We start from the raw sequence: 57,671 nt of genomic DNA on the forward strand, positions 1-57,671 counted from the left end.
ATGGTGGCATCCGCCACTGATTCCGGCAGATCCGGTACCTTGATCTCGATAGTCATCTAATCAGTTCCTTGTTACTTCTTGTTCAGGGCTTAGGCCAGAGTAAGGGCATCTTCCACCAAGGCTTTCTGCTGCTTGGCATGGACGGACATGTAACCAACCGCCGGTGAGGCGGACGCCGGACGACCGGCATAACGCAGGGTGGCTCCGGTCGGCAGCACGTCATCGTAGTTGTGACGGGTGCAGTACCAGGCGCCCTGGTTTTGCGGCTCTTCCTGACACCAGACAAAATCGGTGACGTGGCTGTAATCGGCCAGAATGGCGCGCACTTCCTCTTCCGGGAAGGGGTAGAGCTGTTCGATACGCACGATCGCCACATCCTTCTGCTCCGCCTTGCGACGGGCTTCGAGCAGGTCGTAGTAGACCTTGCCGGAACAGAAGACCACCCGCTTGACCGCTTTCGGATCCAGCGCGTCGATCTCGCCAATGGCGTTCTGGAAGGTGCCTTCCGCCAGCTCTTCGAGCTTGCTCACCGCCAGCGGGTGGCGCAGCAGGGATTTGGGCGTCATGACGATCAGCGGACGGCGCATCGGACGTACCACCTGACGACGCAGCATATGGAACACCTGCGCCGGGGTTGAGGGCACGCACACCTGCATGTTGTGCTGGGCGCACATCTGCAGATAACGCTCCAGACGGGCGGAGGAGTGCTCCGGGCCCTGCCCCTCGTAACCGTGCGGCAGCAACATGGTCAGGCCGCACATCCGGCCCCACTTCTGCTCACCGGAGGAGAGGAACTGATCCACCACTACCTGGGCACAGTTGGCGAAATCGCCGAACTGGGCTTCCCATATGGTGAGGCCAGCCGGCTCGGCGCTGGCGTAACCATATTCAAAGGCCAGTACCGCGTTCTCGGTCAGCACAGAGTCATACACCTCGAACGGGCCTTGCTCGTCGTGCAGGTTGCACAGCGGGGTGTAGGTGCTGGCATCGGTCTGGCTGTGCAGCACGGCGTGGCGGTGGAAGAAGGTGCCACGGCCGGAGTCTTCACCGGTAAAGCGGATGCGGGAACCCTTGTCCACCAGAGTGGCGTAGGCCAGGGTCTCGGCAAAGCCCCAATCCACCAGCTTCTCGCCCGCTGCCATCAGACGGCGGTCTTCGTAAATCTTCTCAACCTGACGCTGCAGCACGTGGGTTGCCGGATACTGGCTCACCCGCTCGCCGAGGCTCTTGAGGTGATCCATCGGCACGGCACTCTCATAGGCCATGTTCCAGTCGTGGCCCAGATACGGCGTCCAGTCGACGGAGTGTAGCTCCATCGGCCGCCACTCCTTGCTCACCCGCTCACCGCGATCCAGCGCTTCACGATACTCGTTGACCAGTTCGGTCGCCCGCTCCTGAGCGAGGCTCCCCTCGGCCACCAGCTGATCGGCGTAGATCTTGCGCGGGGTCGGGTGCTGCTTGATCTTCTGGTACATCAAAGGCTGGGTCGCGCTCGGTTCGTCCGCTTCGTTGTGACCGTGACGACGGTAGCAGACCAGTTCGATCACCACGTCGCGTTTGAAGGTGTTGCGGTAATCCAGTGCAATCTGGGTCACCAGCACCACGGCTTCCGGATCATCCCCGTTGACGTGCAGCACCGGCGCCTGCACCGCCTTGGCGATGTCGGTGCAATATTCGGTGGAGCGCAGGTCACGGATATAGGAGGTGGTGAAACCAACCTGGTTGTTGATGACGATGCGCACCGTCCCGCCCACGCCATAGGCACGGGTCTGGGACATGTTGAAGGTCTCGGCCACCACGCCCTGACCGGCCATGGCCGAGTCACCGTGAATGGTGATGGGCAACACGCTGGAGCCATCCTTGTCACCGCGACGATCCATGCGGGCACGGACCGAGCCGATGACCACGGGGTTGACGATCTCGAGGTGGGAGGGGTTGAAGGCGAGCGCCAGATGGACGTTGCCACCCGGGGTGGCGAAGTCGGAGGAGAAGCCCATGTGGTACTTCACATCACCGGTACCCCAGGATTCGCCATGCTTGCCTGCAAACTCGTCGAACAGATCCTGAGTGCGCTTGCCCAGCACGTTGATCAGCACGTTGAGGCGACCGCGGTGGGCCATACCGATAACGGCCTCTTTGCAGCCCTGCTCACCGGCGCGACGGATCAGCTCCTTGAGCATGGGGATCATGGCGTCGCCCCCTTCCAGCGAGAAGCGCTTGGCTCCCGGGAACTTGGCACCCAGATATTTCTCCAGCCCTTCGGCGGCGGTCAGGCTCTCGAGGAAACGGGTCTTCTCTTCGAGGGTGTAGCTCCCCTTCCCTTCAATGGATTCGAGGCGCTGTTGCAGCCAGCGCTTCTCTTCCGTGGAGGTGAGGTGCATGTAGTCGGCGCCTATGCTGCCGCAATAGGTCTTCTTCAGTGAGGCGTAGAGGTCGGAGAGCACCATGGTCTCGCGACCGATGGCGTAGGAGCCCACATTAAAGGTGGCCTCCATATCTGCGCCCTGCAGGTTGTGGAACGCAGGATCCAGTTCGGCAACGGTTTCACGCTGCCACAGGCCCAGCGGGTCCAGATTGGCATTCTGGTGACCACGGAAACGGAAGGCATTGATCAACTGCAATACCCGCACCTGCTTGGCATCCACTTGCGGATCGGAGACGGGGGCACTGTAGCGAGAGGGATCCTTGGCCAGACGACGGAAATAATCGCGGACCTGGGAGTGGGGTTGTTCGACCGCATGGCCATTGACCTGGGGCAGCTCGCTAAAGAGGCTGCGCCACTCATCGGATACGGAGTCAGGATTTTCCAGGAAGGATTCGTACAAATCCTCGATATAGCTTGCATTCGCACCAGCCAGGTGAGATGACTCCAACCAGGCCTTCATCACGCCGTTATGCATTTCTATCCCTTGTACTTCTTGTTACTGCTGCGCAGCTTGTAGGGGTCAAATAGCCATCCTGCCACGGGTCGGATGGCTATCCAGAGGTCGGGCCAGCACCTGGCCGGCCCTGATACTAAACAGCCCGATTGAGCAACATCGACTTGATCTGGCCAATCGCCTTGGTCGGATTCAAGCCTTTCGGACAGACGTTCACGCAGTTCATGATGCCATGGCAGCGGAACACGCTGAATGCGTCGTCCAGATTCCCCAGTCGTTCGGTGGTCGCGGTGTCGCGGCTGTCAGCCAGCCAGCGGTAGGCGGCGAGCAGCCCGGCCGGACCGATGAACTTGTCGGGATTCCACCAGAAGGAGGGGCACGAAGTGGAGCAGCAGGCACAGAGAATGCACTCGTACAGGCCGTCAAGCTTGGCGCGCTCTTCGGGGGATTGCAGGTGCTCACGCACCGGCGGCAACTTGTCATCATTGATGAGGAAGGGTTTGACCTTCTCCCACTGGGTGTAGAACTGGGTCATGTCGATCACCAGATCACGGATCACCGGCAGGCCGGGCAAGGGGCGGATAACGACGTTATTGCCCTTCTTCAGCAGGTCGGAGAGCGGGGTGATACAGGCAAGACCGTTCTTGCCATTCATGTTGAGACCGTCTGATCCACAGACCCCTTCGCGGCAAGAGCGGCGGAAGGCGAGCGTGGGATCCAGCTCTTTCAACTGGATCAGTGCGTCGAGCACCATCATGTCGGAACCTTCAGGAATATCAAGACGATATTCCTTCATATGGGGGACGTTATCAACATCCGGATTGTATCTGTAGACAGAGAATGTGACGTTCATAGGGCTGGCTCCGCAATCAGTAAGTCCGGACCTTGGGCGGGAACGCCTCACGGGTCTTGGGTGACATGTTGACAGCGCGACGGGTCATGGACTCGGTGTCCGGATGATAGAGGCTGTGGCACAGCCAGTTCTCATCGTCGCGATCCGGGAAGTCGAAGCGGCAGTGAGCACCGCGACTCTCGGTACGGAAGTTGGCAGCTACCGCCGTGGCAAACGCCGTCTCCATCAGGTTGTCCAGCTCCAGACACTCGATGCGCTGGGTGTTGAACTCCTTGGAGGTGTCGTCCAGACGGGCTGACTTGAGGCGCTCACGGATAACCTTGAGCTCGGCCAACCCTTCTGCCATCGCCGCACCTTCGCGGAATACGGAGAAGTTGTTCTGCATGCAGCGCTGCAGGTCTTTGCGGATCTGCACCGGGTCTTCCCCGTCACGGCAATTTTCCCAGCGGTTGAAGCGAGCCAATGCGGCATCCAGATCCGATTCGGAAGCATCGCGGCCGTGATCCATCTCGCCCAGGGTGTTGACCAGATGCATGCCGGCCGCGCGGCCGAACACCACCAGATCCAGCAGGGAGTTGCCGCCCAGACGGTTAGCGCCGTGCACCGAGACGCAGGCAATCTCGCCCACCGCAAACAGACCGACTACCGGCACGTCGTTGCCATTCTTGTCCTGGGTCAGGCACTGGCCATTCACGTTGGTCGGCACGCCGCCCATCATGTAGTGGCAGGTCGGGATGATCGGGATCGGCTCTTTGACCGGGTCCACGTGGGCGAAGGTGCGAGAGAGCTCGCAGATCCCCGGCAGACGGGATTCCAGCACCTCTTTGCCAAGGTGATCCAGCTTGAGCTTGATGTGCGGGCCCCAAGGACCGTCGCAACCACGGCCTTCGCGGATCTCGATCATGATGGAGCGGGCCACCACATCTCGACCGGCCAAGTCCTTGGCGTTCGGGGCATAACGCTCCATGAAGCGCTCGCCATCTTTATTGAGCAGATAGCCGCCTTCACCACGGCAGCCTTCAGTTACAAGCACCCCTGCCCCGGCGATACCGGTCGGGTGGAACTGCCACATCTCCATGTCCTGCACGCCGACCCCGGCACGCAGCGCCATGCCGACGCCGTCACCTGTGTTGATGTGGGCGTTGGTGGTGGACTGGTAGATGCGACCGGCGCCGCCGGTGGCCAGCACGGTGGCCTTGGCCTTGAAGTAGACCACTTCACCGCTCTCCATGTCGATGGCGGTACAACCCACCACGTGGCCGTCCTGGTTCTTCACCAGATCCAGCGCATACCACTCGGAGAAGACGGTGGTCTTGTTCTTGACGTTCTGTTGGTAGAGGGTGTGCAGCAGGGCGTGGCCGGTACGGTCGGCAGCAGCCGCAGTACGGGCAGCCTGCTCGCCACCGAAATTCTTGGACTGACCACCAAACGGACGCTGGTAGACAGTGCCGTTGTCGAAACGGGAGAAGGGCAAGCCCATGTTCTCCAGCTCATAGATGGCTTCGGGGCCGGTCTTGCACATGTACTCGATGGCCTCCTGATCACCGATGTAATCGGAGCCTTTTACGGTGTCATACATGTGCCACTGCCAGTTGTCGTCGTGGGCATTGCCCAGCGCAACCGTGATGCCGCCCTGGGCGGAGACAGTGTGAGAACGGGTCGGGAAGACCTTGGACAACAGAGCGCAGCTCTTGCCGGACTGGGCAATCTGCAGCGCGGCGCGCATGCCGGCACCACCGGCACCAATCACGACCGCATCAAATTCACGAGTTGGAATAGTCACCTTACACACCCCACAGCACGACGAAACCCGTCATCAGATAGACAAACAGCACCACGACCAGGGCAAATTGCAGCGCCCCGCGCAGCCCTACCGGCTTGATATAGTCGGTCAACACCTGCCACAGACCGATCCAGGCATGGATCAGTACGCAGAGCAGGGCCAACAGGGTGAATACCTTGGTGAAGGTATTGGCGAAGAAACCTGTCCACACCTCAAAGGTGATGTCGTTGAACGCGACAAAACTCACCAGATAGAGGACATAGCAGGTCATGATGAGGGCGGTGGCGCGGATCAGGATGTAATCGTGAACGCCGCTGCGCCCGAAAGTTGCAGAATTGGTTACCATACAAGCACTCCCGCCAATACAGCCAGGATCGCGGTGATCACGAAGGCCACACGGGCACTCTGATTACCGGATTCCAGCTCTTCCCAATAGCCCATGTCCATGACCAGATGACGCAAACCGCCCACAATGTGGTAAGCCAGCGCAGTCAGGATCCCCCACAGCACGAGTTTGACCAGGAAGTTGTCCATGATGGCAACCACGGTTGCAAACCCTTCGGGAGAGGCGAGTGAAGTGCCAAGCATCCACAGCAAGATGCCCAGTGCCACAAAGGTAATAACCCCTGAAACACGGTGCAGGATGGAGGCGATGGCAGTGACAGGAAAGCTGATCGTTTGTAGGTCGAGGTTGACCGGTCTCGGTTTGTTTTTCACGCTTGCCCACTCAGCTCTATTGAGCACGTTAGTTATTGTTTTAACTCACATTTGAGGGCACGGGATGGTGATTGTTGGCTATTTGTTACCAAAACACTCTGAAAAAGCCAAAACGCGAATTTTCTGTTTCACATCAGGCTTTGCTAAAGCGTTTCAAACACCAGCAGCCATGACCCACGTGGCGCAGTATATCGACGGCCTTAACCGAAGACAATCAAACAGCTACAAAGAAAACACAAAACCGCAAACTTGATCGCATATTTAATTTAACATTCCGTTAATGCCTTTAATGCCGCCCCAGCAAAATTGACATTGATAGGGAACTCTGTTTCAAATAGGGCGCTCCAGCCACCTCGGTATGGGTAACAACCTTTGCCAGCGTCATAAAAGTCGTAATAGAGTAGGACTGGAACCAAATTATAAAGAGCAAAGGAGACGTGCTATGGCTGATAAGATAGCCACCCTACACCTGCCCGGGAAAGATCCGGTTGAACTGCCGATCCTTTCTGGAACCGTTGGACCGGATGTTGTCGATGTTAGAAAGCTGGGTGGGCAAGGGTATTTCACCTTTGACCCGGGCTTTATGGCGACCGGTTCTTGCAAATCTGCCATCACCTACATTGACGGGGATCAGGGTGTCTTGCTGCACCGTGGCTACCCCATCGCCCAGTTGGCCAAAGAGTCCAACTACCTCGAAGTCTGCTATATCCTGCTCTACGGCGAGGCGCCCACCAAGGCACAGTTTGCCGATTTCCAGCGTACCGTGACCCGCCATACCATGGTGCACGAGCAGATTGCCTTTTTCTTCCGCGGCTTCCGTCGTGACTCCCACCCCATGGCCATCATGTGTGGTGTGGTGGGCGCACTCTCTGCCTTCTATCACGACGCCCTGGACATCAACAACGAACAGCACCGCGAGATCTGCGCCTTCCGCCTCATCTCCAAGATGCCGACCCTGGCGGCCATGTGTTACAAGTACTCCATCGGCCAGCCGTTCATGCATCCGCGCAACGCCCTCTCCTATGCAGGCAACTTCCTGCATATGATGTTTGCGGTACCGACCGAGGAGTACAAGGTCAATCCGGTGGTCGAACGCGCCATGGACCGCATCTTTACCCTGCATGCGGATCACGAACAGAACGCCTCCACCTCAACCGTCCGTCTGGCTGGCTCCTCCGGTGCCAACCCGTTTGCCTGTATCGCCGCAGGTATCGCCTCCCTGTGGGGTCCGGCCCATGGTGGTGCCAACGAAGCCTGCCTGCGCATGCTGGAGGAAGTAGGCTCGGTGGATCGCATCCCCGAGTACATCGCCAAGGCCAAGGACAAGAACGATCCGTTCCGTCTGATGGGCTTTGGTCACCGTGTCTACAAGAACCATGACCCTCGTGCCACCGTGATGCGCGAAACCTGCCACGAAGTACTGACCGAGCTGCAGATCAAGGATCCGCTGCTGGACGTGGCCATGGAGCTGGAGCGCATCGCGCTCTCCGACCCCTACTTCATCGAGAAGAAACTCTACCCGAACGTGGACTTCTACTCCGGTATCATCATGAAGGCGATCGGTATCCCGATGAACATGTTCACCGTGATCTTCGCCATCTCCCGTACCATCGGCTGGATTGCCCACTGGAACGAGTTCCACTCCGATCCGGATAGCAAGATCGGCCGCCCGCGCCAGCTCTACGTGGGCCACCCGCAACGGGACTTCACGCCGCTTGATCAACGCTAATGAACTGAATCAACATGGTTTGTTACAAAGGCGGTCATTGACCGCCTTTTTGTTTGCCGCTTTAATGCCCTTTTCAGCTCAAGGAGCCCTTATGAAACCTCTGCTTGCCAACGCCGTCCTGCTGCTCACCGCCTGTCAGGGCACCACGGTCCAACAGGGTGAGACCCTCTATATCAACAGCCAGCTGGTCGATTGCGTCGGGGTTGGCCCGATGCAGTGCATGCAGGTTCGCAGTGATGAGCAGCAGCCCTGGACGCTGTTCTACCAGCAGATAGAGGGCTTCCAGTTCGAGCCGGGCTACGGCTATCAACTCATTGTCAGCAAAGAGCAGCTCACCGATGTGCCGGCCGATGCCCCCTCCCTGCGGTATAGGCTGATCAAAGTAGTGAACAAGGTCGCCAGCAAGTAACAAGATCAAAAAACGGGGGATGGCTGATGCCATCCCCCGTTGCTTTATGAGGACTGCGCCTCATCAGGCACGATCAGGTCGGCACCAGTGCCATATGCAGCAGCGGATAGGGCTTGCCCTGACCATCCAGCGGCGAGCGCCCCGCCACGGCGAACCCCATCTTTTGGTAGAAGCCCGCCGCCTGCTCATTCTGTTCGTTGACGTCAACCAGCGTCGCGCCGCACTGGCTGATGGCATGTTCCACCAGCCGGCGACCCACGCCACTGCCGCGTACGGCTGGCGCCACAAACAGCATCTCTATCTTGCCATCACATAGCCCGCAAAAACCGGCGATGCGCCCCTCCTCCGTCCGGGCACAGTGCAGTGTCACCGCATCGAAGTAGTGCTCCAGAATAAGCGGTTTGAGCGCGAGGATCTCGGCCTCGGGCAGGAAGTGGTGGGTCGCCCACACCGAGGCTTCCCACTGCGCGATCAGGGCCGGATAATCGGCCCGCGTTGCAGTATCAATCTTCATCCATGACTCTTTGTTGCAGCCCGCAGGATGGCTGTGGCCTCCCTGCAGGCCAACCTGATTAGCGCGCCTGCACCGCTTGCAGCAGCACCGACACATCGGCACCAAAACTGCGGGTACGGATCGCCTCGCGGATCTCCGCTTCGCTGTAGCGGCTGCCCGGATAGACCACCACGCAGGAGGTGTCGCCGGGCTTGAGGAAGTGGGTCTCGCCAAACGGGGTATAACGGGTGGCACCGATGCTGATGAGCGCATGGGGAGGATACCCCGCCTGCGCCAGCAGCCCCTGAATGTGCTCCGCCGGCCCTTCATCTTGCTGATGGTTGAACTTGTCGATGGCCCAGTCGAGCAGTTTGCCGTGGAAGTAGCTGTAGTCGATGGCGGCGCTGTCTACCCCGTAGGCGTGCAGCTCGCCATCGCGCTCCAGATAGCAGGCGATACGATAGTCATCGAGCTCGCAACCGGCGGCAAAACCGGAAAGCGGCAGCAGCTTGGCCGCCAGCCCCTTGCTCTCTTCGCCCCAGTTCTTCTTCTCGCTGATCTTCTTGGCGTTGGGACGGCGGATGGAACAGTCGTTATAGGCACCAAAGGCGCGGGGATGGATCGCCACCACCTGCTTGCCGGCATACTCCAGCTCGCACCAGAGGGCTACTTCCGGCTCGATCTGCACCTTCTCGTCACCGCTGACCGCCGCTTCCGGCAGGAAGATCGCCTTGTCGCTCAACGGGAATACCCCGAGCTGACCCGGATGGCCAGGCACAAAGAAGGGAAACAGCGCCTTGGGCGCCGTGGTGTCGCGCACGACTACCGCTACGAAGTCCGATGCTTCGCCCGCCTGCTCCAGATGACCGGCGAAATTGCCCGCGACCCCTAGTCCGATAAACTTGCTCTCTGCTGCTATCTGCATCTTGCTCACCTGCATCTTGCCCACGCAAGGTAGCAGGCCCGTCACCCACTACCGCTAAAGTGGCAAGATTAAACCACAAGGGCCCCGCCTTCGCCCAGTCCGGCCCTGTGGGGATGTGCGCCAGTGCGCTTTTTTAGGGACGAGAAGGCGTGGCGAACCAGCCATTGCGCACTCATTCGGCTACGCGGTGACCGCGCTGGAAACAGTGCGTTTCCGGCATCTCCCCTCTTTCTCCTTGGGACTCAACTTCATCTTTGTTAGGCTGCCGGCATGCAAAACAACTGTGCGCTTGAGTGCGCCACTGCTCATCACGGCAACCCCACTGGAGAGAAAACGGATGATCGACAAACTAGCCTGGCTCACCTTTAAAGATCAGCAGCTGCTCTGCGCCCGCTCCCACGGCAAGGACATCTATTACATCCCGGGCGGCAAACGCGAGCCGGGCGAGAGCGACGAGGCGGCGCTGATCCGCGAGATTGAGGAGGAGCTGGCTGTCACCCTGCAGCCCGATACCCTGCGCTTTGCCTGCGAGTTCAGCGCTCAGGCCGATGGCAAACCGGCAGGTGTCGAGGTGCGACTGCGCTGCTACACCGGCGAAGCGAGCGGCACCCCGATCGCCTCGGCAGAAATTGCCGAGCTGCGCTGGCTCGACAGCTCTCACCTCGATGAGCTCTCCCCCGTCTCTCGTCTGCTTTTTGCCTGGTTGGTTGAGCAAGGGTTGATCCACTGACTCCATAACCGGGAGCGATACAAACAAAAAAGAGGTGAGCCAATGGCTCACCTCTTTTGCTTCAGACATGGCAGCAATCAGGGCAGTATCACCGCTCGCACCTCCACCTTCGGCGAATCAAACGCATCTTGCGCGGCGATGAGTTGCAGCTCGTAAGCCTGCTGGCGCCAGGTCTCCTGCAGCACCGCATCCACCGAGGCGTTGGTGCGTTCGAACGCGCTGACCGCATCGTGACCAGCAAGCAAATTCGCCAGCATCAGGGCGCTGATAAGATCGCCAACCCCCACCGGCTGGCGGGCAAAGTCATAGAGCGGACGGGCAATCAGGTAATCCCCTTGCGGGGTCGCCAGCAGCATCTCGAAGCTGCTGGAGTCCTGCGCCGCACGACCGAGATGCTTGACCAGCACCAGCTTGACGCCGCGAGCCAGCAGCTGATGGGCAGCCGCGCGGGTCTGATCCAGATCAGCCAGATGGGTATCGCAGAGGGTCTCCAGCTCCAGCAGGTTGGGGGCCATCATGTCGGCCACCGGCAACGCCTGCTCGGTCAGGAAACGGGTGACGCCAGGAGCGACGATACATCCCTTCTCCGGGTGACCCATCACAGGGTCGCAGAAGTAGATGGCATCGGGGTTGGCCGCCTTGACAGCGTTGACCACGGTCAGGATCTCGTCCCCCTGCTCGGCGGAGCCAAGGTAGCCACTCAGCACGGCGTCACACTGGCTCAACACCTCGATATTGCCCAATCCTTTCACCAGCGCACTGATATGACCCGCCGGCATCGCCATCCCCTGCCACCCCTGGGCATATTGGGTGTGGTTGGAAAACTGCACCGTGTTGATGGGCCATACATCCATACCAAGGCGGCGCATGGGGAAGACGGCCGCGCTGTTGCCGGCACAACCAAAGACCACGTGGGACTGAATAGAGAGAACGGATTTCATCGGGAATACCACAGCAAAGGATCAGCAAGGTGGGCAATATATCGGATGAAGATAACGATGCGCCACCTTGGCGCGGGATGAACAGGCAATTTCCTGACTAAAGACAGGTTTTTTACGCCATTTGGCCCACATCAACAAGGTGAGCGGAGCCATGATGCGCCGCGTCCGTCCGTCACATCCCGTTGTACTCAACGCCATGACGGGCAAAGTGATAGACCCATCCCTCATCACACGGCATGTCACTGGGTGGCGAAATCAGCTCAGGCAACACAGTCACCTTGCCACCAGCGGCATATTGCAGCGCCATCAGGGCGCAGAGCGCCGCATCGTAGCGATCGGTGCCTGCCAGCACGCCCGCGGGCAGCAAGGCCGCCAGATCGGGCCGTGCCGGGGAGGCCTTGCCGCCCACTTTGGCCAATGCCGGATAGACCTCCAGCACGGCACGACTGGCCTTCGGGGCAACGGTCGGCACCAGTTGCAGATCCGAGAGCCGCGGCAGCATGGAGAGCGCCAGGGTGGCGTTGTTGCCGAGCCGGTCGAAGGTAGCCGAGAGCGGCTTCTTGCCGTACTGCTGATACAGCCAGCGCTCGCAGTCGCGATAGGCGTAGGGGTTGTCTATCTCCCGCTCGGGCACGGCGCAGCTGTGTGGTTGGCCGTTGAGCAGATCCCGCAAGACGCGGGGAAAAGCGAGTGGCGCATCGATACCGAGCGCCAGTTGCGGACAGGCTTCTACCTGCACCTGGGTCAGCTCGTTTTGCAGGGCGGGACGCAGCAGAGCGGCCAGATCCGGCGCCACCCGCGAGCTCAGGCGAAACAGCGGCGACACCCCGAGCCAGTGCAGGCGGTTGGATTCTGCCTGCCAGCCCACCACGGCCACCGCCTGGGCACTGCCCTGCCAGCCACGCACATCCCAGCCGATCCCGATTGCACTCATCTGTCCTGCCGTCATCAATTACCTCTGTTTGCCTGTCACAAGTTGCAAGAGGCACAGGGTAATCAGCAGAGGCCCTTAACGCAAAGCGAACCGCCCACTCAGAACGATTTCTGGAAGTTCACCAGTGGCAGAATGGGGAACACGCCGTTGGCGGCATAGTTGGCCAGCCCGATCTGCAAGCCGTCGAGGTGCTTGGTCGCATTGATAAAGCCAATCTGGAAGGTGGTACGCTCGGCATAGTTGACGAGGCCAACGTTGGCCAGCGCATTGCCCTTGGCGATATTGACCGCCCCCCAGTTAAGCCCCTGCACATTGTTGGTCAGGTTGACCAGCCCCAGATTGACGCCGGTATCCTGCCCTTCGTGCCAGTTGATGGCGTTGATGGCGACCCCGCCAAACTGGTGGCGCACCCGACCAGCACCCAGGAATACCCCGAGCTGCAGGCCGCTGAACTGATCCACATCGGAGAGGGCGAAGATCGGCAGATCAATACCCTTCACCTGCCCGGTCCGACCGTAGAGCAGCGAGGCGCGCGCTCCTTCCACCTGATGGGACGCGGGCAAATTGACCCCGGGCAGCGAGACCTGCACCGGAGTACTGGCCTGCGCGACACCGCACAGAGTCAGGGCGCTGCATGCCAGCAGCAGGCGGGAGAGTGTCATGGAAAGTTCCTTGGGCCATAGAGAGTGGCCCGATCCTAACAGTCAGGGGAGAGTGTGGGCACACCAGCAGGGACGAGGTGCGTCACGATACGTCACGGTTGGCCCTCTCACCTCTCCATCAGGACTTGCGAAAGCGCCACCTCAAGGACAATCGACCACTTTTTCGCAGCGAGTGGCCCCTCTTCCTTTCTTTGCCTGAGCGAACTGCCTAAAATAGTCGCCCTGCTGTATCCGGCATTCATCCATCTAGAGGATTTCCCATGGAGACGTTTCTGCTCGAAGGTCACCCCTTCGTTGCCTTGTGTGACCTTATCAAACATCAGGGGTGGGCCGATTGTGGCGGCGCCGCCAAAGCCCTCGTTGCCGAAGGGCTGGTCGAGGTGGACGGTCAGGTGGAGACCCGCAAGCGCTGCAAGATCGTGGCCGAACAGGTGGTCAACTTCAACGGCATGAAGGTCGTGGTGAAAGAGGGTGTCAGCCCGGAGATTGGCTAAACCCGTTTCGGGGAGCCACTCTCCGGCAACCCGCTAGCTGGCCTTGATCGATAGGGTCAGCACAAAACGCGCCATCGCCTCATCCCCGTTCAATGACGGGCAGGTGGCCACCACCCGGATGGGGCGATTAATGCGCTGACCGCTTGCCAACGATTCGTCGATCATGGCGTCAATCTCCTCCCCCGCTGCGCAGTCGAACTGCACATCCCCCTCCGGTCGTTTCAAAAACTCCCCCTGCACATCCTTGAAGGCGAAGTGCACCTTCTTGCGCCGCTGCCGCCCCTTCTCCATCACCAGTAGACCACCTACCAGATCGGCGCCGGTCGCCAGCGCGCCAAAATACATGCTGCCCAGGTGGTTGCGGGTACGCCAGCCAAGAGGAATGCGAATGCGCAGCGCTTTGGCGTTCATCTCTTCGATGATCGGGGCACAAAACCCGATGACGGGAATATAGCGCCAGGCAAACAGCCGAAGCGCCAGATTGGCTTTGAAGCGTTGCAAATCCATATGCGAACTGATCCGATGAGTTAATGTAAACAACATGTTGCCTGCATCTGCGCCATTCGACAAGCACAGGGATCACGGTTACGACCTTTGCCCAACGCAAAAAAACAGAGGGAACCGCACCGGTTCCCTCTTTTCGCTCATGTCGCTGTTACAGCAATGTGCCGCTCAGGCGCGCTTCTCTTCGAGCCAAGCCCCCTGACTCTGCATCTCGAACAGCTGGGCATAGTGACCGCCGAGGGCCATCAACTCATCATGGGTACCCCGCTCATTCACCTGACCGCGGGAGAGCAGCAGGATCTCGTCCGCATCGACGATGGTCGAGAGGCGGTGGGCGATGGCGATGGTAGTGCGACCACGACGGGCGGCAGAGATCGCCTGCGACAGCGCCAACTCGGTCTGGGAGTCCACGCTCGCCGTCGCTTCATCCAGAATGAGGATGCGCGGATCTCCCACCAGTGCACGGGCAAAGGAGAGCAGTTGCCGCTGACCGGCGGAGAGGTTCTTGCCACCCTCCTCCATCAGGGTGTTGATCCCCTGTGGCAGGCTGCGCACAAACTCGGCCAGCTGCACCTCGCTCAGCGCCTGCCAGAGCCGCGCGTCATCTATGCCGGCGCGACCGAGACGCAGGTTCTCCGCTAGGGTGCCGACAAAGATAAAAGGATCCTGCTGCACCAGCCCGATGCTGCGGCGCACCGCCGCCAGCGACAGGGTATCCAGTGCGTGATCATCGAAGCGGATCTGCCCCTGATCCAGCGGATAGAAGCCCATCAGCAGGCTGATAATGGTGGACTTGCCGCTGCCGGTATGGCCCACCAGCGCCAGCATCTGGCCCGGTTTTGCGGAAAAACTGACCTCCCGCAGCACCTGTTGCTCACCATCGTAGGAAAAGCTCACCCGCTCGAAACTGACCCGCCCTTCCAGCGGGCGCAGCTCGCCCTCGGTGCTCTCGCGGGTTTCATCGAGCAGGGCAAAGACCCGCTCCCCCGCCACCATCGCCTGCTGCAACTGGTTAAGCTGGTTGGTCATCTCGATGAGCGGCTCGATCATCCGGCCCAGATAGCTGATAAAGGCGTAGAGCACCCCTACCTGGATAGCACCCGCGTGGCTCCCCCCCTCATGGGCAAACAGCGCCAACAGGCCGATCAGCACCATCATGTAGAAGAGATCGATTAGCGGACGCAGCAAAATGCCGTTGATCTTGAGGCTCTTGATCCGTGCCGACCAGTGTTGCTGGTTCACCTCGGCAAAGGCGTTGGCAAAGTGGCGCTCCTGCACCATCGCCTGAATAACCGGCATCCCCTGCAGCGACTCGTTGAGGCGGCTGTTGATGTCGGAGAGCAGACTGCGGGTCGCTCGCACCACTGGCACGCTCAGTTTCTGGTAGAGCCACATCACCCCACCCACTGCGGGCAGCAACAGGGAGCAGACCAGCATCAGCCGCAGATCCAGCAGCGCCATCGAGATGAGGATGCCGCACAACAGCACCACCTTTTGCACCAGCAAGCCGATCACCTGCACATAGAGGTTCATGATCGCCTCGGTGTCGTTGGTGATGCGGGAAATCAGCGAGCCGGAGCGATGCTTGTCAAAGTAGCGGGCCGGCAAACGGATGGCGGTAGCAAATACCTGCTCGCGCAGGGTTTGCACCACCGCCTGAGCGATGCGATTGAAGCGCAAGGATTGCAAATAGAAACCCGCCGCCGACAGCACCTGCAAACCCAGATAGCCCGCTGCAATCAGTGCTATGGTGGGCAGCACGATATTGCGAGGCGCCAGATAGTCATCGATAAAGAGCTTGATCAGCAGCGGCCCGGCCACTTCGGCGCCGGTGGCAAGCAGCAAACAGATCCCCGCCTGAATAAGCCAGCGAGGATACTGGGCGCAGTAAGCGAGCAGTCGTTTAATGGTCGGATTCACAGGCTCTCCTCCACCGCTTCTTCGAGACGCTGATAACGCACCATATCTGCATACCAGCCATTGTGCGCCATCAGGGCACCATGATGACCCCGTTCGCTAACGGCCCCCTGCTCCAGCACCAGGATCTCGTCGGCCTGCTCCACCGCTGTCATGCGATGGCTGACCAGGATCAGGGTGCGACGATGGGCTTTGAGAGCGTGCAGAATTTGCTGCTCGGTGTGGGCATCCACCGCCGAGAGCGCATCATCGAGCACCAGAATGGGCGCATCCAGCAGCAGGGCGCGGGCAATGGCCAGCCGCTGTTTCTGGCCGCCGGAGAGGGTCACCCCTTTCTCCCCCACCTCGGTCTCATAGCCCTTGGGGAAACGCACGATATCATCGTGGACACAGGCAATGCGCGCCACCCGTTCGACCTCCTCGCGGCTCGCATCGGGTTTGCCCAGGGCAATATTGGCAGCGATGGTGGTGGAAAACAGGAATGGCTCCTGCGGCACATAGGCAAACTGGCTGCGCAGTGTGGCGAGCGGCAGCTGGTCAATCGGAACGCCACCCATGACAATCGAACCGTGAGTCGGATTGGCAAGGCGCATCAACAGCTTGAGCAGGGAGCTCTTGCCTGCCCCGGTGCGCCCCACCACCCCGAGCATCCCCCCTTGCTTGAGGGTAACGTCGATATCCGCAAGCAGGGTGCGCTGCTCAACTTGATAGCTCACCCCTTTGATCTGCAAAGGAAAGGCAGAGGTAAACGCGGCCGGCTGGGCGGGCTCTTCGATATCGCTGCGCTCCCCCAGCAGGCTTTCGATACGGGAGTAGGCGGCGCTGCCCCGCTCGATGATGTTGAACAGCCAGGCGATGGCAAACATCGGCCAGATCAGCTGGCCGAGGTACATGGTGAAGCTGGTGAGCTCACCCAGAGTCAGCTCATCGCGCAGCACCAGCACACTGCCCCCCGCCACCGCGAGGAAGTAGGAGCAACCGATACAGAGATAGATGACCGGATCGAACTTGGCATCGATGCGGGCCACCGCCATATTGCGCTCCCCCGCCTGTTTGGTCAGCTCGGCAAAGCCTTCATCTTCCAGCGATTCAACCGCATAGGATTTCAACACCCGCACGCCGGAAAGGGCCTCCTGGGTCTTGTTGTTGAGCCTGGAGAAGGCCCCTTGCGCCGCCTTGAACTGGGTGTAGATCTGGGTGCCGAAGCGGTTCATGAAATAGGCCATCACCGGCAGCGGCAGCAAGGAGACCAGCGTCAACTGCCAAGAGTACTGGCTGCACATGATGGAGAGCACCAATACCCCGACCATGATGGAGTCCACCAGGGTTAGCACCCCTTCGCCAGCGGTCATCTCCACAGCCTGAATGTCATTGGTGGCATGGGCCATCAAATCGCCAGTACGGTGGCGCTGATAAAAATCGGGGCTCATCCGGGTGAAATGGCTGAAAAGGCGATTGCGCAACACATAGGCCAGACGGTAAGAGGCACCAAACAGCATCACCCGCCAGACGTAGCGCAGCAGATAAATCAGCACACCCAGACCAAACAGCCCCGCCAGATAGCGCATCAGGGTACCATTGTCGAGACCGCCCTTGGTGATGCCATCCACCACCCAGCCCACCACTTTGGGCGGAATAACGGTCAACAGGGCCACCATCAGCAGCAGGGAGATGGCAGCCAGATAACGGGGCCACTGCTCCTTGAAAAACCAGCTCAATCGTAGAAATACGCTCACACCACCAACCTTTAGCGCTCTCTGCCCGTGACTGCTCCAAGGAGCGGCCATCAGAGAAGCCACGCAGAAATAGAAGAATGAAAACAATCGCCTCCGGCTGGAGGCGATTCGAACGAAAGCTCATCATATCCCGAACCAGGATGGTTGAGAATAATTACTATTTAATTCACTGTGACATGCGATCATCACCTGATGAATAGGGATTATACGAATTTTCATGCTGCTCACCGGTCAACAGGAAGTGTGACACCTCTTCCCGGGTCTGGCTGAAGACCTGTTGCAACTGCTCCAGATCCGCCTCGCTCAGCACCTCGTTTTGCCGCAGGCGCCACTCCAGCTCGCCAGCCACCAATTGCAGACGGGCCGCCGAGATATTGGCAGACACCCCCTTGAGGGTATGCAGCAGCTTGCTGGCCACCTCGGGCTGCTGACGGCGCAAGGCGGAACGGATCTCCCACAGATCGTCCTTGTGCTCCGACATAAACAGCTTGAACAGGATCTGCAATGCCTCCTTGTCCTGCTCCAGCCGCTTGAGGGCATCCTGCAGATCGAGGATCCCCATCATATCCGGCGGTTTCACCTCCATGATCCCCGCCTGCTCCACCCCTTGCGGCTTCACCCACTGCAGCAGGTTGTTGTAAAGATCCAGCTTGCTCACCGGCTTGGTGACGTAACCATTCATCCCCACCCCCAGGCAGCGCTCCTTGTCTCCATGCATGGCGCTGGCAGTGAGGGCTATGATGGGCACATCGTGCTTGTCGACCATTTTGCGGATCTGGCGGGTGGCATCGAGTCCGTCCAGCACCGGCATCTGCAGGTCCATCAGGATCACGTCAAAAGGCTGCTCGGCAACCCGCTCTACCGCCTCGCGACCATTGTTAACCACGCACACTACCGCATCGACCCGACGTAGATATTCGATGATGAGCTGCTGATTGACCCGGTTGTCTTCGGCCAACAGCACTCGGGTACCCTGCAACAGGGATTTGAAGTGCTGCTGATCCCCCTGAGCCTCTGCCTTGCGCAGATTGAGTTCATAAGAGCTGCCATTGAGCAACTCGTCCACCTTGGCCAGCAGGACATTCTCGGTCATCGGCTTGGGCAGAAAATGGGTCAGCCCCATGCTGTCCATCCGGGCGTGCAGCCCCTCTCTGGCCCAGGCGCTGATCATCAGGATGGGTATCCGCCGCCACTGGCTGTGCTGATACATCTCCAGCGCCAGATCGAGTCCATCCTCCTGCCCCATGCGCCAGTCGAGGATTGCCAACCGCAGATTGGGCCCCTCTTCACGCAATAATTGACGGGCACGGGAAAGGGAGTTGACCGGCAGCACTCGCACACCCGCCCGAGTCAGGATGTCCCGAGCCAGATCCAGCACCAGTTCGTTGTCATCCATCACCATCACCAGCGGCTGGTTTTCGAAGAAAACTTTCCGTCCAGCCACACCGTAGACCGCCTGCGCCATCGGGATATCGAACTTGAACAGAGAGCCGACGCCAGGCTTGCTCTCTACGGTGATCCGCCCCCCCATCAGCTCCACCAGCCGCTGGGAAATATTGAGCCCAAGACCCGAGCCGCCATATTTGCGGGTATTGCCCGCCTCCAGCTGGGTAAACGCCTGAAACAGTTGGGTCTGCTTCTCTTCGGCAATGCCGATGCCGGTATCGCGCACACTGAAGCGGATCCGCATTGGATGGGAGTTGGCCAGATCGATGGAGACTTCGACCTCACCACGTTCGGTGAATTTGATGGCATTGTTCACCAGATTGACCAGAACCTGCCCCAGCCGCAGAGGATCCCCACGCAAGAAGACAGGCACCTCCGGCGATTTGCGAATGATCACCTCCACATGTTTGCGCTCCGCCAGATCGGCAAACATGCCCGCCAGCGAGTCGAGCTGCTCGCTGAGATCGAAGTCGATCTCCTCCAACGTCAGCTTGCCGGACTCTACCTTGGTCAGATCGAGAATGTCGTTGATAAGCAGCAGCAAGGTATCTGATGAAGACTTTATCTTGCCCAGATAGTCCCGTTGTTGCTGATCCAGCTCGGTCTGCAGTGCCAGTGAGCTGAAACCGATGATGGCATTCATGGGGGTGCGGATCTCGTGGCTCATATTGGCCAGAAAATCGCTTTTCGCCTGTGCCAGCAAGGCCGTCTGACGGGACAACTCGCTCAACTTCTGATTACGACGCCATAGGGTATAGGCCACCAGCACAAAACTGATCAAGGCACCGCCAAGCACCATTAAATAGAAGCGGTTCAGCAATGATGAAGCCCGCTCCAGCTTATCCATCTTCCAGCGCACCAGGTTATCGCTCACCTGCATATCGATGAGACGATGGCGCAGGGTATGATAAGCCATCACCTGACGACTCAAATCCTTGCTCAGGTTAACCAAGGTGATCACCTCGGGTTGCGAGCCGTAATGGGAAGCAAGAGCACGCTGCAACAAGCTCAGCTGTTGCTGATACTGGTTATCGGCGCTGTGTTGCAAAAAATGGCTGAGTTGGGCCAACTCATTGAGATCACGATGCAAGAGGCTCTCTGCCGGCGTGATAGCGCGTACCTTCTCAAGCTGATGCTGAAAGGGTTGCACGATATATTCCACCGTCTTTTCCATGCTGTACAGTCTGGCCAGCTCCATCTGGTAGAGATCCAAATCCTGCAGCAACCTCTGTGAAAGAGGCGTTTGCTCAACCTCAGCATCACTACGAACCCTGTGAACAAAGCTATCGAGGATACCGGATAACTGGACGAGCCGTTGCTGAACATTGCTATCATTGGCACTCTCACGACCAAGCAGGTAAACACTGTCGGTGTTGATCCGGTTCAGCACTGCCTCCGCTGCCTGATTCAGGCTGTATGCACGCTGCTGTTGACTAAGCAGTTGCCAGCAAAGAACCGAGAAGCCGAGCAACAAGGCAGCAACAAGCAGCAGTACCACAGGGCTCTTCCGTGATCCTTTATTCATCCCGTTTTGACTCTCTACTTATAATGGCCGCTTAATTGTCCGGCTTGAGCAGAGCTCGGAGTGGAAGTGTCCACCCCAGCCGAGCGCTGTGTTAACGTTATTTCACTATTTTAACTCTGGCACTATTTTCATCACAGCCACCAGAACCGATCTTCAAGGAGACTATTATGTCATTTATCACTACTTATTGTAGCCACTGCTTTACAAGAAACCGCCTGCCCTCCACCCATGTAACCCACTCCGCCAAATGTGGGCACTGCAAGGCGTCCCTGTTCAGCCAAACCCCTTGCCTCGGGAAGGCGGATAACTTCGATACCCTGATCAACTCCGATATTCCGGTCGTTGTCGATTTTTGGGCCAGCTGGTGCGGCCCTTGCCAGCAGTTTGCTCCAGTATTTCATGATGTTGCCCATGAACTCGAACCACGGATGCGCTTTGTCAAAGTCGATACCGAGCAGCAGAGCACCATTGCCGCCCGTTACGCCATTCGCAGCATCCCCACCCTGATGGTCTTCAAACAGGGTAAAGTGGTGAACCAGATAAATGGATCCCTGCCCAAGAACATGTTCAAGCAGTGGCTGGAACAGTTCATGGATGTTTAACTTATGTTTCAGCAATGTTTGATTTATGTATTTATTTCCTCATTTTTATCAATGAGTGTGTGAGTAGAGACTGATTTTCAATATGTGAGCCTGTTTCAAACAAGTGAATGGATGTAATCTCGGCAACACAAAAACAACCATAAATTAACCGAGAGAACGATATGCACACATCGGCTGTACCCGCTACTCCATCTCGTTGGCTGGATATCAAGACCGGGATCGTGATCATGGATCTGCTCCTGCTATGCATCATGCTCGCTTGGCTCCCTTTTGATCCTATGGTCAACAAGGGGCTGGGCATTCTGGTCTTTATAGCTATTCTCTGGCTGACCGAAGCGGTCAACATCACTATCACCGCGATCTCCATCCCGGTACTTGCCACCCTGCTCGGGGTGTTTGATATGAGCAAGTCGTTGACCGACTTCGCAAACCCGGTGTTGTTCCTCTTCTTTGGCGGTTTTGCCCTGGCGGCAGCGCTATCCAAACAGGGGCTAGACACCCAGATTGCCGGTAAGGTGATGCAGCTCGCCAAGGGACACCTCGGCTGGGCTGCCATCGTACTCTTCAGTATTACTGCGGCACTCTCCATGTGGATCAGCAATACCGCTACCGCCGCCATGATGATGCCGCTGGCCCTTGGCATGCTCAAAGGTCTCGACATTCACAAGGAGCGCCGCACACTGGTCTTCGTATTGCTTGGTGTTGCCTACAGCGCCAGTATTGGCGGCATCGGCACCCTGGTAGGCAGCCCGCCCAATGCCATTGCGGCCGCCCAGATGGGGCTGGGCTTCACTGACTGGCTGAAATTTGGCATTCCTGTTGTCCTCATCTTCATGCCAGTAGGCATCGGGCTGCTCTATCTGGTAACCCGCCCCAACCTCTCACATCAGGTCAGCACAGAGCGAGTGACCATAGAGTGGACCGGCCAACGCAAGGTGACCATGCTGATATTTCTGACCACAGTGCTGTTGTGGATTGGCTCCCAGCCTATTGCCCAGGCGCTGGGAGGAATACCTCAATTTGATACACTGATCGCCATGGGAGCCATCATCGCCATCGCCGTCAGCCGGGTAGCTAGCTGGGATGACATCAACCAGAACACCGACTGGGGAGTACTGATGCTGTTTGGTGGCGGCTTGACCCTGAGCGCCATCCTTAAGCAGACCGGGGCCAACGCCTTCCTGGCGGAGCACCTATCCAACGGTCTGGCCACCATGCCGATCTTCGTCATCCTGCTCTGTCTTGCCACCTTCGTGGTGTTCCTGACCGAGCTGGTATCCAACACCGCTACCGCCGCTCTGCTGGTTCCACTGTTTGCCGGAGTCGCAGAGGCACTGGGAGTCTCTCCCATTGTCGTATCCGTGCTGATCGCTGTCGGTGCCTCCTGCGCTTTCATGCTGCCAGTGGCTACCCCGCCCAACGCCATTGTCTTCGCCAGCGGCCATATCCAGCAGCGTGAAATGATGCGGGCCGGCCTGGTGCTGAACCTGGTCTTCACCGTCATTTTGACCCTGCTTGCCTATTTTATGGGCGACATACTGCATTGATGGCTGGTGGCTCGCTCGCCGGGCTCCTCAATCAACACCAGGTTCCACCAAAGCCCCGTATCATCGGGGCTTTCTCTTTTCCTGCACCCCAACGGCCATCTGTCACATCCCTGACCATCGTCAGCTTGTGCCATGCGACAGCAGCGAGAGTACACATGATGATGACTTCAGACTTATGAGCGATACGGGTGCCATGAGATGAGGTGTTCCCGGGAAAGGCTGGTAATAACGACATTAAAATAATATGTGATGCCCTGTACATCTATCACAGATGATCAAGCTTTTTGCAAATGGTGTACAAATATTTACGAATCCAAGCAGCTATAAAAAAACCCCGCATAGCGGGGTTCTCATATTAAGAGGTGATCAACCGATGTTGCAGGGTTTCAGCTTCCAGATACGATCCACATAGTCCTGGATGGAACGGTCTGAGTTGAACTTACCCATGGTGGCCGAGTTGATGATAGCCTTCTTCGCCCACAGTGCCGGATCCCGATACCAGGTATCGATCAGCTTGTGTGCATCCGAGTAGGACTGGAAGTCCGCCAAGGTCAGGTAAGGGTCTCCCCCTTCCAGCAAAGAGCGCTTGATGGAGGCCAGCTCACCCGGACGACCCGGCGTGAAGTAGTCGGTATCAAACCAGTCCAGCACGGCCTTGAGCTCGGAGTTGGCATAGTAGAAGTCGTACGGATTATAACCGCGCGCCTTCAGCGACTTCACTTCGTCCACGTTCAGACCGAAGATGGCACAGTTTTCGGCCCCCGCCTCTTCGGCGATCTCGATGTTGGCTCCATCCAGCGTCCCGATGGTGATTGCACCGTTGAGTGCCATCTTCATGTTGCCGGTACCGGATGCTTCGTAACCAGCAGTAGAGATCTGCTCGGAGACATCTGCCGCCGGGATCAACTTCTCGGCCAGACTCACGCGGTAGTTCGGCATGAACACCACTTTCAGCTTGCCCTGGATACGAGCATCGTTGTTGACCCGATCCGCCAGCTTGTTGATGGCATAGATGATGTCTTTGGCCAGCTTGTAACCGGGCGCCGCTTTGGAGCCGAAGATAAACACACGCGGATGCATGTCATAGTCCGGGTTGGCCAGCAGACGACGATAGAGTGCCATGATGTGAATAAGGTTCAGTTGCTGGCGCTTGTACTCGTGCAGACGCTTGATCTGAACGTCAAAGATCGCCTCGGCACTGACATCGATACCGGTTTCGTTTTTGATGACCTTGACCAGCTTCTCTTTGTTATGACGTTTGATGGTCATGAACTGCTGCTGGAACGCCTTGTCGTCGGCAAATTTCACCACGCCACGCAGTTTGTCCAGTTGCAGCGGCCACTCCTTGCCCACCACTTCGTTGTAGAGACCCGCCAGCTCCGGGTTGCAGGCCAGCAGCCAGCGACGCGGGGTTACCCCGTTGGTCACGTTGCACATTTTTTCCGGCCACAGCTCGGCATACTCGGGGAAGAGATCTTCCTTCACCAGCTTGGAGTGGATCTCGGCCACACCGTTCACCTTGGACGAACCGATCACGCACAGGTTGCCCATGCGAACCTTGCGCACGGCCCCCTCTTCGATGATGGAGAGCTTGGCCTTGATGGCGTCGTTGCCCGGCCACTTGGGCTCCACCAACTCGTTCAGGAAGCGGGCGTTGATCTCGTAAATCACCTCCAGATGGCGAGGCAGTACTTTCTCGAACAGGCTGACCGACCACTTCTCCAGCGCTTCCGGCAGCAGAGTGTGGTTGGTATAAGAGAAGACCTGATAGCAGATGGCCCAAGCGGCATCCCAGTTCAGATCTTCCTCGTCAACCAGTACCCGCATCAGTTCCGGGATGGCGACAGTCGGGTGAGTATCGTTGAGCTGAATGGCAATTTGCGCGGCAAAGTTGCTGAAGTCGGCGCCATGCACCCGCTTGTAGCGGCGCATGATGTCCTTGATGGAGCAAGCACAGAAGAAGTACTGCTGGATCAGACGCAGCTCTTTACCGGCATCGGTCTCATCGTTCGGATAGAGTACCTTGGATATGGTCTCGGCCTGGGCTTTCTCAGCCTGGGAGTCGATGTAACCACCGGCGTTGAATACGTCCCAGTCGAAAAACTCGGAGGCGCGGGATTCCCACAAACGCAGGATGTTGACGGTGTGACCGCCAAAACCGACCACCGGAATATCCCAAGGCACCCCTTTAATCTTGCGACCGGCGTGCCACACCTTCTTCAGGCCGCCATTGTCACCAAACACGGTCTCGACGTAGCCATAGAGCGGCACTTCTTGCACCGACTCGGGACGGCAGATCTCCCAGGGGTTGCCATATTCACGCCAGGAGTCTGGGCGCTCAATCTGGCGACCATCCTGAATTTCCTGACGGAACAGACCGTGTTCGTAGTGGATACCGTAACCAACCGCCGGATAGTTCAGGGTGGCCAGCGAGTCGATAAAGCAGGCAGCCAGACGACCCAGGCCGCCGTTGCCAAGTGCCATATCCGGCTCTTGTTCGCACAGGTCGGTCAGTTCCAGGCCGAGTTCGCCCAGCGCCTCTTCGCAAGTCTTGTAGAGGGAGAGGTTGTGCAGGTTGTTGGAGGTCAATCTTCCCATCAGGAATTCAGCAGAGAGGTAGTGAATCGCACGAGTATCTTTCTTGAAATGAGTCTGCTGAGTGCGGGTCAGGCGCTCGTACACCTGTTCATTGACGGCCGCCGCAGTGGCTTTCCACCACGCTTCGGGAGAGGCTTTCTGTTCGCTTGTTCCCAAGGTAGAACGCAGGTGACGCACGATACTCGCCTTGAGCTGATCTTTATCCAGTTGGAGATCCTGGTCTGTCTTCTTCTTGGTAGCCATAAACCATATTCCTTCGTTACAAATAAAATTGTTATCCCGCTTGCGGGACCGGCGCTGTTGTTATCTCAAAATATGTACCGGCGTGAGAATACTAACTAAAGCGGCAGAATTAAAAGTTAACGCAAGTCACACTTTAACCGATAAAAACAGCCTGAAAAGCTTGAAAACCCTTTCCTTAAATTGATCGCACAAAAACAAACATTCCCTTTATTATCATAAGCTTAATGAAAAAATAAAAATATTCTGGCATGAATAGGTTTTCAGAGATTGCCAAGCCTTGAAAATCCCTGAAAATAGGCAGCAAGACGGCACATTGAAACCGGTTTCAATGTGCCTGAAAAATTACCGTATAAATATGAAGCAATCATTGCATCCTTAAAGATGTGCTTTGAACTGATTGCTCAATGGATCGTAATGGTACCCAATCTGATCCAGACGTCCTGCCAACTGCTCTTCACTCATATCGTAATAGGCCAGCAGCTCCTCCAACCCGTCACACTCAAGCCTTAGCTTCTCATTGATGATGCCCAGCAAGATGTTGGCATCAAGACGTTGCAAGGTACTGATATCCATGGCGGCACCTCCTGTAAATGACCTGTATAACCATGGGCGGTTACGCAAGGTTTGTCCATAGTACGAAAAACACCCAACCAGCTTTATATTAAATAGTGTTTAAAAACATAACCTTACTAACGACACATGCCAACACCATCACATTTTTCAGCAAAAACACCTTGTCACTGCCACAGGATAGAACTACTGTATACGCATACAGCTTGGATATTCATACAGGAACCCCATATATGAACCAGCCCCTGCACTCACTGCCCTTTGCGATGAATCGTGTCATGAGCAAGCCCTGGCCAACCAGAACCGCCTGCAAAGCGGAGTTGGCTCATTATGGTGTGACTATCCAGTCTGATGATCAGTTTCTGAGCGAGCTGACCAAGCTTGGGGAGGCTCATACCGGCTGGATCTTGTTGATCGCCCCGCCGGGACGCCCCACAGTCAGCCGTCTGGAAGAGCGAGGTATCGATCCCAAGAGAGTGCTGGTGGTACATAGCCCCAAAATCAAGAACTGGCAGCAAACCCTGGAGCGCAGTCTGGGCAATGGTCACTGCGCCGCCGTATTTACCTGGCTACCCGAGCAGATCGAGCTGGATCACGTCAAGCTGCAGCGACTGGGACAGCAATCTGGCGTACTCACCCGCTTCTTTGGCGCGAAACGGACTAACCTCGGCACACCTCTGCTGGCTTATTCAGAGCAAGATATCTATCTCAATCATTAAGACAAAAAACGAACGCCTACGCAGGCTCTCCCGCGGGTCGCTTTGACAGAAGGGCGCAAACAATATGTGACCAGCTGCTTTATTTGAAAGACAAGCTTGCAACAGCCTGACGGTAGGCATCGGAGATCATTTGACCCTGCTTGCTGCAAGCAGACAAACATCAAAAGATGTAACGGATAAAGAAGCAGAAAATAAAACCTGAACTGGACAATCATGCAGCCCAAGTATTCAAACCTGCGGGACTTCCTGCCCACCAGCGAACCCGTTTGAGCAATATGATGAGGCTGAAAGTCATTGCATTCATTTGAGCTGATCACGACAATTTGCCCACCGGAGTGACCCTCTCCTTGAAATACCGGGTAACAAGGGGTATAACCACGCGTTTTATCAGGTGTAATAAGTGAGCGGTATGATGCAAGCCCCCTTTTGGCAGACCAAGAGTCTGCAGCAGATGACTGAATCCGAATGGGAATCCCTCTGCGATGGTTGCGGAAAATGCTGCCTCAACAAGCTGATCGATGAAGATACCGACGAACTGGTTTTCACCAATGTCGCCTGCAATTTGCTTAACACCAAGACCTGTCAGTGCTCTGATTACGCCAATCGTTTCAAAAAAGAGCCTGACTGTCTGCAGATCACCCATGACAAGATCACCGAATATGACTGGCTCCCCTCAACCTGCGCATATCGCCTGCTGTCTGAAGGTGACGCTCTTCCAGAATGGCATCCTCTGCTGACCGGCAGTCGTTCCGCGATGCATCAGGCTGGTCAATCCGTCCGTGGCAAAGTCATTCACGAGGATCAGGCGGGTGAATGGATCGATCACATCATCACCTGGGCCAGCTGACACGCTCAACCCGCTATTCTCCAGAGACAAGGGCTGCACAATGTGCAGCCCTTGTTGTTTCTGCAAGCAGGGTTTGTAGCTTCACACATATCTGGCTGGCTAAACCAGACCACCTCCAAGCTGCGCATTGAGAGAGATAGAGGCAGAGGCAGAGGCAGAGGCAGAGGCAGAGGCAGAGGCAGAGGCAGAGGCAGAGGCAGAGGCAGAGAATGATTCCATAGTCACAGGCTTATGGGTATTGCTTGATACCCGCGATGGCGCCTCTGTTCACCCCTTAAACCTGCTCAGCTGTTCCACGAGCCATAGCAACACTGATGCAATGGCAGGCAGAGCAACCGCCTATCCCCTTAGAGCGCGAATAAAGCATAATCGCATTACAGACGGGGCCTAGGTCAATCCTAGTGAGCCCCTCCCCTTGATCCTCTTCAAATCCCCAGTAACAACTGTTGTGGTTGCGATGGAACTGGGGGCGATTCACAGGGGATGATTACTCCCCCTGAATCGCACGCATAAAAAAACCGGCGCCTTGGCGCCGGTTTTTGCTCACTATGTCTCGATTACAGAGAAGCAGTGAAGGTACGGGTGATGACGTCTTGCTGTTGCTCTTTGGTCAAAGAGTTGAAGCGAACGGCATAACCGGATACGCGGATGGTCAACTGCGGATATTTCTCCGGGTTTTCCATGGCGTCCAGCAGCATTTCACGGTTCATCACGTTAACGTTCAGGTGCTGACCACCCTCTACGTTGGATTCGTGGTGGAAGTAACCGTCCATCAGGCCAGCCAGGTTGGCTTTCTGGGCTTCCATATCTTTACCCAGTGCGTTCGGAACGATGGAGAAGGTATAGGAGATACCATCTTTAGCGTAAGCGAACGGCAGCTTGGCTACGGAAGTCAGGGAAGCAACAGCACCCTTCTGGTCACGACCGTGCATCGGGTTGGCACCCGGGCCGAACGGAGCACCAGCACGACGGCCATCCGGGGTGTTACCGGTCTTCTTGCCATATACCACGTTGGAGGTGATGGTCAGAACAGACTGGGTAGCAACAGCACCACGGTAGGTGTTCAGCTTCTGAATCTTCTTCATGAAGCGCTCAACCAGGTCACAGGCGATATCATCGACGCGAGCGTCGTTGTTACCGAACTGCGGGTATTCGCCTTCGATTTCGAAGTCGATGGCAACGCCATCTTCGTCACGAATCGGCTTGACCTTGGCGTACTTGATGGCAGACAGGGAGTCAGCGGCTACAGACAGACCAGCGATACCACACGCCATGGTGCGATATACGTCACGGTCGTGCAGCGCCATCAGAGAGGCTTCGTAGCTGTACTTGTCGTGCATGTAGTGGATGATGTTCAGCGCAGCAACGTATTGCTTGGCCAGCCAATCCATGAAGTGGTCCAGACGATCCATTACGTCGTTGTAGTCGAGGTACTCGGACTTGACCATCTCGGTTTTCGGACCGACCTGGATCTTGAGCTTCTCGTCCATACCACCGTTGATTGCATACAGCATGGTCTTGGCCAGGTTGGCACGAGCACCGAAGAACTGCATCTGCTTGCCAACGATCATCGGGGATACACAGCAAGCGATGGCGTAGTCATCGTTGTTGAAATCCGGACGCATCAGATCGTCGTTCTCGTACTGAACGGAAGAGGTCTCGATGGATACCTTGGCACAGTACTTCTTGAAACCGACCGGCAGCTTCTCGGACCACAGGATGGTCAGGTTCGGCTCAGGGGACGGGCCCATGGTGTACAGGGTGTTCAGCATACGGAAGCTGTTCTTGGTGACCAGAGTACGGCCATCAACGCCCATACCAGCCAGGGTCTCGGTCGCCCACATCGGGTCGCCGGAGAACAGTGAATCGTATTCCGGAGTACGCAGGAAGCGAACCATACGCAGCTTCATGACCATGTGGTCCATCAGCTCCTGGGCTTCTTGCTCGGTGATCAGGCCTTTCTGCAGGTCACGCTCGATGTAGATATCCAGGAAGCTGGAGGTACGACCGAAGGACATGGCAGCACCGTTCTGGGACTTGACTGCCGCCAGGTAGGCGAAGTAGGTCCACTGTACGGCTTCTTTGGCGTTCTTGGCCGGTACGGAGATATCGCAACCGTACTTGGCAGCCATCACCTTCATCTGTGCCAGGGCACGGTGCTGCTCGGAGATCTCTTCGCGCAGACGGATGGTGGCTTCCAGGTTGACGCCGTTTTCCAGGTCAGCTTGCAGGGACTTGAACTGGGCCAGTTTGTCGGCCATCAGGAAGTCAACACCGTACAGAGCAACACGACGGTAGTCACCGATGATACGGCCACGGCCGTAGGCATCCGGCAGACCGGTGATAACACCAGACTTGCGGCAGTTCAGGATGTCTTTGGTGTAAACGTCAAACACGCCCTGGTTGTGAGTCTTGCGGTATTCGGTGAAGATCTTCTCGACCATCGGGTCCAGTTGACGACCGTACACTTCGCAAGAAGTTTTAACCATCTTGATACCGCCGTTGGCGATGATGGCGCGCTTCAGCGGCTTGTCAGTCTGCAGACCAACGATCTGCTCCAGGCTCTGATCGATATAACCGGCATCGTGTGCGGTAATGGTGGAGGGCAGGTCAGTATCAAAATCAACCGGCGCATGAGTGCGGTTCTCGATTTTGATCCCTTCCATGACCTTGTCCCACAGCTTGGTGGTCGCTTCGGTCGCGCCAGCCAGGAAGGACTCGTCACCTTCATACGGGGTGTAGTTCTTCTGGATGAAGTCACGGGTGTTGACAGAGGTCTGCCATTCACCGGCCGCGAAGCCTTCCCATGCTTTTTGGAACTGTTCGTTAAGTTCTGCCATTTTTCATTACCTCACACGGTATTGATGTAGTATCCCGCAATCATCCTTAATGATGACGACGGAAGATAAACCAGTAAGTCAGACCAACCATCACGCCACCACCGATGATATTGCCGATGGTCACGGGGATGAGGTTGTGTAGGACGAAGTTGGATACGGTCAGGTCAGCAAAGGTTGCCGGATCCTGGCCGATGGCCTGCCAAAATTCCGGACTAGCCACGCTGTGGATAGCGATACCAACCGGAATCATAAACATGTTTGCGATGCTGTGCTCGAAACCTGATGCAACGAACATGGCAACCGGCAGCAGCATAACCACTACCTTGTCAGTCGCGCTGCGGGCACCAAAAGCCATCCAGGCAGCAAGACATACCATCAGGTTACAGAGGATACCCAGCGCCACCGCTTCGAAGAAGGTGTGGTGAATTTTATGTTGGGCCACTTTCAGGGCATTGAGACCCCACTGGCCGTCTGCTGCCGTGTACTCGGCAGAAACGATGATCAGCGCCACCATCAGCAGACCGCCAATCAGGTTGCCGAAGTAGACCAGCCCCCAGTTCTTGAGCAGCTGAGCCCAGCTGATGCGATTGGCAGCCTTGGCTACCAGCGTCAGGGTGGTGGAGGTGAACAGCTCGGCACCGAGCAACACACAGAGAATAAGTCCGAGAGAGAAGCAGAGACCGCCCACCAACTTGGCCATACCCCAAGGCATGGAGCCGGTTCCGGTCGTCACTGTGATGTAGAAGATAAATGCGATGGCGATGAAAGCGCCTGCGGTGATGGCCAGTGGAATGACCTTGTATGCCGGCTTGGTAGCCTTGGCATAGGTGATGTCTTCAGCCAGTGCAGCGATGGCTTCGGGCTTGAGACAATCGAATGGAGATTCAGCTTTCAATTATTTTCTACCTGAATGTTTTGCCTGTTGAAATCATAACAAAGGGCCAAATAGCCAAAATTGACATTGATCAAGTTTATCAGAGTGCGAATGTAATTTTACTACAAATATTTTAGTGCGATGGCTACGCCACTTTACACCAGGTATCAGCTGAAACAGAAATATCACATTTTTAATGCAATGATTTTAAAGAATTTATTTTCGATCATGGAAATATGGTATTGGCAAGATATCTTTGCAGATCGCCAGCACATCCCCTGCCCTGTCATTAACCCCCTTAGGGGTATTTTTTGTTTTTTATTTCATCTTTGAATAACAATCCCGTGCCTTGCCGCACGATAAACAGAAGGGGCCACACGGCCCCTTCCTTTACAGCAACGATCACGCCCAGTGATGGGCTCGCTTGGCCTTCTGCAGCTTCTCGTAGGCCGCCAGCAGCTTCTGGTGCAGCGGGAACTGGGAGAGCGACAGGTCGGCCGCCTCCAGACCGTGGAAGCGTGCTTCGCCAGTGGCGTTGGCCCATGCCTGTGCCAGCGTCTCTTCGCCATACATGCGAGTGAAGACGGCGCGATACTGCTCCGGATCCCGCTCCTCGTCGAGGAACAACTCGACGCAGGCACGCAGGGCGCGGTAGTAGCTGGCACGCTCGGCAGTAAACACCGACTGGTTGAACTCCATAGTCCAGTCGATGAGGTCCAGCGCCGTCTCCAGCTCACCTGCGGCCAGCGCCAGCATGGCTTTCAGCTCGCCAACGCGCAGGGTGTGCAGCGCGGTCCCCTTGGCAGCGGCGATGCCCAGCAGCTCGCGTACACGGGTGCGCTCGTCGTGCCCCTCTTCATCCAGTTGATCAAACAACGCCATGTACTGCTCGGCATCCCAATCAAGTGATGGCAGTGCCAGGATCACTTCGCGCAGGTTGGCGCCCATATTGTTGTTGGCCAGCAGCAGATCTTCGGCAGGATAGATGTCGGACATGCCCGGCACCAGAATGCGGCAGGCGTAGACACCCAGATGCTCGTAGTCGGCGATATAGACCGGCTGCTCCAGCTCGTGGAAGATACCGATCAGGTGATCAAACTCCTCCTGCGAGGTGCCACGAAAATCCCAGTCGGCAAACTCGAAGTCCGCATCCTGCTTGAACAGATCCCAGCTGATAAGGCCCGAGGAGTCGATGAAGTGGGTCTCGAGGTTGTGGTGATCCGCCACCTGCTCGTTGTCGAATGACGGCGGCACAAACACGTCGAGATCCTTGAGACCACGGCCCTGCAGCAACTCGGTGACGGTACGCTCGAAGGCCACTTCGAAGCGCGGGTGGGCGCCGAAGGAGGCAAAGCAGGTGCCATTGCTCGGGTTGAGCAGCACCACGCAGATGACCGGATAGCGGCCACCCAGTGAAGCATCGAAGCTGTAAATGGGGAAGCCTTCCGCTTCCAGCGCCGCGATGGAGGCAGCAATCCCCGGATAACGGGCAATCACCTCGTCCGGGATCAGCGGCAGACTGATGGCCTCGGCGATGATCTTGTTCTTCACGTGGCGCTCGAACACCTCGGAGAGCGCCTGGGTGCGCGCTTCGGTCTTGGTGTTGCCAGCGCTCATGCCGTTGGAGACATAGAGGTTGCCGATGATGTTCATCGGGATGTAGACGGTCTCGTGATCGGACTGACGCTCGAACGGCAGCGCGACGATACCGCGCTCCTCGTTGTTTGACTGCAGATCCACCAGCATGTCGGCGGTCACTTCACCGTCCGGGTTGTAGAACTTGCGGGTGAAGCTGTCGAGCAGACCGGCCGGGAACTGGTCACCCTCGATGGGGAACCACTTCTCGTTCGGGTAGTGAACGAAATCGCCGTTGGCGACCTGCTCGCCCAGATAGAAGTCGGCGAAGAAGTAGTTGGTGGAGAGACGCTCGAAATATTCGCCAAGGGCAGACGCGAGGGCCGCCTTCTTGCTGGCACCCTTGCCGTTGGTGAAGCAGAGGGCGCACTCTTTGTCGCGAATATGCACCGACCAGACGTTCGGCACGGGGTTGAGCCAGGAGGCCTCTTCAATATCAAAGCCCAAGGCTTGCAGCTTGGTCTGGAAGCGTTCGATGGAGTCTTCCAGCGCCGCGTCCTTGCCGGGAATAAAAGTGTGGTCAGTCATCACGATATCCTGATTTTTATTGGCTCATGTTCGGCCGCAGATAATAGCAGGGGTCGGCGGCTTTGGCAGGACAAAAATCAGCAAACAGGGATGAGTCGCACGTTGAGAAACCGGCTTATCCCCGCTCCCCCGCCACAAACAGCGCGGGCCCGGGGATTGCCCGGGCCCGCTGGTTACGCGACGCGATAAACCGTCAGAGCTGCTTGCCCTGGCAGGCGATCACCTGGCTGTACCAGTGGAAGCTCGCCTTCTTGATCCGGCGAAGGGAGCCCCCCTGCTCGTCACGCTCCACATAGACGAACCCGTAGCGCTTCTGGTAGCCGTTGAGCCAGCTCAGGATGTCGGTGAACGACCAGGCGCAGTAGCCGAGCAATTCCACCCCATCCTGCATCGCCTCCTGGCACGCCTTGACGTGGCTGCGCAGGTAATCGATGCGGTACTCATCGTTCACCTTGTCGCCCGCCTCCAGCTTGTCGAACTCGCCAAGACCGTTCTCGGTGATCATCAGCGGCAGGCCATAGCGGGAAGAGAGGCGACGCAGGGCGATACGCATACCGGTCGGGTCGATGGCCCAATCCCAGTTGCTGGTCTCAAGGTGCGGATTGGGCGCCGTCTTGTAGAGGCCGGGGATGCCACTGGACGGCGTAGTGCCCTTCTTGCCGGTGGTGTTGATCCGCTGCAGGGTCTGACCGCCCAAGGGGTTATCTGTGTAGGTCAGGGTGTAGTAGTAGTTGACGCCGATGTAGTCGGGCGTCCCCTCGCGCAGCAACTCCATATCGCCCGGCAGGATCTCGGGCGCCTCGCCGTTTTCTCGCAAGTAAGCGAGCGCCGCCTGGGGATAGCGGCCAAAGCAGTAGGCATCCAGCCACCAGAGGTTGTTGAACTCCTCGGCGTTCTCATAGGCCAGCATATCTTTCGGATCGCACGACGCCGGATAGGCAGGGGAGTAGGCAAAGCTCGGACCGATGAGGCCATTTGGCACATGCTGGCGAAACGCCTTGATCACCCGGGCATTGGCCAGAAACGCGATGTGGTTGGCGGCAAAAAAGCGCTTGCGATCCTGCACGGCAGGCGGATGGGTGCCGAGCTGATAGGCGTTGGTCAGGTTGTAGTTCTGCTCGTTAAGCGACACCCAGTACTTCACCTTGCCGGCAAAACGCTGATAGAGGGTCACGCAGTAGCGCTCGAAATCCTCGATAATGCGTCGGTCTTCCCAGCCGCCGTACTCATCCTGCAGCGCCTGCGGCAGATCCCAGTGATAAAGGGTCAGCACCGGCTCAATCTGGTGGGCCAAGAGGGTGTCGATCAGCTTCTCGTAGAAGGCCAGACCCGCCTCGTTCACCTCCCCCCGACCGGTGGGATAGATGCGTGGCCAGCTCACCGAGAAGCGGTAAGCCTTGAGCCCCATCTCGGCCATCAGCGCCACGTCCTCTTCCATGCGGTGGTAGTGATCCACCGCCACATCGCCGTTGCTCCCCTCAAAGGTCTTGCCCGGCAGCTTGGTGAAGAGATCCCACACCGAGGGCCCCTTGCCATCGGCATTCCAGCCCCCCTCCACCTGATAGGCAGCGGAGGCGGCGCCCCACAGAAAATCGCTCGGGAAGTCGTTGAACTTGTGGTGATGCATCTGGTGTTGCTCCTTCTGCGCTGATGGTGTCAGCCATCTCTGATAACTCGGTGCCCCCTGTCGGGGCGCCCGAAATGAATTGGCATAAGCATCCATCACTTCTAAAATTCCGTCCAATGACAAATATGACCACTCAACATTCCCAACAGGAATGAAAGGAGCCCTGATGGAGCTACGGGATCTGAAAGCCTTCGTCACCCTGGGGGAGGTACTGCACTTCGGCCAGGCGGCGGTACGCCAGCATGTTACTCAATCGGCCCTGAGCAAACAGATCAGGCGGCTGGAGGAGGAGCTGGGCGGCGAGCTGTTCGAGCGCAATGCCAGCACCACTCGCCTCACCGGACTGGGCAGGGCGCTTTATGAGGATGCCCGCGCTGTGGTCATCCAGAGCGAGCAGCTCTCGCGCACCGCCCGCGACGTGCTGGCGGGCAATGTCGGCACCCTGCGCATCGGCTTTGGCGTGGCCACCAAGATCCTGGTGCCCGCCGCCATCGCCCGCTTTCGCGCCGAGCGGCCGCAAGTGACCATCGAGCTCAACGATCTCTCCACCCACCACCAGTTGCTGGCGCTCAGTGAAGGCAAGCTGGATCTCGGTTTTTGCCGCCTGCCCGCCCCCAAGGGGTGGCACGCCCTGCCGGTGGTCGAAGCCCACTTTGTCGCCGTACTGCCCGCCAGCTACCGCGATGTGAGGGAGTTGGCGGATCTGGTGGACAAGCCGCTGGCGATCCTGCGTCGGGACAAGGCCCCGTCGTTTTACGATCACCTGATGAACTATCTGGCCCAGAGCGGACTGCGTTTTCGCGATATCCAGTACGTCAACGACTTCGCCGCTGGCGTCGCCACCGCGGCGGCAGAGATCGCCTGGACCCTGGTCCCCTCCTCCACCACCATAGAGCACCCGGATGTGCTCACCCTCCCCTTGAGAGACGGGGAAGCCTGCTGGACCATTGGCCTTATCCGTCCGCCCCACAGCAAGGGGCCCTTGATCGATGCCTTCTGGGCAACCATCGCCGATATGGCGCCAAAATAGACACGCTGTTGGCAAACAGCAGATGGCGGCCGCGCATCAACGATAGCGTTCGACGATACGCGCCAACTCGCCGCTTTGTCGCAGCTGTTGCAGGGCACGGTTGAACTCGGTTATCCGGGTATTGAAGCGGGAGTGCTTGCCGATGCAGAGATTGAACGGGGTAGAGGCAAGCTGCAGCGGCACCTCGACCACCTGCCCGGACAATCCCAGCTGGTTGAGTTTGAAACGAGCCACCAGTGGGTCGGTCACCATCAGGTCCCCCCGACCCGCCGCCAGCATTTTGAAAACGTTATCGACATTGATGGTGTGATGAACGGTGAAGCCCGCCAGGTTCTCCTTGCCCCAGCCGTTACCGAAATAGTCGAGAAAGGTAAGCGATTTGAAGTCACTCAAGCGGCTAGCACGCTGTAATTCCGCCATGCGGGGATGGGCACGCTGGGTAAAAATGGTTAGCACAGTGGTAGTGACCGGCTCTTCCACAACCAGGGTATAGCTGCGCCGTTCCTGAGTAGCGATGGTGACAAAGCCATCGGCCTGCGCCATCCGCACCAGTTTTTGCGCCCGTTGCCACGGATAACCTTCATGGCGCACCCGCAGCCCCATCTGCGCAGCCACCCGCTCCATCACGTCGATCATCAGCCCGCGCATCTTGCCCTGTTCGTCACGCCACGAATATGGGGCAAAGTCGTCAAAGTAGACCAGCTTCAACTCGGCCGCTGGCGCCGCCCATGCACTCTGCCACATCAGCAATCCCCACAGGATTGCGCTCCCCAGACTGACTCTCATGGCCGCGACTCCATCCACTTCTGCCACCTCTGAGCCTAGTGCAAAGCGGCTGCGGCAAGGATCAGAAGCCAGTGAAACAAGTGGCCAGCAAAAAGAGAGGGGAAGCAGTGGCTTCCCCTCTCTCGTTCGTTTTTCATCACGCCACCTTACCGATGGCGGTCACGGCTTGCCGGTTACGCCAGCTCGGCCCGCAGCGCCTTGGTGGCATCGACCATCACCTTGAGGGCGGCCTCAGTCTCTTCCCAGCCGCGAGTCTTGAGGCCGCAATCCGGGTTGACCCAGAGCCGCTCGGCCGGGATCTGCTTGGCCGCCTTGCGCAGCAACCCCTCAATCCAACTCTGGCTCGGCACGTTCGGCGAGTGGATGTCGTAGACGCCCGGGCCAATCTCGTTGGGGTAGTTGAAGCGCTCGAACGCTTCGAGCAGCTGCATCTGGCTGCGGCTGGTCTCGATGGTGATCACATCCGCATCCAGCGCCGCCACCGCCTCGATGATGAGGTTGAAGTCGCTGTAGCACATGTGGGTGTGGATCTGGGTGCTGTCCGCCACCGGGCTCGCGCTCAGACGGAAGGCCCGCACCGCCCAGTCGAGATAAGCCTGATGATCCTGCTTGCGCAGGGGCAAGCCTTCGCGGATCGCCGGTTCGTCGATCTGGATGATCTTGATGCCAGCGGCTTCCAGATCTGCCACCTCGTCGCGAATGGCAAGGCCGATTTGCAGGGCGGATTGCTCGCGGCTCACATCTTCCCGCGGGAAGGACCAGCAGAGGATGGTCACAGGTCCGGTCAGCATGCCCTTGACCGGCTTGTCGGTCAGGCTCTGGGCAAATCGGGTCCATTCGAGCGTCATGGGGGTCGGGCGGTCGATATCGCGGGTGATCACCGGCGGCTTGACGCAGCGTGAGCCATAGCTCTGTACCCAGCCGAAGCGGGTGATGGCAAAGCCATCCAGCAGCTCACCAAAATACTCCACCATGTCGTTGCGCTCGGCCTCACCATGAACCAGCACGTCCAGCCCGATGGCCTCCTGACGCGCGATGGCATCGCGGATCTCGGCCTTAATGCCCGCCTCGTAGGCGCTGTCATCAATGCGACCGGCGCGCCAATCCTGCCGTAATACCCGGATCTGCGAGGTCTGCGGGAAGGAGCCGATGGTGGTGGTGGGCAGCAGCGGCAGCTTGAGATCCGAGCGCTGCAGCTCGGCCCTGACCGGATAGGGGCTGTGGCGATCAAAATCGCTGTTGGTGAGGCTGGCGAGCCGTGACTGCACCGCTTTTTTGTGCACCCGGCTGTCGGACTCCCGATCCACGATGGGCTGGCTGTAGGCGGTGATTTTGTCGAGCTCGCCCCCATCCAGATACTCTCTGAGCAGCCCAAGCTCATAGCACTTTTGCAAGGCGAAGGCGAACCAGCTGCGGGTCTGGGGATCCAGCTCCTGCTCCAGGGTCAAATCCACCGGGCTGTGCAGCAATGAGCAGGATGAGGCCACCCAGAGCCGCTCGCCGAGTTTGGCTTTCAGTGCCTTCAGAGTCGGCGCCAGCTTGGCCAGATTGGCACGCCAGACGTTGCGGCCGTTGATCACCCCGGCGGAGATGACCCACTGAGCGGGCAGATGCGGCACCAGGGTCTCCAGCTGTTCGGGGGCGGCCACCAGATCCAGATGTAGGCCATCCACTTTCAGGCTGGTGATAATGTCGCGCTGATGAGCCACCGAACCGAAATAGGTGGTGAGCAGCAGCTTGCAGGGGCCCGCGAGGCGCTCGTAAGCGTTGAGGTAGGCCAGCCGCCACTCGTCCGGCAGGTCCAGCGTCAGCGCCGGTTCGTCGATCTGCACCCACTCCACCCCTTGGGCGGCCAACTTGGCCAGGATCTCCTGATAGACAATCAGCAGGCGATCGAGCAGTTCAAGGCGGGAGAAGCCGCTCTCTTTCTCCTTGCCGAGCCACAGATATGAGACCGGTCCCAGCAGCACCGCCTTGACCGGCAGCCCCAGCGCTTTGGCCTCTTCCACCTCGTCAAACAACTGGCTCCAGCCCAGTTTGAAACGCTGATCACGGCTGAACTCCGGCACCAGATAGTGATAGTTGGTGTTGAACCATTTGGTCATCTCGGCGGCCGCCGCCGGGCCGGTCGGCGCACGGCCGCGGGCCACCCGGAACAGGGTGTCGAGATCGGTCTCGCCATGACGGTGGCGGGCAGGCACCGCGTCCACCAGCAAACTGGTGCCGAGCACCTGATCGTACCAGGCGAAGTCCCCCACCGGCAGCAGATTGACCCCGGCGCCGTGCTGGGCCTGCCAGTGGCGCTCACGCAGCGTCTTGCCCACGGCAACAAGTTCGGCCTGAGTGGTCTCGCCACGCCAGTAGGATTCGAGGGCAAATTTCAGCTCGCGCTTGGCGCCGATACGGGGGAAGCCCAGGGTGTGTGCTCGTGTCATAGGTTCATTTCCTTATGCTCATTCATCTGATGGGAAACTGGATGATTTAGCCATCCAGATGTTTACACATCCAAAATGACAAGATAAGGTGACGCTGGCTATTGAATCCTCTTCAAGTGGCTCTCAAATAATCCTCAACTGACCGCCAATCAGGTTCACCGCGAGGATACAGAGGCCGATGTTTACAGGTGCAAGAGGTGCCGGAGTCAAGAAGCGCAGCAGGCCACCGCCGACCGTAACCTCAGCGCCATACGCAATCTCACAAGGAGCCATCTTATGGCAGTGCCAAGCAATGCAGGGATAGAGATCAAACACTTGAAAACATTGACCGCGCTGGCCGAGCAGGGCTCGCTGGCCGGTGCGGCGCTGACACTCAACCTTACCCAGTCCGCCCTCTCCCACCAGCTCAAAGAGCTGGAGACCCGCCTCAATCTGGAGCTCTACCTGCGCAAAAGTCGCCCGCTGGTGCTAACCGCAGCAGGCAGCCAGCTGCTCGCCCTCGCCCGTCAGGTATTGCCCGCTCTGGCCCAGACCGAGAAACAGTTGCAAGCCCTGCAGAGCGGCGATGCGGGCAGGCTGCATCTGGCGCTCGATTGCCACAGCTGCATCCAGTGGCTGCTGCCGCTGTTGCCCGATTTTCGCCGCCAGTGGCCTGGGGTGGATCTGGAGGTGGAGTCGGTGCCGGGCTTTGATGCCATCAATGCCCTGCTAGGCGGCCAGCTTGACCTGCTGCTCACCTCGGACGTGCAGGCCCGCGGCGATCTCCACTTCGAGCCGCTGTTTGCCTTTGATCTGACTCTGGTGATGGCGCCGGATCATCCCCTCTGCCACCAGAACCGCATCGAGCCGGGCGATCTGGGGCCGGAGGTGCTGCTGGTCTATCCGGTGGAGCGCAACCGCATGGATATCTTCAGCCGCTTTTTGCAACCCGCCGGGGTGGAGCCCGCCCGCTGCAAGCCGGTGGACAACACCTCGGTGATGCTGCAGATGGCCGCCGCCGGCCTCGGGGTTGCCGCCCTGCCGCGCTGGGCCAGCGACGAATTTGTCAGACAGGGGATGCTCTGCGCCCGCCCCCTCGGCAGCGGTATTCGTCGCCATATGTACGGCGCGGTGCGGGCCGCCGATCGGGATCAAGCCTGCCTGCAGAGCCTGTTCGAGCGCATTCGCCGCAAGATGGAGGGATAGCCCTCCTCAGCGTGGCTGACCGACCTCTGCCAGCAGAGCAGGCAACTGCGCCTTGATAAAGTCGATGAGGGCCCTGACCGCCGGTGACAGACCACGCCGCGCGGGATAGAGCATCACCAGCTTGCCATCTTTGGGACGCCACTCGGGCAACAGTTGTTGCAGCCGCCCATCCGCCAACTCACCCACGCAGGCGTAAAGTGGCAAGCCCACCATTCCTAGCCCCGCCAGCGCCGCCTGTTTGAGGGTTTGCACATTGTCGCTGCGCAGCAGCACATTGACCGTCACCTCCTCACTCTCCCCACTGTCGTGCCGCAGCCGCAGCAGATCAGCCTGACGCTCCAGCGAGCTGAAGAGCAGGGCATCCTCTCCCTCCAGCTGGCGCGGATGCATCAGTGCACCGTGGCGGGAGAGCCACGACGGGGTCGCCAGCACGCCCCACTGCACCGTACAGAGCGGTACCTGCACCAGACTGGAGGGGGGCTGCTCGAAGGCCACCCCGCGGATCACCACATCCAGCCCCTCCTCCAGCAGATCCACCTGCCGGTTGCTGGCTTGCACGGCGAGCCTCACCTTGGGGTATTGCGCCATAAAAGCGGGCAGCAAGCGGGCGAGCAGCGCATCGGCGATGGTAATGGGCACGCTGATCCGCACCAGACCGCTCGGCTCCTGCTGCCGTTGCCGCACAGCCGCCTCTCCGGCCTGCGCCTCGGCCAGCATCGCCTGACAGTGGCGATAGAGCACCTCACCGGCATCGGTCAGGCTGAGCTGGCGTGAGGTACGTTGCAGCAGACGGGTATCCAGCCGCTCCTCCAGCAGCCGGATCCGGCGCGAGATCCGCGACTTGGGCACGCCAAGCGCCCGCGCAGCGGCAGTGAATCCCTGTCGCTGCACCACATGGGTGAAGAGATAGAGATCATTCAAATCAAGTTCCAGTGGTGTCATCGGGCAGCCTTGGTCAGGGTGAGGTGCATTCACATCGTTCCACCAATAGAACGATAAGAACCTATTTCACCAGATTGTCGCCATTTTTGCAGCCATCATAATGGCCCTGTCCCCATCAGACGGTTGCTGCGCGGGCAATCCGCCCCACCAGCAAGGGCCGTTTGACTGTTCCAATATCACAAGGAGTTCACCATGAAACTGCGACAAATCTGCTCTGCCACCCTGCTCGGTCTGGCGACCCTGACCACCACGCTGGCCACCACAGCGACACCGGCCATGGCCGCCGAGGCTGCCAGCCATCCGACTGTATCACCCAACCGCTATCTGGAGATGCTCTCCCGAGACAATGCGGTACTGCTGCTGGTCGACCATCAGGTCGGCTTGCTGAGCGGCGTGCGCGACACCACGGTGGGCGAGCTCAAGCACAACGTGGTGGCGCTGGCCAACGCCGCCCGCGCCCTCGGCGTGCCGGTGATCGTGACCGCGACCATGCCCGATGGCATGTGGGGCCCCACCATGCCCGAACTGACCAGTGCCCTGCCGGATGTGAAGGTGATCAACCGCACCGTCATCAACGCCTGGGACGATCCCGCCGTGCACGCCGCCATTGAGAAGACCGGCCGCAAACAGCTGATCATCGCCGGGGTATCCCTCGAGATCTGCGCCAGCTTCCCGGCCCTCTCTGCCAAGGCTGCCGGCTATGATGCCCGGGTGGTGCTCGATGCTTCCGGCACCTTCAACGAAGCCAAGCGCACCACTGGGCTGCAACGCTTGCTGGGGGCCGGTATCCCGGTCACCGACTACGCCTCTGCCGCGGTCGAGATGCTACGCAGCAACGTCGACCCCAAGGCGCACGATGTCTACAACGCCCTCGACATGCCTTTCGCCACCCTGGTGTGGCAGATGCAAGAGGGTGCCAAGAAGTCGTAACTCGCCCGCCTTCGGTCAGATGACCGAAGGCTTCTTTATGTCTTCAAGAGGTTATATCGATGACCAGACGCCTGACTCTCTCCGCCCCCGTCAAGGGCCAACCGCTGCGCATTGGCAGCGGCTTTGAAGCCAGCCATTTTGGCGAACACTTTTTCAACGGTCTGATAGACCCCGTGGTGATGGTGGATCACTTCCAGATGACCGCCCCCACCTTCGAGCCCCATCCCCACGCCGGGATCTCTGCCGTCACCTATCTGTTCGAGGATTCGACGAGCCCCCACGTCAACTACGACTCCCTCGGCAATCAGGGCCCCATCGAACCGGGGGCGCTCCACTGGCTGGCGGCCGGGCGCGGGGCCGTGCATACCGAGCAGCCGGAAGGGGCATCGCCCTATGTCCACGCCCTGCAAATCTTCGTCAACCTGCCTGCCCGTCAGAAGATGGCGTCGCCTTTTGCCATCCACGCAGCCGCTGCCACCATCCCCGAGTTTCATGACGAAGGGGTGCGAGTACGGGTGGTCGCAGGCCACAGCAACGGGATAACGGCACCACACTCGGTAGAACTGCCCCAACCCTTTACCCTGCTCGATGGCCATTGCGCGCCCGGCAACCGCTTCACCCATCTGCTGGCGGCAGGCTGGAATGCCATGATCTATCCCCTGACCGGATCGCTGACCCTGCAGGCGGAGGGAGAGCGGCACTTCATCCCGGCAGGTCACGGGATGGGTGTCAGCCTGCCTGCCGATGGCGGCGAGGCGGTGGCTCTGCAACTGGAGGCCACCGAGCGCTGCCACTTCGTGCTGCTCTCAGGCCAGGCGCTCAATGAACCCCTGGTCAAACATGGCCCCTTCGTCATGAACAGCCACGACGCCATTGCAGATCGGCTGCATGCCTATCAGCGCGGCGAATTTGGTCAGCTCAACGATGAGTGGCTGCGCAACGGCCAATATCGGCCATGAGCACGCTCGCTGGCCACCAGCCACAAAGCACGCGCTGGCCTCTGGTCTTCCTCGCCATTTTTGCCGGTGCCAGCGGCGCCCTCTGCCTTGGCAAAGTGCCCGCCGTACTCGGCATACTGCGCAACGAGCTGGGGCTGACACTGGTTGAAGCCAGCTATCTCGCCTCAGCTTTCAATACGCTGGCGATCCTCTGCAGTCTCTTTCTCGGCCTGTTGCTGACCCGCTGGAGTGGGCGGCAAACCGGGGTTGTCGGGCTTTTGGTTATCGTCACAGGCGGTGCGTTGGCGCTGCCCGCCACCGGGCTGGCCATGATGCTGCTGTCGCGCATTGTCGAGGGGATTGGCTTTTTGCTGGTCTCGGTGGCTATGCCCGCCTTTATCGTGGCGGTGACCCGGGAGGAGGATAAACGGCTGGCCTTGAGCCTGTGGGCGGTCAACCTGCCTCTCGGGGCGGCGGCGGGTATGCTGCTCACCCCCTGGCTCACGGCGCAAGGTGGCTGGCGGCTGGCCTGGCTGCTCCTGATGATCCCGCAACTCTCTGCCCTGCTGCTTCTGCTCGCCAGTCGCTCAGCAGATAAACTGCGGGTCTGGGCACCCCAAAACTCGATCAACTCGGGCCACCCGCTGCGCCAGCTCACGGTGCTCCGGCAGAAGGCACTCTGGCGCTACGGGTTGGCGTTCACGCTCTACAGCCTGATGCTCTGGGCGCTCTTTGTCTGGCTGCCAACCATGTTGCAAGGCAGCCCCGGGATTGGCCAAAGCCAGATCGCCCTGCTTTCGGCGCTGGCGGTGGTCGCCAATATTCCCGGCAACCTGATGGGGGCATGGCTGCTGCGCCGGGGCGTAGCGCGAGACCGGCTCATCAGCTGGGCACTGGGTCTGATGGCGCTGTGCGGCATGCTCGCCTTCTGGCCCGGCCTGTCGCCGTGGTGGGCCTATGGATTGTGCCTCGTCCTCTCCCTTTCGGGTGGCATGGCGCCGCCGGCTATCCTCTCGTCTGCGCAGGGAGTGAGTCAGGGGCCGGTACAACTGGCCATCGTGCAGGGATTTTTTGTCCAGCTCGCCAACCTCGGTCAGCTGCTTGGCCCCCTGTTGCTGGCGGCCCTGATGACGGACAACGGCCAATGGGGGAGCGCTCGCTGGCTCTTTCTGGGCGGCTTGCTGCTGGCAATCGGACTCTATCTGTGGCGCCGCCAGCCCATTGGCGGGCAAGAGCCCAACTGACAGCTAGGCCAAGCTGCATTGATATGTGTCAGGAAGTGCCTGCGAAGTAGCTGCGTAGCGCCTCCACCACCCGCCGAACCTTCTCCGGGATCTCCCGCTGCGGCGTGATGGCGTGGATCTCCATCGGCGCCACCCGAAAACCGGGCAGCAGTTCGAGCAGACGCCCCTGCGCCAGATCCTCGCCAATCTCCCCCTCCGGTTGCAGCGAGATACCCTGCCCCGCCAGCGCAAACTGGCGCATGGGCAACACGTTGTTGCAGAGCACCTTGGCCTTGAACCTCACCCTGTGCTCGCCCCCCTTTTCATCCTGCAGCAGCAAACCGTTGCCCAGCATGTCGCCACAGAGCCAGTCGTGGGTGGCCAGATCGGCGGGCATGCGCGGCGTCCCCTTGCGCGCCAGATAGGCGGGGGCGGCGCAGAGCAGCATCCGGGTTTGCCCCAGTTTGCGGGCCACCAGGGTCGAGTCAGGCAAACTGCCAACCCGCAATGCCACGTCGATCCGCTCGGCAATCAGATCCCGTTTCTCGTCGTCGGCGATGATCTGGATGGTGAGGCCGGGGTGGGCCTGCAGCAGCGGCGAGAGGGCCAGTGCCAACGGCTGGCCCGCCATCCCCACCGGGGCGGTGATCCGCACTTCACCGAGCAGGGCGTCGCGCACCTCCGAGAGGCGCAACTCGGTCTCGCTCAGGGTCTGCTGCAACGCCCGGCACCCTTGCCATACCACCTCTCCCGCCTCGGTCAGACTGAGGCGACGGGTGGAGCGATGGAGCAGGGGCAGCCCGAGCAGGCTCTCCAGCTGGCTGATATGCTGACTGACGGCAGAGGGGGTCATGCCAAGGGATTTGGCCGCCCCTGTCATGCTGCCCGCTTCCACCACGGCGGCGAAGATGGCGTAACGTCTGAGCTGTTCCATTATTAAATCCAGCTTATAAGTGAATGCATTTTTGAGGTGATTATTAAATCATAAATGGCGGCGTAGGATAGCCCCATTCCAACAGTGAAGGAGAGTTCCCCATGAAGATTGCCCTGATCGGTGCCAGCGGTTTTGTCGGTTCAGCCATCCTGAACGAGGCCATCAGCCGCGGCCATCACGTCACCGCCATCGTCCGCGATGTCAGCAAGGTGGCCGCCCATCCGCAGGTCACCGCCGTGGCGGTGGATGCCCAAAACCCGCAGGCATTGGCCGAGGTGCTCAAGGGGCACGATCGGGTGATCAGCGCCTACAACCCGGGCTGGACCACACCGGATGATATCTACGACCACTACCTCAAAGGGGCCAACGCGATTGTCGCAGCTGCCAAAGCGGCCAACAGCTGGCTGCTGGTAGTAGGTGGCGCCGGCAGTCTGGAGGTTGCCCCCGGCGTGCAACTGGTGGATACCCCTGAGTTTCCGGCCGAGTGGAAACAGGGGGCGCTGGCGGCCCGCGACGGTCTCACCGCCCTGCGTCGTGAAACCACCCTCGACTGGCGCTTTGTCTCTCCCCCGGTGTTCCTCGAACCGGGCGAGAAGCGCGGCGGCTATCGGATTGGTGGCGATCAGGTGCTCTTTAGCGGCGAACAGCCTGCCGGGATCACCGCCGGTGATCTGGCCGATGGCGTGCTAAACGAGGTGGAAAAACCGGCTCACCAGCGCCAGCGCTTTACCCTGGGTTACTGAGAGCCAGCAGGCGGTTAAGGCCAGAATACGCGGTCACTCGCCTGTGCTTTCGGTCAGGTAAAAAACCGCTCAACCAGAAGGGAGGCATCCGCCTCCCTTCTGTTTTGGCCATTTTCTGTTTTGGTCATTTTCTGTTTTGGTCATTTTTACCGGTTGCAGCTTGCCTCTGGTTATCACTCTCCCTCTCATCATTTCCCATTCCGCCCTTAATTGCTGCGCAAAAACCCGTCAGCCCATCAGGAGCCGAATTCCATTTCGAATTTTGTATATAACTAAGAATAATTTGTTGTTTCCGTCTTATAACACCGAACAGTAGCATCCCCTTCATTCCAGATGGCGCCACACTGTCGCGCCATCCCGTTTGCCGCTTATCAGACCTGCCCGCACCAGAGGCAGCAGAAGAGATGGCGCCAGAGATAACGAAAGAGTGAGGAGGTGCACATGGAACATTCACCACTGCCGATCATCGATCTGGCTGCCCTCAACGGGGCACCCGAGGTGCGTCGCCCTATGCTGGCCCGGCTGGCCGCGGCCGCCCGCGACGTCGGCTTTTTCTATCTGACAGGACATGGCCTGAGTGACACCGAGCAGCGAGAGACTCTGGCGCTGGCTGAGCGCTTCTTTGCCCTACCGGAGCAGGAGAAGTTGGCAGTGCAGATGGTCAACAGCCCCCACTTTCGTGGCTATAACCGGGTCGGTGCCGAGCTCACCCGAGCGCGGCCGGACCTGCGGGAGCAGTTCGATATCATGAACGAGGCGCAAGCCCTGCCTGCGGCCTTGATCCGTGAACCCTGGCAGCGGCTGATCGGCCCCAACCAGTGGCCAAGCGCCCTGCCAGAGATGAAAGCCCATCTACTGGCGTGGCAGGAGCGGCTGAGCGATATCACCCTCACCCTGCTCGCGGCCTTCGCCGAGGTGCTGGAGCAACCGGCCAACGTGTTTGACGACAGTATTCGCGGCGCCCCCTACCAGCACATGAAGCTGATTCACTACCCGGGGCAAGAGGCAGGTGGCAGCAGTCAGGGGGTCGGCGCCCACAAGGATCCCGGCTACCTGACGCTGGTGATGCAGGACAATCACTCGGGGCTTGAGGTCGAGACGGCCGACGGCTGGATCTCCGCGCCCCCCCTGCCGGGAGCGCTGGTGGTCAATATCGGCGAGCTGCTGGAGCTGGCCTCCAACGGCTATCTCAAGGCGACCCTGCATCGGGTGGTGAGCCCGCCGTCCGGCGTATCGCGCCTCTCTTGCGCCTTCTTTATGGCGGCGCGGCTCGATGCCACCGTGCCACTGCTCAGCCTCTCCCCCGAACTGGCAGCGCAGGCGCAAGGGCCGGAGAGTGACCCGACCAACCCGCTCTTTAATCAGGTGGGGGAGAACGTGCTGAAAGGGCGGCTGCGCTCCCACCCGGATGTGGCGGCCCGCCACTATGGGGAACCCGCTCGCCTCCCGCGCACAGAGAGCGAAGCGATACCGGCCTGAGCAGCGCAGAGATCCGCCGGCGGGTATATGCATAAACCACAAGCAGCATGGATATACCCGCCCTGACAACGAACAACAAGCAACAAAACAAGTCATGGCCAGAGCCTGGCCATCACGGAGCAACACGATGAAATTCAAGACCATGAGCGTACACAGCGGCCAGCGGATCGACCCACAGACCGGCGCCCTCACCACCCCGCTCTACCAGAGCAGCACCTTCAGCTACTTCAACGCCCAGGCGGGCAAGGACCGCTTTGCAGGTCAAGCCCCCGGCTTTATCTACAGTCGCTTTGGCAACCCCACCACCGCCGAGCTGGAGCAGAAACTGGCGGCGCTGGAAGGGGCCGACGAAGCGCTGGTGGTGGCGAGCGGCATGGCGGCGGTGAGCGCCATCATGTATGCCCTGGCCGACAGCGGCGATGAGGTGGCCTATATCGGCCCGCTCTACGGCGGCACCGATGCCTTCCTCAAGCAGACCTTCAGCCGCGCCGGCATCAAGGTCACCGCCTACGAGAGCGATCGCGATCTGCTGGCCAACATCCGCCCTGCTACCAAGGTGGTACTGTTCGAAACCCTGACCAACCCCACCCTCAAGGTGGTGGATCCGCGGCTGGTGGTGGAAGCGGCCCGCAAGGTGGGCGCCATTACGGTATGTGACAACACCTTCCTCACCCCCTACCTGCTGCGTCCGCTGGAACTCGGGGTCGATGTAGTGATGCACAGCGGCACCAAATATCTGGGCGGCCACGGCGACATCATCGCCGGGGTGGTGGCGGGCTCTCACGCCCTGATGAAGTCGATCCGCACCGTGGCCCTCAAGCATATCGGCTCCCCCATCGGCCCGCAGGAGGCCTACCTGCTGCAACGCGGGGTCAAGACCCTGCCGCTGCGGATGGATGCCCACCTGCACAATGCCCAGAAAGTGGCCGAGTTTCTGGCGGCACATCCGGCGGTGAAGAAGGTGATCTACCCGGGGCTTGCCAGCCATCCGGGCCACGATGCCCTCGGCGCCTTCGCCAGCGGCTTTGGCGGCATGGTGAGTATTGAGCTGGAAGGCGGGTTTAAGCGCTGCGCCACCCTGCTCGATAACCTGCAGCTATTCGTGCAGGCGGTGAGTCTGGGCGATTTGGAGAGTCTTGCCTGCCATCCGGCCAGCACCACTCACGCCGCCATGGACGAGGCAAGCCGCCTCGCCGCCGGGGTCAACGACGACCTCATCCGCTTCAGCATCGGGGTGGAAGATGCGGACGATCTGATCGCCGATCTGGCCGCCGCGCTGGCGCAGATCTAACCGGGCGCGCTTTTACTCGCCGACAAAACAGCGGCGAGTAAAATGCCCCAAACACAACAACGGCCCATCAAGGGCCGTTGTTGTTTGGTGCGCTATGGAAAGACGGGATTTACTCCTCCCACACCACCACTTGGGATGAGGGCCAGCGATCCCCGACCTGGGCGTACTTTTGCTCCAGCAGGTGACGCTTGATCTTCATGGTGGGAGTCAGCACACCGTTCTCGATATTCCAGGGGGTTTTCACTACCAGAATGCCGCGGATCTTGGCGTGGGATTCCAGCTGATCGTTGACCCGAACCCGCGCCGCTTCCAGTCTGGCGTTGACCTCCTCCCGATTTCCCTTCATGGCGCTCTCGGCCAGCTGCACCAGTGCAATGGGCTGGGGCATGCCGTAACCAATCACGCAGAGCTGTTCGATGATGGGCTCCTGCCCCAGCAGCCCCTCGATGGGCACAGGCGCCACATACTTGCCCTTGGCGGTCTTGAACACATCCTTCATCCGGCCGGTGATGGTGAGATAACCCTCCTTGTCCAGCTTGCCCATGTCGCCGGTGTGGAGCCACCCCTCGGCATCGATGGCCTCGGCGCTGTGCTCGGGATCCTTGTAGTAACCCAGCATCATCCCTTCGCAGCGGCAGAGGATCTCCCCCTCGTCGGAGATCTTGATGGTCACTCCGATCCCCGCCTTGCCGACGGTGCCGATCTTGTCGGCGCGGAATGGGTAGTTGATGGTGGAGTAGGCGTGGTTCTCGGTCATGCCCCAGGCTTCCGTCACCTTGAGGCCGATGCTCAGATACCACTCAAGCAGCGCAGGGGAGACAGGCGCGGAGCCGCAGCCGAGTACCCGGGCCTGATCCAGTCCCAACCCCTTTTGCAGCTTGCGTTTGATAAGGCCGGAGATGAGCGGGATCTTGAGCAGCAACGCCAGTTTGTTCTGGGGCAGCTTCTCGTGGATCTTGATGCGGAACATGGCCCACAGCCGCGGCACCGAGATAAAGACGGTGGGACGGCAGCGTTTGACATCTTCGATAAAGGTGTCGAGGGATTCGGGGAACGCGATGGTAGCGCCGCCATAGAGACTGCCGCCATAGATGTAGACCCGCTCGGTAATATGGGCCAGCGGCAGGTAGGAGAAGCCCCGATCGGCCTGGCTCAGGCTCACCGTCTCCACCAGCTTCTCGCACGACCAGGCGTAGCGCTCGACGCTCAGCATGGCCCCTTTCGGCTTGCCGGTACTGCCGGAGGTGTAGACCAGACTCAGCAGGGAGTCAGGGGCCTGCACCGGGCTGTCAGGGATCGGCTCGTGCGCCTCCAGCAGGTCATCCCACTGGTGGCTGGCCGGCATGGTGTCATAGGGGAAGGCGATGCGCAGCAGATCGGCGGGTACGCCAGCCTCCTGACTCTTCCAGTCATCCAGCTTGCCGACGAAGATCGCCTTGGCTTCGCTGTGGCGCAGCACATATTCGATGGTATCGACGTTGGCAGTCGGGTAGATGGGCACGCTCACATACTGCCCCATCTGCATCGCCAGATCGGCGATAAACCACTGGGCGCAGTTCTTGGAGAGCAGCGCCACCTTGTCACCGGCCACCAGACCGAGGTGACGCAAGGCCGTCACCATCCGCCGCGCTTCATCGGCCACTTCACCCCAGGTGAAATCGACATATTCGCGGTTGATGGTTTGACGCAGGTAGGTTCGATCAGGACACTGCCGCTCCCAGTGATAGAGCATCTCGAGCGGCAGTTTATTGGCAATGCGTGAGGAGGAGGCCATAGTTTAATCCCTGAAACAAAAGGCGAAACTTATTATTAACCTTTCACTAACTTCAGGGGAAGGATAAACTCAAACTTCAGTTTGAATTGTGTATCCGATCAAGCTTCTGCATCTTGTTGCAAACGACTCCACATCGCCTGCACCAGTTTTTCATCCTCTTCAGATAGCTCACCTTGCAAGATCGCCTCGTTGAGGCTGCGCAGCACATAGCTCTTGACGTCCCGCACCAGGGTCTTGCCTTCCAGCTCGGCCCGGGCAACGGCCAATGAGATATGACCTCGCAGGTAACCCCCCGCAAACAGCTCATCGTCGGTCGCGGTGGCAACCATGCTGTCGATCAGTCCCAACAACTTGTGCTCAAAATCGTGAATCGTCATGTAACGCAGCCTCATTTGCGGCAAAAAATTCGGGAGTATGGAACCGCAATCCGGTTGATTGCAGCTCTCTGGCGCCAGGCCAGCAGCGTCCTTGGCGTCCTATTCCGGGTTGGCCACCGGGTAGATGACCTGATCCTTGTATCCCGTGGTTATTCGCAGATAACCACGCAACGCCCGGTTTAATTGCGGATCATCGGTGTCCACCAGCAGCGGCCTGCCCGCAAGGGCGGCAAGCTTGGCTTTGGTTGCCAGCACCTGGATATTGTCCAGCCCGACACACCGAATCACCTCAGGACTCAATTGCTGATTTCCGCGCCCGAACAGATGTCCCTGTCCGCCTATCAGGGTAATGATCAGTCGGCAGCGACGGCCGCGGATCCGGGTCAGGATCTCGGCGGCGCTGAGATCCTGCCCGATAAGTCGGCCATTTTCCACCAGATCCACACCGAGCAAAGTATTTTCCAGACCGAGCTCTGCCATACAGGCTGCCACCGTGCTGCCGGAGCCCATCAGATAGAGGGTATCGGGCTCCATCTGCTCCACCACACCGGCGGCGAGATCAGCCAACACCAGCTCTTCGGACTCCTTGCCCCCCTGTTTTACCGCCTGTACATAACGCAGATCACCGGGCACCTTCAGCTGGCCGTAGTGGCGGGCCCGCACCTTGCCCGCGCGAAACGCCTCCTCGTCGATGTCGCGCACCTCGGCATCGATCAGGCTGAGCAGTTCCCCTGCGATCATCCGCGCCACCACCCGCCCGCTGGCAGCGGGCGTCACCCCGTAGACGCCGGAGTGGATCTTGCACCCCGCGGGAATGCCGAGCACATGGCAGGACTCCCCCACCGCGGCGCAGATATCCCGCGCCGTGCCATCGCCACCGGCAAACAGCAGCAGATCGACCCCGGCTTCGCGCATCAACTCGGCAGCGTGGCGGGTATCACCGGCCGAGGTGCTCTCCCCGACCGGTTGATAGATGACCCGACAGGGCAACCCCAGCTCGCGGGCCACCGTCTCCCCCATCTCTCCTGCTACCGTCAGCAGTTCAAACGGGACGCTCAGCTCGCACAGTGGCAACAAGGCTTGCCGCGCCCGCTCCTGCGCCTTGGGCACAGCGCCACGGGCCAGCGCCTCGGCAACCACACCGTCACTGCCCTTGAGCCCCACTGCGCCGCCAATCCCGGCGACCGGATTAATAATGAACCCTAATCGAAACATGCCTGCCTCCCTTGCGATGGCCCCCATTTTTATCTTTTCGCCCCTCTGGGACAAGCAGTGGCACCCCTGCTAGAATTCGCATCTTCAATTTTCCAACCAATGTTCAATCAAGGTTCAATCATGCTGGAATGGGTTCTTGATCCCTCCGCCTGGGTCGCTCTCGCTACCCTTACCCTGCTCGAAATCGTGCTGGGCATCGACAACATCATCTTTATCTCCATCCTGGTAGGTCGCCTGCCGGAGGCTCAGCGCCAAAAAGCGCGTATTCTGGGTCTGGGGCTCGCCATGGGTACCCGGATCCTGCTGCTGCTCTCGCTGGCCTGGGTGATGCGCCTCACCGATCCGCTCTTCACCGTGCTGGGTGAAGCCATCTCCGGCCGCGATCTGATCCTGCTGCTGGGGGGCCTGTTCCTCATCGGCAAGAGTGCTCACGAGATCCACGTCACCCTGGAAGGGGCGGCCGAGCCGGAGAGCGTCAGCAAAGCGGCCTCGGGCTTTATCAGCACCCTGATCCAGATCGCCATCCTCGATATCGTGTTCAGCCTCGACTCGGTGATCACCGCAGTCGGTATGGCCGATCACGTGCCGGTGATGGTGCTGGCCATCATGATCGCCGTCTTCATCATGATGTTTGCCGCCAAATCCATCGGTGATTTCGTCGACAGCCACCCCACCATCAAGATGCTGGCCCTCTCCTTCCTCACCCTGGTCGGTTTCGCCCTGATGGCCGAGGGGATGGATCTGCACATACCGAAAGGCTACATCTACTTCGCCATGGCCTTCTCGCTGGTGGTGGAGATGATCAACATCCGCTTGCGCAAGCACAGCGAGGTCGACACAGGGAAGTAGTGTCGCCGGATCAAAAAGAGCGCCTCTCGGGGCGCTCTTTTGTTATGCACACGGCATGCTGCCGGATAGAGATCACTGGTTGGCAATCACAATGGCAACCCGGCGGTTTTCTGCTCGTCCGGCTGCGCTCTTGTTGTCCGCAACCGGGGCCGTCTCACCGCGGCCACGGATCTCAAGATTGGCGGGCATCATCCCCACCGAGATCAGCACATCTGCCACCGATTGGGCTCGTTTCAGAGAGAGCTGCTGGTTGTAGCTGCTCTCGCCCGTATTGTCGGTATGGCCATCCACCCTCGCCTTGTCGAGCCCGACCCCAAGCAGGGCCTTGCCCAGTTTTTCCACTATCAGCCGGGTCTGCGGATTGAGTTCACCCACATTGTTGGCAAACAGCACCCGGTTGGCCAGATCCAGTGTCCAGCCCTCATCGGTCAGATAGAAACCTTGCTCCTTCAATACTGCCAGCTGTTCCGGGGTCAACCCCCTGGGGGTGCTCTGACAACCCGCCAGCAGAGAGAACAACAGGCCCAGCACGACAGCCTTGATGGAGAGGGATAGTTTCATTGTTATGACTCCTTTACACCTTGACTCACGCCGATTTGGCGGCCTCAACCTCCTCACGGCGTGTACGTTTTGCCAAATACATGGCTTTGTCTGCCAGCTCGCACAGCTCGCTGGCGCGGGTCCCGGGTTGATGGATGGCAAAACCGATGCTGATCCCTGCCACCAGTTGCTGTCCATCCCGCAATACCACAGGATCACTCATCGCCTGCTGAATGCGGTCGATCACCTCTTCCACATCCTGCCCCAGATGCACAGGTGTCAGCAGTATGGCGAACTCATCCCCCCCCAGCCGGCAGACCAGATCTCCGGGGCGCAGCTGATGCTGTACCCGCCGGGAGAGGGTCACCAGCACATCGTCACCGGCGTTGTGCCCCAGGGTGTCGTTAATCTGTTTGAAACGATCGCAATCGAGATAAAGCAGGGCGAACGGGGCCCCCCCCTCGCTTACCTCGCCAATGGCATGCTCGAGGCGAGCTTCGAATAACGCCCGGTTGGGCAACCCGGTCAACGCATCATGGGTCGCCTGGTGGAGCAGACTGGCGTTCTCCCGCGCCTGATGAGCCTGCCAGGCTTGCAGCTCATCCAGCAGGGCGTTGAAATCCTCTCCCAGTTCATTGAGCTCGACGATATCGGCCGGTGGCGCCCGCATCCCCAGAGTGCGTTGTCGACGCACCGAGTGGGCGACCTGTGCCAGTTGTCGCAGTGGCGAGGTGATCGCGACCTGCATCCGCCCGGCGACATAGAAGGCGCCCATCACACTCAACACCAGGCAAATCACCATCACCAGCAGCACCGAGAGCAAGAACAGCAACAGATACTCGCCATGACCGCGCAGCTCTATGGTGGCAATCTGATCACCTCCCCGCAGCATGGGATAGGTGACCGGCCCCGGTAACAGCAGGCGGGCAAGATAATCTTCGACTGTGGCCAGTGGATTGCTGACGGGACGAACCCATTTAGCGAGCTGTTGACCATTGGCCAGCACGATACTGGCTTCGGCCACCTCCTCATGGGCGACAATACCGCCAAGCGCCTCGCTCGCTGCCTCTTCATCGTGGAACACCACCGCCGCCTCGGCGCTGTAGCTGATTGCGCGGGCCACCAGCTCCAGATTGTGATCGGCGTAGAAGCGTACTACCAGCAAGGCAATCAGAGTAAAAAAGAGTCCCGCCACGCTGACGGCCGTGATGGCGGCCACCAGATGGGTTCGCCCCAGGCTCTGACGTAGGGTCGGACGACGGGGATCCGCGCTGACCTGTCGTCTCATGGGACCCCCTTGTCGGCACGGGCCAGCTTGAGCACAGCGGGATGTACTCGTACGCCGCTCAGGGCCAGGGCATCGAGGTTCACTTTAAACCGCACTCGCACGCTGTCCGGCGAGGTCTGCAGGCAGAACACCGAGCTGGTGGAACAGTCGTGGTTGTATTCGCTGATGCTGAGCACTGAATGACCCTGCAAGCGCGCAAACAACGCAATCCGGGTCGGCTCGTCGACGACGCCGAGATAGAGCACATCGCAATTATCACTGATGGCCGGATCACTCGCGTCGTAGCGATTGACCTGCACGGCACGGCCATTGGCCTGACGATCGATGGTAAAGAGGGCTCCGGCATACTCCGTCGGCGCCGCCACACATAGGCGCAGCACCGCAGGCTCGGTGGGCCAGCGAGTGTAACTCAGGATATCGAGCACCAGCTCCCTGACCGCCGTCGCCCGGCTCTCTGCGGCCGTTTCCGCCAGCGCGTGAGGCAACAGCAGACCAAACCCTAACAGCAAGGGCGCCAGGCGAGCGGCGAAACGGGGAGAAAAGAGTAACAGCATGATCGGGAAGTGGCAGCCTTGACAACACCGCTGCAGTGGCATAGCGGTTCGGGTACATGTATCCAGATAGTAAGTTGGTGGACACTGGCCTGACAAGTCTCCCGAAACCCTCCCGCCCGGAAGCCGTGTAAAGAAAACAGAGAGCCCGTCTGGTGACGGGCTCTCTGTTGGCTGGCATCCGGAACAACTTACTTCTTGCTGATGCCATATTCCCGCAGCTTGTTGGCGATGGCGGTATGCGACACACCCAGGCGTTTGGCCAGCTGACGGGTCGACGGGAAGGCGGGATAGAGCCGGGCCAGCAGCTGGCTCTCGAAGCGCTTCACCGCATCGTCGAGGTTTCCCTCAAACCACTCGTCGATCAGCGGCATGGTATCGGCCGCCACCGGCAGGTCGATCTGCTCGGGCCCCAGTTCATCCCCTTCCAGCAGGGTCATGGCACGGTAGAGACAGTTGCGCAGCTGACGCACGTTGCCCGGCCAGCGATAGGCGGTCAGGTAGTCTGCCATGTTGCGGGTAAAGCGCGGACGGGGTCGCTGCAACTCGCTGGCAAAGCGGGAGACAAACTGCTGGGCCAGCACCATGATGTCTGCCTTGCGCTCGCGCAGGGGGGGCAGCGCCAGACTGAGCACGTTGAGACGGTAGTAGAGATCCTCGCGGAAGGTTCCTTCGTGCACCAGATCCAGCAACTGCTTCTGGGTGGTGCAGATGAAACGCACGTTGACCTTCACCTCCTGCTCGTCACCGACCCGGCGGAACACCCCATCCTGCAACACCCGCAGGAACTTGGTCTGCAGATGGGGAGACATGTCGCCGATCTCGTCCAGCATCAGGGTGCCGCCGCTCGCCAGCTCCAGCACGCCGCGCTTGCCCTCGGTGTTGTTGCCAAAGGCGCCGGGGGCATAACCAAACAGCTCGCTCTCGGCCACGTTATCGGGCATGGCGGCGCAGTTGAGGGCCATAAAGGGGTGGCTGGAGCGCAGGCTGGCACCGTGACAGGCACGGGCCAGCAGCTCCTTGCCGGTACCGGTCTCACCGACAATCAGCAGCGGCGCGTCCTGCATCGCCAGTTTTCGCGCTTGCGACAGTACCTCTTTCATCTTGGGGCTCTCGGCCTGCAGATGCTCGAAGCCCCCCACTTCCACCGCATGAAGCGCGCTGAAGTGCAGGCCGACCCGACGGGCAGATTTGAGCACCACCACGGCACCAGCCAGCGCCTGCTTGCCGCGGGCTTCTGCCACGAACAGCGGCATCAGATCTGCCAGATACTCTTCGCCATTGAAACTGAGCTTGCAGGTCTGCGGCTTGATCTCGCTCGCCTCCAGCCAGCGGGTGAAGGAGAAACCCTTAACCAGCGAACCGAGCGCCACGCCGCGCACCTCCTCCACCGGCAAGCCGAGGGTGGTGAGGGCCGACTGGTTGGCCTGGGTCACCTTGCCCTTGCTGTCGAGGGAGAAGACCAGGTCCGGCAGCGCCTTGAGCAGCGCCTCGATTTCGTGGTGCTCTCGCTCGGAAGGCATGTAAGGGATGGTCTTGACGTCGTAGACGCCGGGAATGCGGCGGATCTCCGGCATCAGGTGCTGAAAATCACTGAACTCCAGCTCGGGAAAGTTGAGATAGATGATGCCTGAGGTATCGATTTCGATGCCGCGCAGATCGATATTGTGCTCCACCAGGCGGTCGAGCAGTTCCCGGGTCAGGCCCAGGCGGTCTTCACAGCTGACTTCAAGACGCATTCGGGACACACTTCCTAGCTAACTCTATGAATGAGCGGATAATACAGTCTCGATCCCCCCAGTGCGAGCGCCGGCCCATAAAAATGCGGGCCCGCCCCGCTTTCGCAGGCAGGCC

General features: G+C 59.2%; 49 protein-coding genes. 17 read left to right on the plus strand and 32 right to left on the minus strand.

The window, feature by feature from the left end:
- Positions 1-89: 89 nt before the first annotated feature.
- From sucA to sdhC, 5 genes are all read right to left on the minus strand, one after another.
- Entirely contained in the window at positions 90-2,900 is a 2,811-nt protein-coding gene (gene sucA, locus G5253_RS14325; protein ID WP_266134843.1) for a 2-oxoglutarate dehydrogenase E1 component, read from the minus strand.
- A gap of 115 nt (positions 2,901-3,015) precedes the next feature.
- A complete protein-coding gene (locus G5253_RS14330) occupies positions 3,016-3,732 on the minus strand; it encodes a succinate dehydrogenase iron-sulfur subunit (RefSeq protein ID WP_005333549.1) in 717 nt (238 codons plus the stop codon).
- 16 nt (positions 3,733-3,748) lie between these two features.
- On the minus strand, positions 3,749-5,515 hold the full coding sequence (gene sdhA / locus G5253_RS14335; RefSeq protein WP_041234283.1) for a succinate dehydrogenase flavoprotein subunit: 1,767 nt from the start codon (positions 5,513-5,515) through the stop codon (positions 3,749-3,751).
- A gap of 1 nt (position 5,516) precedes the next feature.
- Positions 5,517-5,861, minus strand: coding sequence for a succinate dehydrogenase, hydrophobic membrane anchor protein (gene sdhD / locus G5253_RS14340; protein WP_005346100.1), 345 nt, complete (start codon positions 5,859-5,861; stop codon positions 5,517-5,519).
- Complete coding sequence (gene sdhC, locus G5253_RS14345; protein WP_266134842.1) at positions 5,855-6,232, minus strand: succinate dehydrogenase cytochrome b556 subunit; 378 nt, start codon at positions 6,230-6,232, stop codon at positions 5,855-5,857. Before sdhC ends, sdhD begins: the two co-directional genes overlap by 7 nt.
- 442 nt (positions 6,233-6,674) lie before the next feature.
- On the opposite strand from sdhC, the gene G5253_RS14350 reads away from it, so the two are divergent.
- Positions 6,675-7,961 carry a citrate synthase gene (locus G5253_RS14350; protein WP_005346116.1) on the plus strand — a complete coding sequence of 429 codons (1,287 nt, stop codon included), beginning with the start codon at positions 6,675-6,677 and terminating at the stop codon, positions 7,959-7,961.
- 91 nt (positions 7,962-8,052) lie between these two features.
- Complete coding sequence (locus tag G5253_RS14355) at positions 8,053-8,370, plus strand: DUF4377 domain-containing protein (RefSeq protein ID WP_266134841.1); 318 nt, start codon at positions 8,053-8,055, stop codon at positions 8,368-8,370.
- A 73-nt stretch (positions 8,371-8,443) separates the two neighbouring features.
- On the opposite strand, the gene G5253_RS14360 is transcribed toward G5253_RS14355, so the two are convergent.
- A complete protein-coding gene (locus G5253_RS14360) occupies positions 8,444-8,884 on the minus strand; it encodes an acetyltransferase (RefSeq protein WP_266134840.1) in 441 nt (146 codons plus the stop codon).
- 58 nt (positions 8,885-8,942) lie between these two features.
- Positions 8,943-9,788 carry a DUF5718 family protein gene (locus G5253_RS14365; RefSeq protein ID WP_266134839.1) on the minus strand — a complete coding sequence of 282 codons (846 nt, stop codon included), beginning with the start codon at positions 9,786-9,788 and terminating at the stop codon, positions 8,943-8,945.
- A 337-nt stretch (positions 9,789-10,125) separates the two neighbouring features.
- On the opposite strand from G5253_RS14365, the gene G5253_RS14370 reads away from it, so the two are divergent.
- Entirely contained in the window at positions 10,126-10,518 is a 393-nt protein-coding gene (locus tag G5253_RS14370) for an NUDIX hydrolase (protein ID WP_266134838.1), read from the plus strand.
- Between the two features lie 77 nt (positions 10,519-10,595).
- Here G5253_RS14370 and pdxY read toward each other — a convergent pair whose 3' ends face one another.
- The 3 genes from pdxY to G5253_RS14385 all read right to left on the minus strand — a co-directional run bounded on the left by pdxY (position 10,596) and on the right by G5253_RS14385 (position 13,055).
- Entirely contained in the window at positions 10,596-11,459 is an 864-nt protein-coding gene (gene pdxY / locus G5253_RS14375; protein WP_266134837.1) for a pyridoxal kinase PdxY, read from the minus strand.
- Between the two features lie 172 nt (positions 11,460-11,631).
- Positions 11,632-12,408: a DUF429 domain-containing protein gene (locus G5253_RS14380; RefSeq protein WP_266134836.1), complete on the minus strand. Its 777-nt coding sequence runs from the start codon at positions 12,406-12,408 to the stop codon at positions 11,632-11,634.
- An 83-nt stretch (positions 12,409-12,491) separates the two neighbouring features.
- The gene (locus G5253_RS14385) at positions 12,492-13,055 is read right to left on the minus strand and encodes a VC2662 family protein (protein ID WP_107684906.1); all 564 of its coding nucleotides are present in this window, start codon (positions 13,053-13,055) and stop codon (positions 12,492-12,494) included.
- Between the two features lie 260 nt (positions 13,056-13,315).
- Between G5253_RS14385 and ybcJ the strand changes: the two genes are divergently transcribed.
- A complete protein-coding gene (gene ybcJ / locus G5253_RS14390) occupies positions 13,316-13,549 on the plus strand; it encodes a ribosome-associated protein YbcJ (RefSeq protein ID WP_005361116.1) in 234 nt (77 codons plus the stop codon).
- 33 nt (positions 13,550-13,582) lie between these two features.
- Here the strand turns inward: ybcJ and G5253_RS14395 are convergent, their stop codons facing one another.
- The 4 genes from G5253_RS14395 to G5253_RS14410 form a co-directional block, all read right to left on the minus strand.
- Positions 13,583-14,056 (minus strand): DUF4442 domain-containing protein, encoded by a 474-nt coding sequence (locus tag G5253_RS14395; protein ID WP_005352552.1) that lies wholly within the window; start codon positions 14,054-14,056, stop codon positions 13,583-13,585.
- 165 nt (positions 14,057-14,221) lie between these two features.
- Complete coding sequence (locus G5253_RS14400; RefSeq protein WP_266134835.1) at positions 14,222-15,973, minus strand: ABC transporter transmembrane domain-containing protein; 1,752 nt, start codon at positions 15,971-15,973, stop codon at positions 14,222-14,224.
- Entirely contained in the window at positions 15,970-17,706 is a 1,737-nt protein-coding gene (locus G5253_RS14405; RefSeq protein WP_266134834.1) for an ABC transporter transmembrane domain-containing protein, read from the minus strand. The genes G5253_RS14400 and G5253_RS14405 overlap by 4 nt, the downstream gene beginning before the upstream one ends.
- A gap of 166 nt (positions 17,707-17,872) precedes the next feature.
- Positions 17,873-20,677 carry a response regulator gene (locus G5253_RS14410; RefSeq protein ID WP_266134833.1) on the minus strand — a complete coding sequence of 935 codons (2,805 nt, stop codon included), beginning with the start codon at positions 20,675-20,677 and terminating at the stop codon, positions 17,873-17,875.
- A 167-nt stretch (positions 20,678-20,844) separates the two neighbouring features.
- Between G5253_RS14410 and trxC the strand changes: the two genes are divergently transcribed.
- Both trxC and G5253_RS14420 read left to right on the plus strand, forming a co-directional pair.
- Positions 20,845-21,279, plus strand: coding sequence for a thioredoxin TrxC (trxC, locus tag G5253_RS14415; protein WP_216978913.1), 435 nt, complete (start codon positions 20,845-20,847; stop codon positions 21,277-21,279).
- 161 nt (positions 21,280-21,440) lie between these two features.
- Positions 21,441-22,826, plus strand: coding sequence for an SLC13 family permease (locus tag G5253_RS14420; protein ID WP_266134832.1), 1,386 nt, complete (start codon positions 21,441-21,443; stop codon positions 22,824-22,826).
- 366 nt (positions 22,827-23,192) lie between these two features.
- On the opposite strand, the gene G5253_RS14425 is transcribed toward G5253_RS14420, so the two are convergent.
- Positions 23,193-25,667 carry a glycogen/starch/alpha-glucan phosphorylase gene (locus tag G5253_RS14425; protein ID WP_266134831.1) on the minus strand — a complete coding sequence of 825 codons (2,475 nt, stop codon included), beginning with the start codon at positions 25,665-25,667 and terminating at the stop codon, positions 23,193-23,195.
- A gap of 375 nt (positions 25,668-26,042) precedes the next feature.
- Positions 26,043-26,240 (minus strand): DUF4250 domain-containing protein, encoded by a 198-nt coding sequence (locus G5253_RS14430; RefSeq protein WP_005333612.1) that lies wholly within the window; start codon positions 26,238-26,240, stop codon positions 26,043-26,045.
- Positions 26,241-26,470: 230 nt separating this feature from the next.
- On the opposite strand from G5253_RS14430, the gene G5253_RS14435 reads away from it, so the two are divergent.
- Complete coding sequence (locus tag G5253_RS14435; RefSeq protein WP_064335890.1) at positions 26,471-26,956, plus strand: hypothetical protein; 486 nt, start codon at positions 26,471-26,473, stop codon at positions 26,954-26,956.
- A gap of 412 nt (positions 26,957-27,368) precedes the next feature.
- Positions 27,369-27,803, plus strand: a complete 435-nt coding sequence (locus tag G5253_RS14440) for a YcgN family cysteine cluster protein (protein WP_005361134.1) — start codon at positions 27,369-27,371, stop codon at positions 27,801-27,803.
- A 557-nt stretch (positions 27,804-28,360) separates the two neighbouring features.
- Here the strand turns inward: G5253_RS14440 and pflB are convergent.
- From pflB to G5253_RS14460, 4 genes are all read right to left on the minus strand, one after another.
- Positions 28,361-30,643 (minus strand): formate C-acetyltransferase, encoded by a 2,283-nt coding sequence (gene pflB / locus G5253_RS14445; RefSeq protein ID WP_005352571.1) that lies wholly within the window; start codon positions 30,641-30,643, stop codon positions 28,361-28,363.
- 46 nt (positions 30,644-30,689) lie between these two features.
- Positions 30,690-31,538, minus strand: a complete 849-nt coding sequence (gene focA, locus G5253_RS14450) for a formate transporter FocA (protein WP_005333620.1) — start codon at positions 31,536-31,538, stop codon at positions 30,690-30,692.
- A gap of 381 nt (positions 31,539-31,919) precedes the next feature.
- Positions 31,920-33,680, minus strand: coding sequence for a 30S ribosomal protein S12 methylthiotransferase accessory factor YcaO (gene ycaO, locus G5253_RS14455; protein ID WP_005352574.1), 1,761 nt, complete (start codon positions 33,678-33,680; stop codon positions 31,920-31,922).
- A 193-nt stretch (positions 33,681-33,873) separates the two neighbouring features.
- On the minus strand, positions 33,874-35,307 hold the full coding sequence (locus G5253_RS14460) for a glycoside hydrolase family 1 protein (protein ID WP_266134830.1): 1,434 nt from the start codon (positions 35,305-35,307) through the stop codon (positions 33,874-33,876).
- A 166-nt stretch (positions 35,308-35,473) separates the two neighbouring features.
- Between G5253_RS14460 and G5253_RS14465 the strand changes: the two genes are divergently transcribed.
- A complete protein-coding gene (locus G5253_RS14465) occupies positions 35,474-36,337 on the plus strand; it encodes a LysR family transcriptional regulator (RefSeq protein ID WP_266134829.1) in 864 nt (287 codons plus the stop codon).
- A gap of 36 nt (positions 36,338-36,373) precedes the next feature.
- Here the strand turns inward: G5253_RS14465 and G5253_RS14470 are convergent, their stop codons facing one another.
- Both G5253_RS14470 and metE read right to left on the minus strand, forming a co-directional pair.
- A complete protein-coding gene (locus tag G5253_RS14470; protein WP_266134828.1) occupies positions 36,374-37,123 on the minus strand; it encodes a substrate-binding periplasmic protein in 750 nt (249 codons plus the stop codon).
- A gap of 173 nt (positions 37,124-37,296) precedes the next feature.
- Positions 37,297-39,558 (minus strand): 5-methyltetrahydropteroyltriglutamate--homocysteine S-methyltransferase, encoded by a 2,262-nt coding sequence (gene metE, locus G5253_RS14475; protein ID WP_421203601.1) that lies wholly within the window; start codon positions 39,556-39,558, stop codon positions 37,297-37,299.
- 276 nt (positions 39,559-39,834) lie between these two features.
- Here metE and G5253_RS14480 point away from each other — a divergent pair, with 276 nt between their 5' ends.
- Entirely contained in the window at positions 39,835-40,743 is a 909-nt protein-coding gene (locus G5253_RS14480; protein WP_421203603.1) for a LysR substrate-binding domain-containing protein, read from the plus strand.
- Between the two features lie 6 nt (positions 40,744-40,749).
- Here the strand turns inward: G5253_RS14480 and G5253_RS14485 are convergent, their stop codons facing one another.
- On the minus strand, positions 40,750-41,685 hold the full coding sequence (locus G5253_RS14485; RefSeq protein ID WP_421203605.1) for a LysR substrate-binding domain-containing protein: 936 nt from the start codon (positions 41,683-41,685) through the stop codon (positions 40,750-40,752).
- A 192-nt stretch (positions 41,686-41,877) separates the two neighbouring features.
- Between G5253_RS14485 and G5253_RS14490 the strand changes: the two genes are divergently transcribed.
- From G5253_RS14490 to G5253_RS14500, 3 genes are read left to right on the plus strand one after another with little or no spacing between them, the layout of a single operon-like run.
- Entirely contained in the window at positions 41,878-42,615 is a 738-nt protein-coding gene (locus tag G5253_RS14490) for an isochorismatase family protein (protein WP_266134824.1), read from the plus strand.
- 59 nt (positions 42,616-42,674) lie between these two features.
- Entirely contained in the window at positions 42,675-43,574 is a 900-nt protein-coding gene (locus tag G5253_RS14495; RefSeq protein WP_266134823.1) for a pirin family protein, read from the plus strand.
- The gene (locus G5253_RS14500; protein WP_266134822.1) at positions 43,571-44,797 is read left to right on the plus strand and encodes a CynX/NimT family MFS transporter; all 1,227 of its coding nucleotides are present in this window, start codon (positions 43,571-43,573) and stop codon (positions 44,795-44,797) included. The genes G5253_RS14495 and G5253_RS14500 overlap by 4 nt, the downstream gene beginning before the upstream one ends.
- A 28-nt stretch (positions 44,798-44,825) precedes the next feature.
- Here G5253_RS14500 and G5253_RS14505 read toward each other — a convergent pair whose 3' ends face one another.
- Entirely contained in the window at positions 44,826-45,710 is an 885-nt protein-coding gene (locus G5253_RS14505) for a LysR family transcriptional regulator (RefSeq protein WP_266134821.1), read from the minus strand.
- A gap of 101 nt (positions 45,711-45,811) precedes the next feature.
- On the opposite strand from G5253_RS14505, the gene G5253_RS14510 reads away from it, so the two are divergent.
- Positions 45,812-46,453 (plus strand): NAD(P)-dependent oxidoreductase, encoded by a 642-nt coding sequence (locus G5253_RS14510; RefSeq protein ID WP_266134820.1) that lies wholly within the window; start codon positions 45,812-45,814, stop codon positions 46,451-46,453.
- A gap of 124 nt (positions 46,454-46,577) precedes the next feature.
- Here G5253_RS14510 and G5253_RS14515 read toward each other — a convergent pair whose 3' ends face one another.
- Complete coding sequence (locus tag G5253_RS14515; protein ID WP_421203607.1) at positions 46,578-46,772, minus strand: hypothetical protein; 195 nt, start codon at positions 46,770-46,772, stop codon at positions 46,578-46,580.
- A gap of 122 nt (positions 46,773-46,894) precedes the next feature.
- On the opposite strand from G5253_RS14515, the gene G5253_RS14520 reads away from it, so the two are divergent.
- Together G5253_RS14520 and G5253_RS14525 are read left to right on the plus strand one after the other, a co-directional pair.
- Complete coding sequence (locus G5253_RS14520) at positions 46,895-47,932, plus strand: isopenicillin N synthase family dioxygenase (protein WP_266134818.1); 1,038 nt, start codon at positions 46,895-46,897, stop codon at positions 47,930-47,932.
- A 127-nt stretch (positions 47,933-48,059) separates the two neighbouring features.
- Complete coding sequence (locus G5253_RS14525; protein ID WP_266134817.1) at positions 48,060-49,223, plus strand: trans-sulfuration enzyme family protein; 1,164 nt, start codon at positions 48,060-48,062, stop codon at positions 49,221-49,223.
- Positions 49,224-49,332: 109 nt separating this feature from the next.
- Here the strand turns inward: G5253_RS14525 and G5253_RS14530 are convergent, their stop codons facing one another.
- The 3 genes from G5253_RS14530 to G5253_RS14540 form a co-directional block, all read right to left on the minus strand.
- Positions 49,333-50,997, minus strand: a complete 1,665-nt coding sequence (locus G5253_RS14530) for an AMP-binding protein (protein ID WP_005333638.1) — start codon at positions 50,995-50,997, stop codon at positions 49,333-49,335.
- Positions 50,998-51,095: 98 nt separating this feature from the next.
- Positions 51,096-51,374, minus strand: a complete 279-nt coding sequence (locus G5253_RS14535; RefSeq protein ID WP_005333639.1) for a YfcL family protein — start codon at positions 51,372-51,374, stop codon at positions 51,096-51,098.
- A gap of 99 nt (positions 51,375-51,473) precedes the next feature.
- Positions 51,474-52,589, minus strand: a complete 1,116-nt coding sequence (locus tag G5253_RS14540; RefSeq protein WP_266134816.1) for an ATP-NAD kinase family protein — start codon at positions 52,587-52,589, stop codon at positions 51,474-51,476.
- 120 nt (positions 52,590-52,709) lie between these two features.
- Here G5253_RS14540 and G5253_RS14545 point away from each other — a divergent pair, with 120 nt between their 5' ends.
- Entirely contained in the window at positions 52,710-53,438 is a 729-nt protein-coding gene (locus tag G5253_RS14545) for a TerC family protein (RefSeq protein ID WP_266134815.1), read from the plus strand.
- A 72-nt stretch (positions 53,439-53,510) separates the two neighbouring features.
- Here G5253_RS14545 and G5253_RS14550 read toward each other — a convergent pair whose 3' ends face one another.
- The 4 genes from G5253_RS14550 to tyrR form a co-directional block, all read right to left on the minus strand.
- The gene (locus tag G5253_RS14550; RefSeq protein WP_227342665.1) at positions 53,511-53,999 is read right to left on the minus strand and encodes an OmpA family protein; all 489 of its coding nucleotides are present in this window, start codon (positions 53,997-53,999) and stop codon (positions 53,511-53,513) included.
- A gap of 25 nt (positions 54,000-54,024) precedes the next feature.
- Entirely contained in the window at positions 54,025-55,266 is a 1,242-nt protein-coding gene (locus G5253_RS14555) for a diguanylate cyclase domain-containing protein (protein WP_266134814.1), read from the minus strand.
- Entirely contained in the window at positions 55,263-55,820 is a 558-nt protein-coding gene (locus G5253_RS14560; RefSeq protein ID WP_216978930.1) for a YfiR family protein, read from the minus strand. Before G5253_RS14560 ends, G5253_RS14555 begins: the two co-directional genes overlap by 4 nt.
- A 188-nt stretch (positions 55,821-56,008) precedes the next feature.
- Positions 56,009-57,556 carry a transcriptional regulator TyrR gene (tyrR, locus tag G5253_RS14565; protein WP_005333656.1) on the minus strand — a complete coding sequence of 516 codons (1,548 nt, stop codon included), beginning with the start codon at positions 57,554-57,556 and terminating at the stop codon, positions 56,009-56,011.
- Positions 57,557-57,671: the final 115 nt, after the last annotated feature.

This window comes from Aeromonas sp. 602658 (assembly GCF_049173005.1).
Lineage (GTDB): Bacteria > Pseudomonadota > Gammaproteobacteria > Enterobacterales > Aeromonadaceae > Aeromonas > Aeromonas veronii_A.

Excerpts from the sequence above, each read along its gene's own strand:
- ybcJ (WP_005361116.1), top strand. The coding sequence starts at position 13,316 with ATGGAGACGTTTCTGCTCGAAGGTCACCCCTTCGTTGCCTTGTGTGAC.
- G5253_RS14435 (WP_064335890.1), top strand. The coding sequence starts at position 26,471 with ATGAACCAGCCCCTGCACTCACTGCCCTTTGCGATGAATCGTGTCATG.
- G5253_RS14540 (WP_266134816.1), bottom strand. The coding sequence starts at position 52,589 with ATGTTTCGATTAGGGTTCATTATTAATCCGGTCGCCGGGATTGGCGGC.
- G5253_RS14440 (WP_005361134.1), top strand. The coding sequence starts at position 27,369 with ATGCAAGCCCCCTTTTGGCAGACCAAGAGTCTGCAGCAGATGACTGAA.
- G5253_RS14505 (WP_266134821.1), bottom strand. The coding sequence starts at position 45,710 with ATGGAACAGCTCAGACGTTACGCCATCTTCGCCGCCGTGGTGGAAGCG.
- G5253_RS14560 (WP_216978930.1), bottom strand. The coding sequence starts at position 55,820 with ATGCTGTTACTCTTTTCTCCCCGTTTCGCCGCTCGCCTGGCGCCCTTG.
- G5253_RS14520 (WP_266134818.1), top strand. The coding sequence starts at position 46,895 with ATGGAACATTCACCACTGCCGATCATCGATCTGGCTGCCCTCAACGGG.
- sdhD (WP_005346100.1), bottom strand. The coding sequence starts at position 5,861 with ATGGTAACCAATTCTGCAACTTTCGGGCGCAGCGGCGTTCACGATTAC.
- G5253_RS14485 (WP_421203605.1), bottom strand. The coding sequence starts at position 41,685 with ATGACACCACTGGAACTTGATTTGAATGATCTCTATCTCTTCACCCAT.
- G5253_RS14510 (WP_266134820.1), top strand. The coding sequence starts at position 45,812 with ATGAAGATTGCCCTGATCGGTGCCAGCGGTTTTGTCGGTTCAGCCATC.
- G5253_RS14360 (WP_266134840.1), bottom strand. The coding sequence starts at position 8,884 with ATGAAGATTGATACTGCAACGCGGGCCGATTATCCGGCCCTGATCGCG.
- G5253_RS14355 (WP_266134841.1), top strand. The coding sequence starts at position 8,053 with ATGAAACCTCTGCTTGCCAACGCCGTCCTGCTGCTCACCGCCTGTCAG.
- G5253_RS14460 (WP_266134830.1), bottom strand. The coding sequence starts at position 35,307 with ATGCATCACCACAAGTTCAACGACTTCCCGAGCGATTTTCTGTGGGGC.
- G5253_RS14530 (WP_005333638.1), bottom strand. The coding sequence starts at position 50,997 with ATGGCCTCCTCCTCACGCATTGCCAATAAACTGCCGCTCGAGATGCTC.
- G5253_RS14365 (WP_266134839.1), bottom strand. The coding sequence starts at position 9,788 with ATGCAGATAGCAGCAGAGAGCAAGTTTATCGGACTAGGGGTCGCGGGC.
- G5253_RS14370 (WP_266134838.1), top strand. The coding sequence starts at position 10,126 with ATGATCGACAAACTAGCCTGGCTCACCTTTAAAGATCAGCAGCTGCTC.
- pdxY (WP_266134837.1), bottom strand. The coding sequence starts at position 11,459 with ATGAAATCCGTTCTCTCTATTCAGTCCCACGTGGTCTTTGGTTGTGCC.
- metE (WP_421203601.1), bottom strand. The coding sequence starts at position 39,558 with ATGACACGAGCACACACCCTGGGCTTCCCCCGTATCGGCGCCAAGCGC.
- G5253_RS14470 (WP_266134828.1), bottom strand. The coding sequence starts at position 37,123 with ATGAGAGTCAGTCTGGGGAGCGCAATCCTGTGGGGATTGCTGATGTGG.
- G5253_RS14465 (WP_266134829.1), top strand. The coding sequence starts at position 35,474 with ATGGAGCTACGGGATCTGAAAGCCTTCGTCACCCTGGGGGAGGTACTG.
- G5253_RS14480 (WP_421203603.1), top strand. The coding sequence starts at position 39,835 with ATGGCAGTGCCAAGCAATGCAGGGATAGAGATCAAACACTTGAAAACA.
- G5253_RS14350 (WP_005346116.1), top strand. The coding sequence starts at position 6,675 with ATGGCTGATAAGATAGCCACCCTACACCTGCCCGGGAAAGATCCGGTT.
- G5253_RS14525 (WP_266134817.1), top strand. The coding sequence starts at position 48,060 with ATGAAATTCAAGACCATGAGCGTACACAGCGGCCAGCGGATCGACCCA.
- sucA (WP_266134843.1), bottom strand. The coding sequence starts at position 2,900 with ATGCATAACGGCGTGATGAAGGCCTGGTTGGAGTCATCTCACCTGGCT.
- G5253_RS14385 (WP_107684906.1), bottom strand. The coding sequence starts at position 13,055 with ATGACACTCTCCCGCCTGCTGCTGGCATGCAGCGCCCTGACTCTGTGC.
- G5253_RS14430 (WP_005333612.1), bottom strand. The coding sequence starts at position 26,240 with ATGGATATCAGTACCTTGCAACGTCTTGATGCCAACATCTTGCTGGGC.
- ycaO (WP_005352574.1), bottom strand. The coding sequence starts at position 33,680 with ATGACTGACCACACTTTTATTCCCGGCAAGGACGCGGCGCTGGAAGAC.
- G5253_RS14410 (WP_266134833.1), bottom strand. The coding sequence starts at position 20,677 with ATGAATAAAGGATCACGGAAGAGCCCTGTGGTACTGCTGCTTGTTGCT.
- G5253_RS14550 (WP_227342665.1), bottom strand. The coding sequence starts at position 53,999 with ATGAAACTATCCCTCTCCATCAAGGCTGTCGTGCTGGGCCTGTTGTTC.
- G5253_RS14555 (WP_266134814.1), bottom strand. The coding sequence starts at position 55,266 with ATGAGACGACAGGTCAGCGCGGATCCCCGTCGTCCGACCCTACGTCAG.
- G5253_RS14545 (WP_266134815.1), top strand. The coding sequence starts at position 52,710 with ATGCTGGAATGGGTTCTTGATCCCTCCGCCTGGGTCGCTCTCGCTACC.
- G5253_RS14495 (WP_266134823.1), top strand. The coding sequence starts at position 42,675 with ATGACCAGACGCCTGACTCTCTCCGCCCCCGTCAAGGGCCAACCGCTG.
- G5253_RS14535 (WP_005333639.1), bottom strand. The coding sequence starts at position 51,374 with ATGACGATTCACGATTTTGAGCACAAGTTGTTGGGACTGATCGACAGC.
- G5253_RS14395 (WP_005352552.1), bottom strand. The coding sequence starts at position 14,056 with ATGGATTTGCAACGCTTCAAAGCCAATCTGGCGCTTCGGCTGTTTGCC.
- G5253_RS14420 (WP_266134832.1), top strand. The coding sequence starts at position 21,441 with ATGCACACATCGGCTGTACCCGCTACTCCATCTCGTTGGCTGGATATC.
- pflB (WP_005352571.1), bottom strand. The coding sequence starts at position 30,643 with ATGGCAGAACTTAACGAACAGTTCCAAAAAGCATGGGAAGGCTTCGCG.
- G5253_RS14515 (WP_421203607.1), bottom strand. The coding sequence starts at position 46,772 with ATGCTACTGTTCGGTGTTATAAGACGGAAACAACAAATTATTCTTAGT.
- tyrR (WP_005333656.1), bottom strand. The coding sequence starts at position 57,556 with ATGCGTCTTGAAGTCAGCTGTGAAGACCGCCTGGGCCTGACCCGGGAA.
- G5253_RS14490 (WP_266134824.1), top strand. The coding sequence starts at position 41,878 with ATGAAACTGCGACAAATCTGCTCTGCCACCCTGCTCGGTCTGGCGACC.
- G5253_RS14380 (WP_266134836.1), bottom strand. The coding sequence starts at position 12,408 with ATGACGGCAGGACAGATGAGTGCAATCGGGATCGGCTGGGATGTGCGT.
- G5253_RS14500 (WP_266134822.1), top strand. The coding sequence starts at position 43,571 with ATGAGCACGCTCGCTGGCCACCAGCCACAAAGCACGCGCTGGCCTCTG.
- trxC (WP_216978913.1), top strand. The coding sequence starts at position 20,845 with ATGTCATTTATCACTACTTATTGTAGCCACTGCTTTACAAGAAACCGC.
- G5253_RS14330 (WP_005333549.1), bottom strand. The coding sequence starts at position 3,732 with ATGAACGTCACATTCTCTGTCTACAGATACAATCCGGATGTTGATAAC.
- G5253_RS14425 (WP_266134831.1), bottom strand. The coding sequence starts at position 25,667 with ATGGCTACCAAGAAGAAGACAGACCAGGATCTCCAACTGGATAAAGAT.